The organism is Kribbella sp. NPDC000426 (assembly GCF_040300265.1).
Classification (GTDB): Bacteria; Actinomycetota; Actinomycetes; order Propionibacteriales; family Kribbellaceae; genus Kribbella.
Genome location: NZ_JBEPDK010000001.1, coordinates 1,070,900 through 1,128,034, shown reverse-complemented (window position 1 = coordinate 1,128,034; position 57,135 = coordinate 1,070,900). Strand labels below are relative to the sequence as shown.

53 protein-coding genes and 1 pseudogene (2 of these 54 only partly in view) are annotated in these 57,135 nt (G+C 68.4%); 26 read left to right on the top strand and 28 right to left on the bottom strand.

Features of this window, described 5'->3' with window-relative positions; translation table 11 throughout:
* Positions 1-682: the 5' portion of a deoxyribose-phosphate aldolase gene (deoC, locus tag ABT313_RS05455; protein WP_350848955.1), read on the bottom strand. Its footprint begins 275 nt before the window's first position; the window shows 682 of its 957 coding nt (coding positions 1-682); the start codon lies at positions 680-682; its stop codon lies off the left edge, out of view.
* A 46-nt stretch (positions 683-728) separates the two neighbouring features.
* Here deoC and ABT313_RS05450 point away from each other — a divergent pair, with 46 nt between their 5' ends.
* The 4 genes from ABT313_RS05450 (at position 729) to ABT313_RS05435 (ending at position 3,869) form a co-directional block, all read left to right on the top strand.
* Positions 729-1,289 carry a PH domain-containing protein gene (locus ABT313_RS05450; protein ID WP_350848953.1) on the top strand — a complete coding sequence of 187 codons (561 nt, stop codon included), beginning with the start codon at positions 729-731 and terminating at the stop codon, positions 1,287-1,289.
* A 2-nt stretch (positions 1,290-1,291) separates the two neighbouring features.
* Entirely contained in the window at positions 1,292-2,188 is an 897-nt protein-coding gene (locus ABT313_RS05445; protein ID WP_350848951.1) for an alpha/beta hydrolase, read from the top strand.
* A gap of 112 nt (positions 2,189-2,300) precedes the next feature.
* The gene (locus ABT313_RS05440) at positions 2,301-3,251 is read left to right on the top strand and encodes a neutral zinc metallopeptidase (RefSeq protein ID WP_350848949.1); all 951 of its coding nucleotides are present in this window, start codon (positions 2,301-2,303) and stop codon (positions 3,249-3,251) included.
* Between the two features lie 168 nt (positions 3,252-3,419).
* On the top strand, positions 3,420-3,869 hold the full coding sequence (locus ABT313_RS05435; RefSeq protein WP_350848947.1) for a hypothetical protein: 450 nt from the start codon (positions 3,420-3,422) through the stop codon (positions 3,867-3,869).
* A gap of 48 nt (positions 3,870-3,917) precedes the next feature.
* Here ABT313_RS05435 and ABT313_RS05430 read toward each other — a convergent pair whose 3' ends face one another.
* Together ABT313_RS05430 and ABT313_RS05425 are read right to left on the bottom strand one after the other, a co-directional pair.
* Positions 3,918-5,552, bottom strand: a complete 1,635-nt coding sequence (locus ABT313_RS05430) for a phospho-sugar mutase (protein ID WP_350848945.1) — start codon at positions 5,550-5,552, stop codon at positions 3,918-3,920.
* Between the two features lie 9 nt (positions 5,553-5,561).
* Positions 5,562-6,023, bottom strand: a complete 462-nt coding sequence (locus ABT313_RS05425; RefSeq protein WP_350848943.1) for a gamma-glutamylcyclotransferase — start codon at positions 6,021-6,023, stop codon at positions 5,562-5,564.
* Positions 6,024-6,054: 31 nt separating this feature from the next.
* Here ABT313_RS05425 and ABT313_RS05420 point away from each other — a divergent pair, with 31 nt between their 5' ends.
* The 3 genes from ABT313_RS05420 to ABT313_RS05410 all read left to right on the top strand — a co-directional run bounded on the left by ABT313_RS05420 (position 6,055) and on the right by ABT313_RS05410 (position 8,504).
* On the top strand, positions 6,055-7,434 hold the full coding sequence (locus ABT313_RS05420) for an NAD(P)H-quinone dehydrogenase (RefSeq protein WP_350848941.1): 1,380 nt from the start codon (positions 6,055-6,057) through the stop codon (positions 7,432-7,434).
* 344 nt (positions 7,435-7,778) lie between these two features.
* The gene (locus ABT313_RS05415; RefSeq protein WP_350848939.1) at positions 7,779-8,057 is read left to right on the top strand and encodes a muconolactone Delta-isomerase family protein; all 279 of its coding nucleotides are present in this window, start codon (positions 7,779-7,781) and stop codon (positions 8,055-8,057) included.
* Between the two features lie 45 nt (positions 8,058-8,102).
* Complete coding sequence (locus ABT313_RS05410) at positions 8,103-8,504, top strand: helix-turn-helix domain-containing protein (protein WP_350848937.1); 402 nt, start codon at positions 8,103-8,105, stop codon at positions 8,502-8,504.
* Here the strand turns inward: ABT313_RS05410 and ABT313_RS05405 are convergent.
* The 9 genes from ABT313_RS05405 to ABT313_RS05365 form a co-directional block, all read right to left on the bottom strand.
* Positions 8,456-9,145: a DUF6390 family protein gene (locus ABT313_RS05405; protein WP_350848935.1), complete on the bottom strand. Its 690-nt coding sequence runs from the start codon at positions 9,143-9,145 to the stop codon at positions 8,456-8,458. The genes ABT313_RS05410 and ABT313_RS05405 overlap by 49 nt on opposite strands.
* Positions 9,142-9,360, bottom strand: a complete 219-nt coding sequence (locus tag ABT313_RS05400; RefSeq protein ID WP_350848933.1) for a HypC/HybG/HupF family hydrogenase formation chaperone — start codon at positions 9,358-9,360, stop codon at positions 9,142-9,144. The genes ABT313_RS05405 and ABT313_RS05400 overlap by 4 nt, the downstream gene beginning before the upstream one ends.
* A 105-nt stretch (positions 9,361-9,465) precedes the next feature.
* The gene (locus ABT313_RS05395) at positions 9,466-9,969 is read right to left on the bottom strand and encodes a hydrogenase maturation protease (protein ID WP_350848931.1); all 504 of its coding nucleotides are present in this window, start codon (positions 9,967-9,969) and stop codon (positions 9,466-9,468) included.
* Positions 9,966-11,243 (bottom strand): hypothetical protein, encoded by a 1,278-nt coding sequence (locus ABT313_RS05390; protein ID WP_350848929.1) that lies wholly within the window; start codon positions 11,241-11,243, stop codon positions 9,966-9,968. Before ABT313_RS05390 ends, ABT313_RS05395 begins: the two co-directional genes overlap by 4 nt.
* Complete coding sequence (locus ABT313_RS05385) at positions 11,240-11,872, bottom strand: DUF6084 family protein (protein WP_350848927.1); 633 nt, start codon at positions 11,870-11,872, stop codon at positions 11,240-11,242. The genes ABT313_RS05390 and ABT313_RS05385 overlap by 4 nt, the downstream gene beginning before the upstream one ends.
* Positions 11,865-12,533 (bottom strand): DUF5947 family protein, encoded by a 669-nt coding sequence (locus tag ABT313_RS05380; RefSeq protein ID WP_350848925.1) that lies wholly within the window; start codon positions 12,531-12,533, stop codon positions 11,865-11,867. Before ABT313_RS05380 ends, ABT313_RS05385 begins: the two co-directional genes overlap by 8 nt.
* A complete protein-coding gene (locus tag ABT313_RS05375; RefSeq protein ID WP_350848923.1) occupies positions 12,530-13,360 on the bottom strand; it encodes a NifU family protein in 831 nt (276 codons plus the stop codon). The genes ABT313_RS05380 and ABT313_RS05375 overlap by 4 nt, the downstream gene beginning before the upstream one ends.
* Before the next feature lie 2 nt (positions 13,361-13,362).
* Positions 13,363-15,168, bottom strand: a complete 1,806-nt coding sequence (locus ABT313_RS05370; RefSeq protein WP_350848921.1) for a nickel-dependent hydrogenase large subunit — start codon at positions 15,166-15,168, stop codon at positions 13,363-13,365.
* A gap of 3 nt (positions 15,169-15,171) precedes the next feature.
* The gene (locus tag ABT313_RS05365) at positions 15,172-16,242 is read right to left on the bottom strand and encodes an NADH-quinone oxidoreductase subunit B family protein (RefSeq protein ID WP_350848919.1); all 1,071 of its coding nucleotides are present in this window, start codon (positions 16,240-16,242) and stop codon (positions 15,172-15,174) included.
* A 178-nt stretch (positions 16,243-16,420) separates the two neighbouring features.
* Between ABT313_RS05365 and ABT313_RS05360 the strand changes: the two genes are divergently transcribed.
* The 5 genes from ABT313_RS05360 to hypE all read left to right on the top strand — a co-directional run bounded on the left by ABT313_RS05360 (position 16,421) and on the right by hypE (position 21,736).
* Positions 16,421-16,888: a helix-turn-helix domain-containing protein gene (locus tag ABT313_RS05360; RefSeq protein WP_350848917.1), complete on the top strand. Its 468-nt coding sequence runs from the start codon at positions 16,421-16,423 to the stop codon at positions 16,886-16,888.
* A gap of 110 nt (positions 16,889-16,998) precedes the next feature.
* On the top strand, positions 16,999-19,236 hold the full coding sequence (gene hypF, locus ABT313_RS05355) for a carbamoyltransferase HypF (RefSeq protein ID WP_350848915.1): 2,238 nt from the start codon (positions 16,999-17,001) through the stop codon (positions 19,234-19,236).
* A gap of 13 nt (positions 19,237-19,249) precedes the next feature.
* The gene (locus ABT313_RS05350) at positions 19,250-19,567 is read left to right on the top strand and encodes a HypC/HybG/HupF family hydrogenase formation chaperone (protein ID WP_350848913.1); all 318 of its coding nucleotides are present in this window, start codon (positions 19,250-19,252) and stop codon (positions 19,565-19,567) included.
* Positions 19,564-20,682 (top strand): hydrogenase formation protein HypD, encoded by a 1,119-nt coding sequence (gene hypD, locus ABT313_RS05345; RefSeq protein ID WP_350848911.1) that lies wholly within the window; start codon positions 19,564-19,566, stop codon positions 20,680-20,682. Before ABT313_RS05350 ends, hypD begins: the two co-directional genes overlap by 4 nt.
* Positions 20,675-21,736 carry a hydrogenase expression/formation protein HypE gene (hypE, locus tag ABT313_RS05340; protein ID WP_350848909.1) on the top strand — a complete coding sequence of 354 codons (1,062 nt, stop codon included), beginning with the start codon at positions 20,675-20,677 and terminating at the stop codon, positions 21,734-21,736. The genes hypD and hypE overlap by 8 nt, the downstream gene beginning before the upstream one ends.
* On the opposite strand, the gene hypB is transcribed toward hypE, so the two are convergent.
* The 3 genes and pseudogenes from hypB to ABT313_RS05330 form a co-directional block, all read right to left on the bottom strand.
* Positions 21,684-22,355, bottom strand: a complete 672-nt coding sequence (gene hypB, locus ABT313_RS05335) for a hydrogenase nickel incorporation protein HypB (protein WP_350848907.1) — start codon at positions 22,353-22,355, stop codon at positions 21,684-21,686. The genes hypE and hypB overlap by 53 nt on opposite strands.
* Positions 22,356-22,370: 15 nt before the next feature.
* Positions 22,371-22,487 (bottom strand): annotated as a pseudogene (locus tag ABT313_RS44700) (hypothetical protein); the annotation flags it as partial.
* A gap of 1 nt (position 22,488) precedes the next feature.
* Positions 22,489-22,818 (bottom strand): hydrogenase maturation nickel metallochaperone HypA/HybF, encoded by a 330-nt coding sequence (locus ABT313_RS05330; RefSeq protein ID WP_350848905.1) that lies wholly within the window; start codon positions 22,816-22,818, stop codon positions 22,489-22,491.
* A gap of 265 nt (positions 22,819-23,083) precedes the next feature.
* On the opposite strand from ABT313_RS05330, the gene ABT313_RS05325 reads away from it, so the two are divergent.
* From ABT313_RS05325 to ABT313_RS05315, 3 genes are read left to right on the top strand one after another with little or no spacing between them, the layout of a single operon-like run.
* Entirely contained in the window at positions 23,084-27,190 is a 4,107-nt protein-coding gene (locus ABT313_RS05325; RefSeq protein ID WP_350848903.1) for a S8 family serine peptidase, read from the top strand.
* A gap of 36 nt (positions 27,191-27,226) precedes the next feature.
* On the top strand, positions 27,227-28,111 hold the full coding sequence (locus ABT313_RS05320; protein WP_350848901.1) for a hypothetical protein: 885 nt from the start codon (positions 27,227-27,229) through the stop codon (positions 28,109-28,111).
* A gap of 4 nt (positions 28,112-28,115) precedes the next feature.
* Complete coding sequence (locus ABT313_RS05315) at positions 28,116-29,024, top strand: hypothetical protein (RefSeq protein ID WP_350848899.1); 909 nt, start codon at positions 28,116-28,118, stop codon at positions 29,022-29,024.
* Positions 29,025-29,071: 47 nt separating this feature from the next.
* Here ABT313_RS05315 and ABT313_RS05310 read toward each other — a convergent pair whose 3' ends face one another.
* On the bottom strand, positions 29,072-29,935 hold the full coding sequence (locus ABT313_RS05310; protein ID WP_350848898.1) for a hypothetical protein: 864 nt from the start codon (positions 29,933-29,935) through the stop codon (positions 29,072-29,074).
* Between the two features lie 155 nt (positions 29,936-30,090).
* On the opposite strand from ABT313_RS05310, the gene ABT313_RS05305 reads away from it, so the two are divergent.
* From ABT313_RS05305 to ABT313_RS05295, 3 genes are all read left to right on the top strand, one after another.
* Complete coding sequence (locus tag ABT313_RS05305) at positions 30,091-31,473, top strand: N-acetylmuramoyl-L-alanine amidase (RefSeq protein WP_350848896.1); 1,383 nt, start codon at positions 30,091-30,093, stop codon at positions 31,471-31,473.
* The gene (locus tag ABT313_RS05300) at positions 31,470-32,693 is read left to right on the top strand and encodes a SpoIID/LytB domain-containing protein (RefSeq protein WP_350848894.1); all 1,224 of its coding nucleotides are present in this window, start codon (positions 31,470-31,472) and stop codon (positions 32,691-32,693) included. Before ABT313_RS05305 ends, ABT313_RS05300 begins: the two co-directional genes overlap by 4 nt.
* A 77-nt stretch (positions 32,694-32,770) precedes the next feature.
* Positions 32,771-33,928, top strand: coding sequence for a glycoside hydrolase family 76 protein (locus tag ABT313_RS05295; protein ID WP_350848892.1), 1,158 nt, complete (start codon positions 32,771-32,773; stop codon positions 33,926-33,928).
* A 60-nt stretch (positions 33,929-33,988) separates the two neighbouring features.
* On the opposite strand, the gene ABT313_RS05290 is transcribed toward ABT313_RS05295, so the two are convergent.
* Positions 33,989-34,843: a peptidylprolyl isomerase gene (locus tag ABT313_RS05290; RefSeq protein ID WP_350848891.1), complete on the bottom strand. Its 855-nt coding sequence runs from the start codon at positions 34,841-34,843 to the stop codon at positions 33,989-33,991.
* 238 nt (positions 34,844-35,081) lie between these two features.
* On the opposite strand from ABT313_RS05290, the gene ABT313_RS05285 reads away from it, so the two are divergent.
* Entirely contained in the window at positions 35,082-35,534 is a 453-nt protein-coding gene (locus tag ABT313_RS05285) for a GNAT family N-acetyltransferase (RefSeq protein WP_350848889.1), read from the top strand.
* Here the strand turns inward: ABT313_RS05285 and ABT313_RS05280 are convergent.
* The 4 genes from ABT313_RS05280 to ABT313_RS05265 all read right to left on the bottom strand — a co-directional run bounded on the left by ABT313_RS05280 (position 35,483) and on the right by ABT313_RS05265 (position 38,472).
* Complete coding sequence (locus tag ABT313_RS05280) at positions 35,483-35,836, bottom strand: VOC family protein (RefSeq protein ID WP_350848887.1); 354 nt, start codon at positions 35,834-35,836, stop codon at positions 35,483-35,485. The two genes, ABT313_RS05285 and ABT313_RS05280, sit on opposite strands and share 52 nt — an antisense overlap.
* A gap of 109 nt (positions 35,837-35,945) precedes the next feature.
* On the bottom strand, positions 35,946-36,107 hold the full coding sequence (locus tag ABT313_RS05275; RefSeq protein WP_350848885.1) for a hypothetical protein: 162 nt from the start codon (positions 36,105-36,107) through the stop codon (positions 35,946-35,948).
* 75 nt (positions 36,108-36,182) lie between these two features.
* Positions 36,183-37,964 carry an acetyl/propionyl/methylcrotonyl-CoA carboxylase subunit alpha gene (locus ABT313_RS05270; RefSeq protein ID WP_350848883.1) on the bottom strand — a complete coding sequence of 594 codons (1,782 nt, stop codon included), beginning with the start codon at positions 37,962-37,964 and terminating at the stop codon, positions 36,183-36,185.
* A gap of 64 nt (positions 37,965-38,028) precedes the next feature.
* Positions 38,029-38,472 carry an Lrp/AsnC family transcriptional regulator gene (locus tag ABT313_RS05265; protein ID WP_350848881.1) on the bottom strand — a complete coding sequence of 148 codons (444 nt, stop codon included), beginning with the start codon at positions 38,470-38,472 and terminating at the stop codon, positions 38,029-38,031.
* Positions 38,473-38,532: 60 nt separating this feature from the next.
* Here ABT313_RS05265 and ABT313_RS05260 point away from each other — a divergent pair, with 60 nt between their 5' ends.
* Positions 38,533-39,435: an SMP-30/gluconolactonase/LRE family protein gene (locus ABT313_RS05260; RefSeq protein ID WP_350848879.1), complete on the top strand. Its 903-nt coding sequence runs from the start codon at positions 38,533-38,535 to the stop codon at positions 39,433-39,435.
* On the opposite strand, the gene ABT313_RS05255 is transcribed toward ABT313_RS05260, so the two are convergent.
* Positions 39,426-40,796, bottom strand: coding sequence for a three-helix bundle dimerization domain-containing protein (locus tag ABT313_RS05255; RefSeq protein ID WP_350848877.1), 1,371 nt, complete (start codon positions 40,794-40,796; stop codon positions 39,426-39,428). The two genes, ABT313_RS05260 and ABT313_RS05255, sit on opposite strands and share 10 nt — an antisense overlap.
* A gap of 109 nt (positions 40,797-40,905) precedes the next feature.
* On the opposite strand from ABT313_RS05255, the gene ABT313_RS05250 reads away from it, so the two are divergent.
* The 3 genes from ABT313_RS05250 to ABT313_RS05240 all read left to right on the top strand — a co-directional run bounded on the left by ABT313_RS05250 (position 40,906) and on the right by ABT313_RS05240 (position 44,558).
* A complete protein-coding gene (locus tag ABT313_RS05250) occupies positions 40,906-41,835 on the top strand; it encodes an SMP-30/gluconolactonase/LRE family protein (RefSeq protein ID WP_350848875.1) in 930 nt (309 codons plus the stop codon).
* Positions 41,828-44,140 (top strand): helix-turn-helix domain-containing protein, encoded by a 2,313-nt coding sequence (locus ABT313_RS05245; RefSeq protein WP_350848873.1) that lies wholly within the window; start codon positions 41,828-41,830, stop codon positions 44,138-44,140. Before ABT313_RS05250 ends, ABT313_RS05245 begins: the two co-directional genes overlap by 8 nt.
* 133 nt (positions 44,141-44,273) lie before the next feature.
* Complete coding sequence (locus ABT313_RS05240) at positions 44,274-44,558, top strand: hypothetical protein (RefSeq protein WP_350848871.1); 285 nt, start codon at positions 44,274-44,276, stop codon at positions 44,556-44,558.
* A gap of 10 nt (positions 44,559-44,568) precedes the next feature.
* Here the strand turns inward: ABT313_RS05240 and ABT313_RS05235 are convergent, their stop codons facing one another.
* A complete protein-coding gene (locus ABT313_RS05235; RefSeq protein ID WP_350848869.1) occupies positions 44,569-46,005 on the bottom strand; it encodes an Nramp family divalent metal transporter in 1,437 nt (478 codons plus the stop codon).
* Between the two features lie 94 nt (positions 46,006-46,099).
* Between ABT313_RS05235 and ABT313_RS05230 the strand changes: the two genes are divergently transcribed.
* A complete protein-coding gene (locus tag ABT313_RS05230) occupies positions 46,100-49,147 on the top strand; it encodes a helix-turn-helix transcriptional regulator (RefSeq protein WP_350848867.1) in 3,048 nt (1,015 codons plus the stop codon).
* Here ABT313_RS05230 and ABT313_RS05225 read toward each other — a convergent pair.
* Entirely contained in the window at positions 49,134-49,574 is a 441-nt protein-coding gene (locus ABT313_RS05225) for a YdeI/OmpD-associated family protein (protein ID WP_350848865.1), read from the bottom strand. The two genes, ABT313_RS05230 and ABT313_RS05225, sit on opposite strands and share 14 nt — an antisense overlap.
* A 128-nt stretch (positions 49,575-49,702) precedes the next feature.
* On the opposite strand from ABT313_RS05225, the gene ABT313_RS05220 reads away from it, so the two are divergent.
* Both ABT313_RS05220 and ABT313_RS05215 read left to right on the top strand, forming a co-directional pair.
* Entirely contained in the window at positions 49,703-51,592 is a 1,890-nt protein-coding gene (locus tag ABT313_RS05220; protein WP_350848863.1) for an ABC transporter ATP-binding protein, read from the top strand.
* On the top strand, positions 51,589-53,370 hold the full coding sequence (locus ABT313_RS05215; RefSeq protein WP_350848861.1) for an ABC transporter ATP-binding protein: 1,782 nt from the start codon (positions 51,589-51,591) through the stop codon (positions 53,368-53,370). Before ABT313_RS05220 ends, ABT313_RS05215 begins: the two co-directional genes overlap by 4 nt.
* A gap of 445 nt (positions 53,371-53,815) precedes the next feature.
* On the opposite strand, the gene ABT313_RS05210 is transcribed toward ABT313_RS05215, so the two are convergent.
* The 4 genes from ABT313_RS05210 to ABT313_RS05195 all read right to left on the bottom strand — a co-directional run.
* Entirely contained in the window at positions 53,816-54,463 is a 648-nt protein-coding gene (locus tag ABT313_RS05210) for a hypothetical protein (RefSeq protein WP_350848859.1), read from the bottom strand.
* Between the two features lie 206 nt (positions 54,464-54,669).
* Positions 54,670-56,181: a hypothetical protein gene (locus ABT313_RS05205; protein WP_350848857.1), complete on the bottom strand. Its 1,512-nt coding sequence runs from the start codon at positions 56,179-56,181 to the stop codon at positions 54,670-54,672.
* Positions 56,182-56,501: 320 nt separating this feature from the next.
* Positions 56,502-56,633 carry a hypothetical protein gene (locus ABT313_RS05200; RefSeq protein ID WP_350848855.1) on the bottom strand — a complete coding sequence of 44 codons (132 nt, stop codon included), beginning with the start codon at positions 56,631-56,633 and terminating at the stop codon, positions 56,502-56,504.
* 179 nt (positions 56,634-56,812) lie between these two features.
* Positions 56,813-57,135, bottom strand: partial view of an MMPL family transporter gene (locus ABT313_RS05195; RefSeq protein ID WP_350848853.1) — the 3' end only. Its footprint extends 1,840 nt past the window's final position; only the last 323 of its 2,163 coding nucleotides appear in the window; its start codon lies off the right edge, out of view; its stop codon occupies positions 56,813-56,815.

The window sequence follows — 57,135 nt, the reverse complement described above, 5'->3', positions numbered from 1 at the left end:
CGGCCGGGGAGACTTTGCCGGTGGAGGTCTTGATGAAGTCGGCGCCGGCCAGCATCGCCAGCCAGGACGCCCGGCGGACGTTGTCGTACGTCACCAGTTCGCCGGTCTCCAGGATCACCTTGAGATGTGCGTCACCCGCGGCCTCGCGGATCGCGGCGATCTCGTCGAAGACCAGGCCGTACCGCCCGGACAGGAACGCGCCGCGGTCGATCACCATGTCGACGTCGTCGGCGCCGGCCGCGACCGCGTCCTTGGTGTCCTGGATCTTGATCGCGAGGCTGGAACGTCCACTGGGGAAGGCGGTCGCGACACTCGCGACACCCACGCCGGAGCCCTTCAGTTCGTGCTTCGCGGTCGCGACCAGGTCCGGGTAGACGCAGACGGCGGCGACCTGCGGAGTCGTCGGGTCGGCCGGGTCGGGCCGTTTCGCCTTCGCACACAGGGCCCGCACCTTGCCCGGGGTGTCCTGGCCCTCCAGCGTGGTCAGGTCGATCATCGAGATCGCCAGGTCGAGTGCGTAGGCCTTGGCGGTGGTCTTGATCGACCGGGTGCTCAGAGTCGCGGCCCGGGCCTCGGCGCCGACCTGGTCGACGCCCGGCAGCCCGAGCAGGAACCGGCGCAGCCGATCCTCGGACGAGGTCACGTCGGCCAAGCTGTCGACGCCGCTGTCGAGTGTGGTCACCTGTGGCAGTCTAGTGCTGTTCCGGACAGCCAGTTACTTTGTCCGGGTGAAGTCGAAGTCGCCCGAGAGCGAGCAGTACCTGTCTGCGTCGAACCGGATCACCGGGGCCATCGTCCTGGTGATCGGGGTCCTCGGCCTGGTCGACGTGGTCCTGGAGTGGCGGACCGCCACCGGGCTGCTGGTCGGCAGCATCATCGCGATCGTCATGATCCTGGCCTACGCCGGCCTGATGCGCCCGTCGGTGACGCTCAGCCCCGAGAATCTACTGCTGCGTAACCACCTGCGCGACCACCTGATCCCGTGGTCGAAGGTGACCGGCGTCGACGTGACCGACATCCTCCGGGTGCACACCGAGGCGAACCGGTTCCGCGCGCCCGGCGTCCAACTGGTCATGCGCGACCTTCGCAAGCAGCGTGTCGGCGGCCGGAAGCTGGCGGCGGACAACTCCCTGTCCAAGGCCGACTTCGTGGTCAGCCGGATCGAGACCCTCCAGGGCCAGTACTCCGAGCAGTCTCAGGGTGACGTGATCACCGGTTGGGCCAAGCCCGAGCTGATCGCGATCGGAGTCCTCGCGGTGGTCGCGATCGTGGCCGCAGTAGTCCGCTGACCGTGCTCGGTCGCCGCGCCCTCCTCCGTACCGGGGTGGCGGCCGGCATCGTCGGAGTCGCCGGGGTAGCCGCCCTGGAGACCGGCGCAATCCCCGGTCGGGCGCGCGTGCACGACGCGCTCGGCCTCACCGGCCCGGACGGCGTCGTACCCGACGTACCAGCTGGTCCGGTGATATCGGGCAGCTTCAACTCCTTCGGCCGACGTACCGACGTCGGCTACAGCGTCATCTATCCCGACGGGTACGACGCCTCTGCCGAGCTGCCGGTCGTACTCGTCCTGCACGGTCGTGGGGGCGACCACACTTCCGCGATCAACGACCTCGGCGTCGACCGGTACCTGACCGCGACCGTCCAGGCGGGTACCCCGGCCTTCGCGCTCGCCACCGTCGACGGCGGACAGAACAGCTACTGGCACCGACGAGCCGACGGCAATGATCCCGGCTTCATGCTCGACCAGGAATTCCTTCCCCTGTTGGCCGATCGCGGTCTGCGCACCGGCCGGTACGGCGTCCTCGGCTGGTCGATGGGCGGGTACGGCGCACTCCTGTGGGTGGCACTGCAGTACTGGCAGCGACAGGTCCGGCCGTCGTCGCGGGCGGTCGCGGTCGGCGCCCTCAGCCCGGCGCTGTACCGCGAGTACGCCGAAGTACAGGCCGGAGCGTTCGACGGGCCCGAGGACTTCAACCAGAGCCAGGTGTTCGGCCGGCGCGTCGGGTTCCGGGATGTTGCCGTCCGCATCGACTGCGGCCGGGACGATCCGTTCGCGCCGGCCGCGCACGCGCTGCGCGAGCAACTGCACGCGGCCGGCGGACAGCAGGCCGGGGCGCACACCCCCGGTTACTGGCGGCGTATGCTCCCTGACCAGTTGCGATTCCTGGGCGGAAAAGTGGGGCAGTGAGGGGAACTGTGGCGTGAATCGCCGCGTCAGAACCCGTGTTCAAGCTCGGGTGAACCCCTGTGCACTCCAGGATTGGTCCGACAGGTCCCTAGACACATCGAGAGTGGAGCTCATGGTCAACCTCTCCCGCATCACCCTGCGTGGCATGGCCACGGTCGGTGCCCTGGCCGGCTTCGCCGCGCTGGCGCTGCCGAACGCCCAGGCCGCGCAGACCTCCAGCACGACGACGACTGCCGCGACGCAGGCCGCCGACACGAAGCCGATCGAGATCGGCACGGGTCTGGTCGCCGGTCCGCCGCCGGCTGGAGACGGACTCACCACGAAGTCGTCGCTGACGAACGTCGTGCGCTACAACAAGCTGTACAAGACGGGCGCTATCCCGTCGTCGAAGTGCAAGGAGCTCAACGTCTCGCTGCGCACGTTCAACGGCGTGGTGGCGTACGAGAACAACCTGTTCAAGTGCCTCTACGCTTCCTGGGCCTCGCCGCTGAAGCAGGCCGGCGCGGCGTACAAGGTGGCGCCGAAGCTGATCGTCCACAACTCGAGCGCGGTCAACTCGAAGTGCGGCATCGTCCGCGGCGGTACCGCGTTCTTCTGCGGTGTCGACCACGGCTACATCTACGTCCCGGCGTACGTGATCATGAACTACTGGGCCCAGAGCCCCACGATGGCGCGGGCGTACGCGACCTTCACGCTGTCGCACGAGTACGGACACCACGTCCAGTGGCTCACCGGCATCCTGAACGCGTCCTGGGCGCGTCAGAACGCCTTCAGCACCTACGCCGCGCAGCTCGAGGAGAGCCGTCGTCGTGAGCTGCAGGCCTCCTGCCTGGGCGGTGCCGTGGACGGCGCGAACAAGCGCAACTACCCGTTCAGCGGCGGCTTCATGACCCAGTACAACTGGGTGATCAGCAACAGCGGTGACCAGCCGGGCGGTGTGCGGGACCACGGTTCGATCAAGAACCACGCGTTCTGGGTGACCGCGGGCTTCAACGCGCGGCACAGCTACACCGTTGCGGGCAACTGCAACACCTTCAACGCGTCGTCGGCGTACGTCGCCTGATCTCGCTGCGAATCTGACGTAACTCAGCCGCCCGGTACGCGTTGGCGTACCGGGCGGCTGTTGCGTTTTGGCGACACCTGCACGATCTGCGATCGTGCGGTTACTTGTTTCGGGTGCGGACGCCCTACAGTTTCTGAGTCGAGCCTCGAACGGCAGGAGTCAAGGACAGTGAACTACGACGAGTTCAACACCGAGTACGCCAAGGTGCTGGACAAGATCAAGAGCGGTCGTTCCACCTGGTCGGAGCTGTCCGGGCACGTCACCCGGCTCCGGCAGGCGACGACCGGCATCACCTCGCCGGTGGAGCGCACCCAGGTCGACCACGACCTCGCGGCGCTGAGCCAGATGGTGGACATGTCGCGGCGGACCAACGACAAGGAAGACGTCTGGACCGTCACGTCGGACGCGATCCGCAAGGCCAGCAGCCAGGAGGGTTCGGTCGCCGACCGGATCGCCCGGATCGAGGGCGCCATCAACGACATCACCGCGCTGGCCAACCGGAACCCGGACGAGCGGGACGCGCTGATGCAGTCCACCAGCACGCTCCGCATCCTGCACTCGTCGCTGCAGAGCTCCCTGCACGCCGAGCAAGCCGAAGCCGCCGCAGCCGCACGCTGACGCCGGGGAGCAACCGCCAGGTGCTCCCCAGCTGTCAGATCCGGGGTGTCAGATCCCCAGCGCGGTCGACAGGGTCTGCTTGATGCCGGACAGGTTCTCGCCTGCCCGGCGCCGGGCAGCAGCGACATCGGTGCTGACCGGCACGACCACTTCCAGGTAGCACTTGAGCTTCGGCTCGGTGCCGGACGGCCGGACGACCACCCGGGCGCCGTCGGACAGCGTGTACCGCAGGCCGTCCGTCGGGGGAAGTGATTCGGACCCCTGGCTGAGGTCGTCGATCCGCTCGACGGTGTAGTCACCCAGGGTCGTGGGCGGCGTGGACCGCAGCCGCTCCATTGCCTGAGCGATCAGCGACAGGTCGTCGACCCGTACAGACAGCTGGTCGGTCGCGTGCAGACCGTGCTTGACTGCCAGGTCGTCCAGCAGATCCTGCAACGTGCGCCCCGCGGCCTTCGCCTGCGCGGCCAGCTGCAGCACCCGGACCAGCGTCGACACGCCGTCCTTGTCCTTCACGGCCGCCGGGTCGACGCAGTACCCGAGCGCCTCTTCGTACCCGAAGACCAGCTCCGGGACCCGCCCGATCCACTTGAACCCGGTCAGCGTCTCGACGTACCGGACGCCGTACGACGCGGCGATCTTGCCGAGCAGCGACGACGACACGATCGAGCACGCGGCGACGCCGTTCGGCCGCGGCGCCAGCAGGAACTCGCCGAGCAGCGCGCCGAGCTCGTCACCGCGCAGCATCCGCCAGCCGCCGTCGGCCGATGCGTCCGGGATCGCTACCGCGCACCGGTCCGCGTCGGGGTCGTTCGCGACCGCGATGTCCGCGCCCATCGACCGGGCCAGCTCCAGGGCCGCGTCGATCGCGCCCGGCTCCTCCGGGTTCGGGAACGAGACGGTGGGGAAGTCGGGGTCCGGGTCGGCCTGCGACGCCACCACCTGCGGTACAGCGAACCCCGCGCGGGCCACCGCGGCCTCGACCAGGGTCCGTCCGACGCCGTGCAGCGGCGTATAGGCGACGTTCAGCTCGCGCGGCGCATCCGCCGGCACCAGGTCGGCGATGCGGTCCAGGTACGCGTTCAGCAGGTCGTCGCCGGTGGTCTGCCAGTCGTCGCCACGCGGTACGTCGGCCAGTCGGCCGACCGCGGCGATGGCGGCCGCGATCTCCGCGTCCGCGGGCGGCACGATCTGCGAGCCGTCGCCCAGGTAGACCTTGTAGCCGTTGTCCTGCGGCGGGTTGTGCGACGCGGTCACGACCACTCCGGCGACCGCACGCAGGTGTCCGATCCCGAAGGCGACCACCGGCGTCGGCGTCGGCCGGTCCAGCAGTACGGCGTCCAGCCCGGCGCCGCGCATCACGGCCGCGGTGTCCTGGGCGAAGACGTCGGACTTGTGGCGCGCGTCGTACCCGATCAGGACCGGGCCGTCGGTCAGCCCCTTGGCCTTCAGGTACGCCGCGAGCCCGGCCGCGGCGCGGATCACGACGACCCGGTTCATCCGGTTCGGTCCGGCGCCGACGGCTCCGCGCAGACCCGCCGTACCGAACTCGAGCGTGCCGGCGAAGCGGTCGGCCAGCTCGGTGGTGTCTCCTGAGTCCAGCAGCGCCTGCAGCTCGGCGCGGGTGTCAGAGTCAGGGTCTTCGCTCAGCCAGGCCTCGGCGGCGGCCTTCAGATCAGTGGTCACATGCGAACTCTAATGACCGGACGACTGACACGGGCGGGAACGCAGGTCCGCCACGTAGTCGTCCGGGGCGCCGGCGGCCTCCGCGGCCTCGGCGAGGATGCCCAGGTAGCGGGCGGAGGGCAGGCCGCCCTCGTAGGCGTTCAGCACGTACATCCAGGCCAGCTGCTCGCCGTCCAGGGTCTGCACCCGGACCTGGATCTTGCTGTAGACGTCCTGGTCGATCCATTCCCACTCGTCCAGGCGCTCGACGTCCTTCGGGTGGACGTCGTACAGCGCGACGAAGACCTGGTTGGCCGGGTCGGACGGGTCCTCGACCACGGTGGCCATCGAGCCCTCCCAGCCCAGCTCCTCGCCGCCGAAGGTGAGGCGCCAGCCGTGGAGCCACCCGGTCCCGCGCAGCGGGGAGTACGGGCACCGGTCGGCCATCAGGTTCGGGTCCAGATTCGACGCAAACGCGGCGTACAGGGTCACGGAAAAAGAGGATACGGAAGAATGGCCTCTCGTGGCGCGAGTTGTGATCATCGGTGGCGGTCCTGGCGGGTACGAAGCGGCGAGTGCGGCCGCCCAACTCGGCGGGGAGGTGACGGTTGTCGATTCCGACGGAATCGGCGGTTCCGGCGTGCGCACAGACGCCGTACCGAGCAAGACCTTGATCGCCACCGCCGAGGTGATGACCGAGGTCGAGGAAGCCGGCGAGCTGGGGGTCCGGCTCGACGACGGGGACGACAATCCGGCCAACTCCGTGCGTGTCGATCTCTCCGTCGTCAACAAACGGGTCAAGGCGCTGGCGGCGGCCCAGTCCGAGGGCATCGAGCGCCGGCTGGACTCCGACAAGGTCCGGATCATCAAGGGCCGCGGCCGGCTCGACGGGCCGGAAACGGTGGTCGTCGGCGACGAGCGGCTGGACGCCGATGTGATCCTGATCGCTACCGGTGCAAGGCCTCGCATCCTCAAGGGCTCCGAGCCGGACGGCGAGCGGATCCTCACCTGGGAGCAGGTCTACGAGCTCGAGGAACTGCCCGAGCGGCTGATCGTGGTCGGGTCCGGGGTGACCGGTGCGGAGTTCGCCAGCGCGTACGACGCGCTCGGCAGCGACGTCGTACTGGTGTCGTCGCGGGACCGTGTGCTGCCGGGCGAGGATGCCGACGCGGCAGCGGTCCTGGAGGACGTGTTCAAGCGGCGCGGTCTGACGGTGCTGAGCAAGTCCCGGGCCGAGTCGGTGAGGCGGCAGGGCGACGGGGTCGTGGTGACGCTGACCGACGGCCGGAAGGTCGAGGGTTCGCACGCGCTGCTCGCGGTCGGATCGCTGCCGAACACCGATGACATGAATCTGGTCGAGTCGGGCGTGTCGCTCACCGACGGCGGGTTCGTGCAGGTCGACCGGGTCTCGCGGACGACGGCCCGCGGCGTCTACGCGGCCGGCGACTGCACCGGCGTACTCATGCTCGCCTCGGTGGCCGCGATGCAGGGCCGGATCGCGATGGCGCACGCGCTCGGCGACGCGGTCAAGCCGTTGGACCAGTCAACGGTCTCCGCCAACGTCTTCACCGCCCCCGAGATCGCCACCGTGGGCCTGTCCCAGGCGGTCGTGGACGCCGGCGGCAGTACTGCGATGGTCGTCAAGGTCGCGCTGGCCGACAACGCCCGCGCCAAGATGCAGGGCGTCCGCGACGGCTTCGTCAAACTCTTCTGCCTCCCCAACACCGGGATCGTCGTCGGCGGCGTCGTCGTAGCCCCCCGCGCCAGCGAACTCATCCACCCGATCTCCCTGGCCGTCGGCGCCCGCCTCACCGTCGACCAGGTTGCCCAGTCCTTCACCGTCTACCCCTCCATCTCCGGCTCGGTCGCCGAAGCCGCCCGCAGACTCCACCTCAGGAACTGAGCAACAAAGAGGGCTGTTCAGGCCTAGCAGGCCTTCAAAGACAGACAAAGAACAGAGAAAAGAAGAGATTCGGAGTGGTGGCTGCCCGCGGCGGTCAGCCGCGGGTTGGCTGTGCGCCGAGTCGTGGCGAATGGCTCCGACCCCGAACACCGAGTCGTGGATCACGGCAGATTTTCTCAACCACTTTCCACGACTCGACGGACGGGCCGGCGCGCCAGAAGCGCTAGGCCCAGCCAGGCAGCCAACTTCCTCTGTATCTCTTCTCTTGTTCCTTGTTCTTTCCTTGGTTCTTGGCTTCTTTTCTTGTTCTTTCTCTCGGGGGGTGTGCCGCTTACTGTCCGGGTATGAAGTTTCTGGTGTTGTGGCGGATGGAGTTGAGTTTGCTGTCGCCGGAGATGGCTCGGGCGGTGGGGGCGATGCCGGAGTACGGGCAGCGGCTGGAGCGGGAGGGGAAGGTGCTGGCGCGGTACCACGTGGTCGGATCGCATGGTGGGGCGTGGATCTACGAGGTGGACTCGCACGAGGAGTTCGAACGATTGCTGGGTCGCGCCCCGGTCTTCAACTTCGCCCGGTACACGGTGCACGCCCTGGCAGAGATGGAATCCAAGCCGCCGGGCGATTGACGCGCCAAGGGCCGCACGAGAGGCTGGGCTGCAGGGGGTACGTGCATGTTCGAGGATCGCAGCGAGGTCGCTGTTGACCGTCATCTGGTCGTCAGCCATCGGTTGCGTGCCCGGCGGTTACAGCTCGGGCTGACGCAGAAGCAGTTGGTGAGCCGGCTGGCGCGCCGGGGGATCCGGACCACCAACAAGACGTTGTCCAGCTTCGAGCACGGCGCCGGGGTCGACGTGGTGCGGCTGCCGGAGCTGGCCGGTGCGCTCGACTGCACCGTGACCTATCTGCTCGGCATGACCGAGGACCCGGCTAGCTGGGAGCCGGACCGCGGTGGTCGGCCGGACCACCGCTCGGTGTCGCGGCCCGCAGTGCTGAACTCACCCGGCGTGGTCAACCAGCCCGACGGTCACGGGATCCTCGGCCCGGACATCCCGGTCCGGCCGCCCAGGCGCTGATTCACCAGGTCCAGGTGGTACGCCGAATAGTGGCGTAAGGCAACCAACTGCGGCGGCGACAACCGGTCGCAGACCCAGCCCCAGTGCAGCGAGACCCAGTCGCCCGGCCGCAGCGGCTCGATCAGCTCCACGTTGCCGAGACCGAGCGTCGCGGTGTCCCGACTGGGCAGCCCGAGCGCCAGCCGTACGCCGTCCCAGACCAGCGGTCGCGACTCGACGACGACCTTTCCGCCGGCGGCCGAGATCACCTTGCCCCAGCGGATCCGGCACTGGTCCAGCACCTGCAGTGCATGCTCGGTACGGCGTTCGTCGTGCAGCAGGCTCGCCCACGGGTAGTGGCAGAACACCTGGAAACTGTGGTGCGGCAGCCCACTACCAGTTCCGTCGGAGCTGCCGGCCCGGTCCAGCAAGCGGTTGCCCACCCAGTAGGCCTCGACCACCTCGCGGTCGAGCGGATCCGCCGTACCGGTGGCCGCGGCGATGACCCGCAGCTGCGGCCAGGCGCCCTCGAACTGCTTCGCCAGAGCACGGAACCGGACGCCGGTCCGGCCCTCGAGCAGGGCGCCGGCGTCCGCGGGGCCGCAGTACCCGAGCTGGTTCGGCGCGAACGCGTACCGCGCGAACATCGCCGGGCCGTTCACAGCTCGGCCCCGAAGAACGCGAACGCGTCGGCGGCGCGTTCGGGCGACATCCGCTCCAGCGCGAACCCGCTGTGGATCAGCACGTACTCACCGGGCACGAACGGCCCGTCCAGCAGCGTCACGTTGATATCGCGGACGACTCCGGCCACCTCGACCCGGCCGAGGGCGGCGCCGTCCGGGCAGTCGACCACCCGGCCCGGGATGCCCAGGCACATCGGGCTACATGTCCCTCAGCTTGAGGTAGCGGCGGGCGTCTTCCAGGCCGTAGTAGCCCACCCCGATCAGCAGCAGCAGTACGGCGGCCATCAGCATCCAGCGCATCACATCGTCCCCTCCGCCACACCGGTCCGGGGTGCCGGTCCGGCGACCTGTCCGGTGACCAGGTCGACCACCAGTTGCGCCGCCGTCCCGACCGCGTCCTGGACTGCCGCCGACAGTCCGATCCCGGCGTCGACGGCGGCCGGTTCGCAGCCGACCACGACAACAGGACCTACAGTGCCACCGAGTCGCGGTACAAGCGAGAGCACAGCGTCCGGTCCGAGGTCGTGAGCGTCCATACTCACCTCCGGACCGGGCTCCGCGCCGGGCTCGGCCTCGATCAGGTAGACCGTCCCCGGCGGCCCGCCGCGCTCGACGGTGTCGACCAGCACGACCAGGTCGTACGGTTCAAGCAGTTGATAGGCCAGGTGGATCCCGCGGATCCCGAAGTCCCTGACCTCGACGCTGTCCGGCAGGCTGTGTTCTGACAGCTCGGCGACGACGGCCACCCCGAAGGCGTCGTCACTGCAGAACATGTTGCCGAGGCCGGCTACGAGAACACTCATTTCAACGGCTCCAGTTCGTCCGGGCTGAAATAGAGGTACCGGCCGTGCGAGCGCTGTACTTCGCCCTCTTCGCCGTCCAGCGCGACCGCGACATGCGTCTCCCCGTCGACATCGGACAGTACGGCGACCACCGTGCCGAGCCGTCCGGTCAGGAACATGTCCTGCGCGTCGGTCCGCCGTACGCCGGGCCGCAGCCGGACCTTCGTACCGTTGCCGACGGCAACATTGCCGACCTGGACCGTGTCGGTCGACGGCGACACCGCGGCGTCGTTGCCCGGATCCCACCAGGGTTTGCTGACCGGTTCCGGCTCGGTCACCCGGCGCAGGTAGCGGATGGTGCCGTGCAACCGGTCCTGGAACTCCGGCGGCATCGAGTCGACCCGTTCGAGCAGCTCGGCCGTGCGCGGGTCGGTGCCGCGGACCTCGCGTTTCTCCTCGTCGGTCAGCGTCATCGTGCGCAGGTTGAGGATCTCGTCGATCTCGGTGGCGTCGTACAGATCTCCGGCGCTCTCCGGCGCGATCCTCGGGTGGTCGTACAGGATGATCGGCGACGACAGCAGCAGGTCGCCGGCCAGCACCGGGTAGAGACCGACGTTCTCGCAGCCGGCCGCGTAGGCGCTGGCCCACTCAGGCGGCTCCAGCAACGAGATGAAGCGGCAGCCGTCGGCGGCCACCATGACGTGGTGCGCGATCAACGCCTGCCGGAGCGCTCCGACCCGCTCCGAGCTGCCGTTCGGGGTGGTGTTCTCGACCCGGATCCGCAGCCGCGTGGCGCCGTACGGGCCGGTCAGCTTCTTGAGGCTGAGGGAAACCGTCCCGCTGATCGGCTGCCGGGTCCGGCGGAGGAAACCGGCCGTGCCGATCGCCTCGGTCTCGGTGCCGCCGGGCAGCTGGAACGGCACCTCGCGGGGTAACCGCTGCAGGCGGGTGGTGATGTCGACGGTGCGCACCACCGCCTCGTCCCACGGCCGGTACGTCGCGTCGTCGGTCGCCAGGACGGTGACCTCCGTCTTGTCGGCGTCCAGCACGTGCCGCCATTGCGCCTGCAGGAAGCGCAACCGCACGGTGAGCAGCGCGTCGTCGCCGTCGAGCAGACACTCGGTCTGCGACCACGACCGCTCGGACGGGTCCATCAGCGAGTAGTCCGGCGGCATCAGCACGCCGAACTGCCAGCGGACCCGGTTCTTCCCGTCCGAAGCGCGGTACGGGTACAGCACGTAGCCCTCGAACAGCAGCGCGTCCGCGAGCTCCTGGACGGCATCGAACTCGTTCATTCCGGCTGTTCCTTCAGGAGTCGCTCGATCGCATCGTCCCAGCCGGGCAGGGCTTCCCGCGTGCGGTACCGGTAGAGCCGGTCGAAGGTGTCCTGCCGCAGCCGTAGCCACGCGGCACCCGGGAAGTGCTGGTCCATCGCCTCCCGCCACACCGCGACCGGCAGCTCGTACGTCGTTTCCTTCTGCCAGGCGACCGGTGTCACCGAGAGAGTGCCGGGACGACCGGTGAAGATCGTCCCGTTGAACAACAGCAGCAGCGGTACGGCGTCCTCGCGCACCGCGTACAGGTACTTGTGGGCGGCGACGTCGAAGTCGTAGCTGCACGGCAGCTGCAGGTCGGTCTCGGTCGCGCCGGTGAAGCCGGGCACCATCTGGGTGACGAACGCCAGTTGCAGCGGCTTCAACGTCTCGCCCCAGCGGGCCCGCTCGCCGAACAGGTCGGCCAGCCCTTCGGCCTCCTCGTCGCTGTAGCGGCGCCGGATCGGCTCGATCCTGATCTGGCACCGCATCGCCAGCGCGTGGACGGGCGTGCCGGTGGTCTCCTCGATCCGCAGCCGGAGCCGGATCGACGGCGCCGCGGCGTACCGATCGGCGTCGGCGCCGGTACAGCTGAACTCCAGATCAACCACGGCCGCGCTCCCGGATCCCCGCGAAGAACTCGTCGATCCGCTGCCAGACGTCCTCGCCGCCGGCGAAGCCCTCCCAGTACTGCCGGACGATCCCGACCAGCTGGTAGCACGCGTCGATCGGCACCAGGTGACACTCGAACCCGTCGTCGACCCGCCGCAGCAGCACGGCCTCCAGGTCCGGGACGAGCTCCTGGAGAACCGAATCGCCGGCCACCACCTCGTTCCAGGCGGTGAGGTCGAGCAGCGACTCAGTGGCCCCGCCCGGGCTCGGGTAGAACGCGACGTACCGGCCCTGGTCCGACTGGTAGAAGAGGAACGCCAGGTTGACCGGGATCCCCATCGCGTCCCACTCCGCCGCGGACAGAGCGAAGTCGGTGTCGGCCCGATAGCGCTCAGGCACTGCTCGGTAGTGCCCGTGCGACGCGGCTTGATCGGTGAACAGCAGATAGCAGGACCGGCACGTGCAGAGCAGCCGGTGGCCTTGGACATCGGCCAGGTGCGAGTGCTGGATCCCGATCGGTACGGCGCACATCTCGCACTGCTCGCCCGGCGCCGACTGCTCGCGGACGCCGCCCGTGAACTCACGCAGCACCGCGACCGGGTCGACGGCCGGACGGGTCTGGGTCCGTGCGAGCGAGCGCAGGGTGCGCGGGGGTCTCACGCCGGTTGCACCCCCGGGATCGCGACTTTCCAGCCCGGGCCTTCCGGCAGCAGCGGCAACGCTTCGAGCGGTGCACCTTCGACAGCCCGCCCGGCCAGGCGTACGTCGTACTCCGCTGTGCAGCGGGGACACGTGAGCCGATCGCCGTCCAGCCGGGCGTGGTGCAGGGCGGACGAGCACGCCGGGCAGCTGTTCCGGTACGCGAACAACGTGCCGGAAAGGTTGGCCAGCAGTACGTCGAGGCCGCCGACGGACCGGTGCTGGACCTGGCCGGGGGGTGGGGCCAGGTCCAGCTGGTGCCAGCCGTCCCGGTGGGGGCGGAACGGCTCGATGGTCAACAGGGTCTGCCGGTCCTTGACCATCCCCTCGACGTCGACCGCGATCGCCTCCGGCGCCGCGTCGAGGACCGCGTTCTCGACGGTCATCCGAACCGTCGCCGTGGAGCCAGGGCAGCCGTCACAACTGCCCTGCAGCCGCAGGTGGACGACGCCGTCGTCGTCGATGCCGAGGTAATCGATCCCGCCTGCATGCGAGCCCAGGTACGGGCGGACCGAGTCCAGCGCGTGCTGGATCCGGGTCGCGACGTCGTCGGGATGCAGGTCGTGCAGTAGGAGCAGGCCGGCGACGAGGTCGTCCCCGGCCAACTGCCGGACCTGCGGCTCGTCGAGCAGGCTCAGCAGTTGTCCGAGGCCGGCGCCGTGCAGAGTCAGCACCGCGCGGACCAGTTCCTCCACCTGGCCGGCGAGCTTGGGATCGGCGCGCCGCTGGACCTCGTCCAGCAGTACGTCGATCCGCTCGCTCAGCTCCTGGACGTCGTGTCGATCCATGGTCAGTAAGGCTTGACGGCGATGGACGGGGAGTGCAGATGAGTCTTCTCGTGCCCGTTCCCGACGAACATGTGCACGCCGCACGGCAGGCACGGGTCGAAGCTGCGCACCGCCCGCATGATGTCGATGCCCTTGAACCGCTCCGGCGGGTTCTCCTCGAAGATCGGCGTGTTCTGTACGGCGTCCTCGTACGGGCCGGGAGTGCCGTAGCTGTCGCGCACGCTGCCGTTCCACGGGGTCGGCGGGTACGGGTGGTAGTTCGCGATCTTGCCGTCCCGGATCACCAGGTGGTGCGACAGCACGCCGCGGACCGCCTCGGTGAAGCCGCAGGAGATCGCCTCGTCCGGCACCTTGAACGGCGTCCAGGTCTCGGTCCGGCCGGCCCGGACCTCGGCCATCGCCTGCTCGCAGAAGTGCAGCGCGAGGGCGGCGGCGTACGCCTGGAAGTAGGTCCGGGCCCGGTTCCGCTCGATCGCGTTGCTCCACTGCGGGATCTTCCACTCGTACTCCGTGGCCGGCTTGAGCGCGGTCCGCGGGAGCTGGATCTTCACGCTGTGGCCGGTGGCCTGCACGTAGTCGGTGCTGACCAGGCCGGACAGCGCCGTCGACCAGAGCCGGGCGATCGGTCCGCCGCCGGTGTCGAGGGCGAGGTGGTCCTTGCCGTCGAACCAGCGCGGCGACATGGTCCAGCTGTAGGCGTTGGAGAAGTCGCGCTTCTGCGGCTTGGGCAGCGTGTGCTGGTTCCACGGGTGCCGGACGTCGATCGGGTTGCCGAGCGGGTCGATGTCGACGAACTTCTCGTGCGAGCCGTCGGCCCAGTCCTCGTAGTACGAGCTGCCGAGCAGGATCCGCAGGCCGAGGTTGATGTCGACCAGGCTGTTGGTGACCAGTTGGCCGTCGACGATCACGCCGGGGGTGACGAACATCCGCCGGCCCCAGGCTTCCATCTTCTCGTAGCTGAAGTCGCAGACCGCCGGGTCCTGCAGGCTGCCCCAGCAGCCGAGCAGGATGCGCCGCTCGCCGACGTGCTCGTAACCGGGCAGCGCCTCGTAGAAGAAGTCGAACAGGTCGTCGTGCAGCGGCACGACCTTCTTCATGAACTCGATGTAGCGCATCAGGCGGGTCAGGTAGTCGGTGAACAGCTGGATGGTCGCGACCGTGCCGACGCCGCCCGGGTAGAGCGTGGACGGGTGGACGTGCCGGCCTTCCATCAGGCAGAACATCTCGCGGGTGTAGCGGCTGACGTGCAGCGCCTCGCGGTAGAACTCACCCTCCAGCGGGTTGAGCGAGCGCATGATGTCGCCGATGGTCCGGTAGCCGTGGTCGGCGGCGTGCGGCGCCTCGGTCCGGTTCGCCAGCTCGAGGACGCCGGGGTTGGTCTCCTTGACCATCCGCTCGCAGTAGTCCACCCCGACCAGGTTCTCCTGGAAGATGTTGTGGTCGAACATGTACTCGGCCGCCTCGCCGAGGTTGACGATCCACTCGCCGAGGTGCGGCGGCGCGACGCCGTACGCCATGTTCTGCGCGTAGACCGAGCAGGTGGCGTGGTTGTCACCGCAGATCCCGCAGATCCGGCTGGTGATGAAGTGCGCGTCGCGCGGGTCCTTGCCCTTCATGAAGATGCTGTAGCCGCGGAAGATCGACGAAGTGCTGTGGCACTCCTCGACCGTCTTCGACTTGAAGTTCACGTTCGCGTAGATGCCCAGGCTGCCGACGATGCGGGTGATCGGGTCCCACGCCATCTCGACGACGTCGGAGCTCTTCGAGCCGGTCGTGTCCGGCCTGACCTTGGGATCGGTCGTGGTCATGGCCTACCACACCTTCTCGTAACCGGTGGCGAGTTCGGAGCCCTTGTGCCGCCACTTGGGTTCCTTGTTGCCGGCGTTCTGGGTGTACTTGCGCAGCCGCCGGATCACCGTGCCGTACACCATGCTCGCGGTGGTGGAGATCCGGCTGCCGGGCGGTTCGTCCATGAACGGCATGAACTTGTCCGGGAAGCCGGGCATCGTGCAGGCGATGCAGATACCGCCGACGTTCGGGCAGCCGCCGACGCCGTTGATCCAGCCGCGCTTGGGCACGTTGCAGTTGACGACAGGACCCCAGCAGCCCAGTTTCACCAGGCACTTCGGCGAGCCGTACTCCTTCGCGAAGTCGCCCTGCTCGTAGTACCCGGCCCGGTCGCAGCCTTCGTGTACGGTCCGGCCGAACAGCCACTGCGGCCGCAGTTCGGCGTCGAGCGGGATCATCGGGGCCTGGCCGGCGACCTGGTACAGCAGATAGACGAGCGTCTCGGACAGGTTGTCGGGGTGGATCGGGCAGCCTGGCACGCAGACGATCGGCAGCCCGGCCTTGGACTTCCAGCTCCAGCCGAGATAGTCGGGCACGCCCATGGCGCCGGTCGGATTGCCCGCCATCGCGTGGATCCCGCCGTACGTCGCACATGTGCCGACGGCAACGACCGCGGTGGCCTTCGGGGCCAGCCGGTCCAGCCACTCCGATGTCTTCATCGGCTGCCCGGTGGCGGGGTTGTTGCCGAACCCGGCCCAGTAGCCGTCGCTGTGGATCGCCTCGTTCGGGATCGAGCCCTCGACCACCAGCACGAACGGCTCGAGCTCACCGCGGTCGGCCTTGTGCCACCAGGCGATGAAGTTGTCGGCGCCGGTCTCCGGCCCGCACTCGAAGTCGATCAGCGGCCAGTGCACTGCGATCCGTGGCAACCCGGGCAAGGCGCCGAGGACGATCTCCTCGATGCTGGGCTGCGTGGCCGCGGTCAGGGCGACCGAGTCGCCGTCGCAGCTCAGCCCGCCGTTCATCCAGAGGATGTGGACGACACCCTCGTCGGTCTCCTGCTCCGCCTGCCCCGGTTCCAGCGTCGTGGACACGACCCCACCCTCCATCCCTCCCGGGAATGCCGATCGTCTCGACCGTACGACGGTCGCGGGCGGACGGACAGACACTTGTGTCTGCTATTAATGGCGGTGTCCGGAAATCCGGGATTCGGGGATTCCAGGACATTCCGGAGGACCTTCTTTCCCCGCCTTGCACCGATATTCTCGGGCAATGGACGACGATCCCGGTCGCGAGGTGTTCGTCTCGCCCGTGGTCGTGGCCTCCCAGGTCTTCCCGGCCCGGCCGGGATCGCTGCCGGACGCCGAGCAGTTCGTCCGCGAGGCGCTCGAGCCGATCCGGCTGGAGACCGAGGAGCGGCAGGCGCTGTACCAGGCGATCACGGCCGCGTTGCTGGCCGCTGCCGGCGCGAAGGACAACGTCTTCGACGTCACCGTACGGATCTTCCCCGACGGTGTCGAGGTCGAAGTACTGCACGGCGCCGGCGTCCACCGGGTGCAGCCCGCGGCCGAGCCGTTCGCCGACTGGCTGACCGGCGTACTGCGTGGTCAGGGGCTGTCCCAGGAGGCGGCCGCGCAGCGGATCGGGGTGTCGGTGCGGACCATCAGCCGGTGGTTGCGCGGTGACACCGAGCCGCGCCTGCGGGATCTCCGCAAGGTGCACGAGATCTTCGGTCCGTGATCTCTGGTATGGGACCGGGCGCGGGTTTAGTGTGCGATTTGTCCGTTGATCGCGGAATTCGCCATTTCTTTTCGCCCGGCGGGGTGAACATCACGAACGAACCGGAACGGGTGCGCAGCCGGATACTGGTCACCGGCGTCGTCCAGGGCGTCGGCTTCCGTCCGTTCGTCTACTCCCTGGCCCGGGAGCTCGGGCTGTCCGGCTTGGTCGGCAACACGGCAGCCGGGGTCGTCGCCGAGGTCGAAGGACCCGACGCGGCGGTGACCGGCTTCGCGGACCGGATCCGCAGCGACGCTCCGCCGCTGGCCGTGGTCTCGACCGTGGCGATCGAGTCGCTGCCGGTGCAGGGCGGGACCGAGTTCACCATCCTCGACTCCACGGCCGGACCGGGCCGCACGCTGGTCTCACCGGATGTCGCGACCTGCGCGGACTGCTGGTCGGAGTTCGCCGATCCGTCCGACCGGCGTTACCGGCACCCGTTCATCAGCTGCACGAACTGCGGTCCGCGGTTCACGATCATCACTGGTCTGCCCTACGACCGGCCGGCCACGACCATGGCCGGCTTCCAGCTCTGCCCCGACTGCGCCCGCGAGTACGCCGATCCCGCCGACCGCAGGTTCCACGCGCAGCCGATCGCCTGCCCGGCCTGCGGACCGCGGCTGCAACTCGTCCAGCCCGGCCTCGAGACGGCGTACGACGAAGATGCGCTGGCGTCGGCGCACGCCCTGCTGGTCGACGGGGCGATCCTCGCAGTCAAGGGGATCGGCGGCTTCCATCTCGTTTGCGACGCTGCGGATGACGCCGTCGTGACGACACTGCGCAAACGCAAGGACCGCGGCGACAAGCCGTTCGCCGTGATGGCCGCCGATCTCGACGCGGCCCGGCGGATCGCGGAGGTCGACGCCGACGAGGAGGAACTGCTCACCGGCAGCCGTCACCCGATCGTGCTGCTCCGCCGCCGGCCGGGTGCGGCCGTTGCCGAAGCCGTTGCCCCCGGCAACCCTGATCTCGGTGTCATGCTGCCGTACACGCCGCTGCACCGGCTGCTGTTCGACCAGCCCGGTCCCGGCGTACTGGTGATGACCAGCGGCAACCTGTCCGGTGAGCCGATCGTGACCGGCGACGACGAGGCGATCAGCCGGCTGGCCGGTCTGGCCGATGCGTGGCTCGGTCATGACCGCCCGATCCACGTGCCCTGCGACGACTCCGTCGTACGGATCGTCGACACGACCGAGCTGCCGGTACGGCGGTCCCGCGGGTATGCGCCGTTCCCCGTCGACCTGCCGATCCCGGTCCGGCCGGCGCTGGCGGTCGGCGGTGACCTGAAGAACACGTTCTGCCTCGGCGACGCCCGCTACGCCTGGCTTTCGGCGCATGTCGGGGACATGGACGACCTCGCGACGCAACAGGCGTTCGAGCGGGCCGAGCGGCATCTCGAGGAGCTGACCGGCGTCCGGCCCGAGTTGCTCGTGACGGACAAGCACCCGTCGTACCGTTCGCGGCAGTGGGCCGAGCGGCATGCCGGCGGTCGCCCGGTGATCGGCGTACAGCATCATCACGCGCATCTCGCGTCGTTGATGGCCGAGCACCGGTACTGCGGCGAGATCATCGGGTTCGCCTTCGACGGGACCGGGTACGGCGACGACGGTGCCGTGTGGGGTGGCGAGGTGCTGCTGACCGGGTACGACGGCTTCGAGCGGTACGCGCATCTGAAGTACGTGCCGCTGCCGGGCGGCGACGCCGGGGTGCGCAATCCGTGCCGGATGGCCTTGTCGCATCTGCGCGCCGCCGGGATTCGCTGGGATCCACGGCTGCCGTCCGTCCAGGCCTGCCACGAGTCGGACCTGCTCGAGGCCCAGCTGGATCACGGCATCGCGTGTGCGCCGACGTCCAGCATGGGCAGGTTGTTCGACGCGGTCTCGTCGCTGGCCGGGGTGTGTCACCGGGTCGGGTACGAGGCGCAGGCGGCGATCGAGCTGGAGGGTCTGGCCTCGGCCGGCGAAGGCGCGTACGAGTTCGAGATCGACGGGGATCAGATCGACCCGGCGCCGATGCTGGCTGCGGTCGTGCAGGACGTGCTGGCCGGGGTGCCGCCGAGCGTCGTGAGCGCCCGGTTCCACCAGGGGCTGGCCGAGCTGATGGTGACGCTGGCCGAACGGGTCCGCGCCGCCGAAGGGCTGACCACCGTCGGGCTGTCCGGCGGCGTGTTCGTCAACAAAGTGTTGCTATCGGCAACTACCAGGGCGTTGACCGGTGCCGGGTTCGACGTACTGCGGCATCGCCGGGTGCCGCCGACGGACGCCGGGATCGCCCTGGGGCAGTTGGCCGTGGCGGCTCGGGTCCGGTAGGGGAGGGAACATCATGTGTCTGGCCGTACCGGGAAAGGTCGTGGAGATCCGGGAGGAAGACGGCACCCGGATGGGACAGGTCGACTTCGGCGGCGTGCTGAAGGACGTCTGTCTGGAGTACCTGCCTGATCTGCAGGTGGGTGAGTACACCATCGTGCACGTGGGCTTCGCGTTGCAGCGACTCGACGAGGAGTCCGCGATGCAGTCGCTCGCGCTGTACCGCAAGCTCGGCGCGCTGGAGGAGGAGTTCGGCGACCAGTGGGGTCTGGCCGCGCGGCAGGCCGGAGAGCGGCGCCCGCCCGGGACCGAGTGGAAGGCAGAGCCGCGATGAAGTACCTCGACGAGTTCAGCGATCCGGTGCTGGCCCGCAAGCTGGTCGACCAGATCCACGCCACCGCGACGAAGCACTGGGCGATCATGGAGGTCTGCGGCGGGCAGACGCACACGATCGTCCGGCACGGCATCGACCAGTTGCTGCCGGACGGTGTCGAGATGATCCACGGCCCCGGCTGCCCGGTCTGCGTGACGCCGCTGGAGACGATCGACAAGGCGCTCGAGATCGCCTCCCAGCCGGGCGTGATCTTCTGCTCGTTCGGCGACATGCTGCGCGTGCCCGGCAGCGGCCGCGACCTGTTCCGGATCAAGAGCCAGGGCGGTGACGTCCGGGTCGTGTACTCGCCGCTGGACGCGCTCCGGCTGGCGCAGCAGAACCCGGACAAGCAGGTCGTGTTCTTCGGCATCGGGTTCGAGACCACGGCTCCGCCGAACGCGATGACCGTCTACCAGGCGAAGAAGCTCGGCATCCCGAACTTCAGTCTGCTCGTCTCGCACGTCCGGGTGCCGCCCGCGATCGAGGCGATCATGCAGTCGCCGACCTGCCGGGTACAGGGCTTCCTCGCCGCCGGTCACGTCTGCAGCGTGATGGGCACGGCGGAGTACCCGGAGCTCGCCGACAAGTACGGCGTACCGATCGTCGTGACCGGCTTCGAACCGCTGGACATCCTGGCCGGGATCCTGCGCACGGTCAGCCAGCTGGAGAAGGGCGAGCACGTGGTCGAGAACGCGTACCGGCGCGCGGTCCGCGACGAGGGCAACCCGGCCGCGAAGGCGATGCTGGCCGATGTGTTCGAGACCACCGACCGGTCCTGGCGCGGCATCGGGATGATCCCGCAGAGCGGCTGGCGGCTGTCCGAGCGCTACCGCGAGTACGACGCGGAGTACCGCTTCCAGGTCCGCGACATCGCGACCGAGGAGTCGACGGTGTGCCGCAGCGGCGAGGTCCTGCAGGGTCTGATCAAGCCGCACGAGTGCTCCGCGTTCGGGACACTGTGTACGCCGCGCAACCCGCTCGGGGCCACGATGGTCTCGAGCGAGGGCGCGTGTGCGGCCTACTACCTGTACCGCCGGCTGGAGACCTCCCCGGAGGTGGTGACGACCGGTGGCTGAACCGGTGCTCGACTTCGAGGGCTGGACCTGTCCGCTGCCGTTGCGCGACCACCCGAACGTCGTGATGGGGCATGGCGGCGGCGGACAGATGTCGGCCGAGCTGATCGAGCATCTCTTCGTGCCCGCGTTCGCGAACCCGCTGCTCGGCGGCCTGACGGACTCGGCGGTGTTCACCCTCGGGGACGCGCGGCTCGCGTTCTCGACGGACTCGTTCGTCGTCCAGCCGTTGTTCTTCCCCGGCGGCAGCATCGGGCACCTGGCCGTGAACGGGACCGTCAACGATCTCGCGATGAGCGGCGCGCATGCGGCGTACCTGTCCTGCGGGTTCATCCTGGAGGAGGGCGTCGAGCTGTCCGTGGTCGGCCGGATCGCGGCGGACCTCGGCGACGCGGCGCGGCGGGCCGGGGTGACGGTGGCGACCGGCGACACCAAGGTCGTGGACGCGGGGCACGGCGACGGCGTCTACATCAACACCGCCGGCATCGGCCTGGTCCCGGCCGGCGTCGACATCCGTCCGCAGCGCGCCGTACCCGGTGATGTCGTCATCGTCAGCGGCCAGATCGGGGTACACGGGATCGCGATCATGAGCGTCCGCGAAGGCATCTCGTTCGGCACCGAGGTGGTCAGCGACTGCGCGCCGCTGAACGACCTGGTCGCGGCCATGCTCGCGGTCTGCGCCGACCTGCATGTACTACGCGACCCGACCCGCGGCGGCGTCGCGACCTCGCTCAACGAGATCGCGAAGTCGGCCGGCGTCGGCATCGAGCTGACCGAGAGCGCCCTGCCGGTGCCGGAGACGGTCGCGAACGCGTGCTCGTTCCTCGGCCTCGACCCGCTGTACGTCGCCAACGAGGGCAAGCTGCTCGCGATCGTGCCGCGCGACGACGCGGACGCCGTACTCGCGGCGATGCGGGCCGATCGGCTAGGTGCGGACGCGGCCGTGATCGGCGAATGTGTGGCGGCGCATCCGGGGATGGTCGTGACGCGGACGGCCTTCGGCGCTACCCGGGTAGTGGATACCCCGATCGGGGAGCAGCTGCCCAGGATCTGTTAGCCAGCCACTCGTGCCAGCTGTCGAGCCCGTCGCCGCGCGTCGCGGAGACGGGCAGCAGTTCGACGTCCGGCTGCACCCGGTGGATCAGCTCGAGGCACAGGTCGACGTCGAAGTCGACGTACGGGAGCAGGTCGATCTTGTTCAGCAGGACCAGGTCGGCGGTGCGGAACATGTACGGGTACTTCGCGGGTTTGTCCGCGCCCTCGGTGACCGAGATGATCACCACCCGGGCCGCCTCGCCGAGGTCGAACAAGGCCGGGCAGACCAGGTTGCCGACGTTCTCGACGAACACCAGCGAGCCGTCGGGCGGCGCGAGCTCGGCCAGGCCGCGGTCGAGCATCTCCGCGTCCAGGTGACAGCCGGCGCCGGTGTTGATCTGGACGACCTTGCTGCCGGTGGAGCGGATCCGCTGGGCGTCCAGCCAGGTCTCCTGGTCGCCTTCGATCACCAGCGTCTCGCGGCGGCCGTCGAGGTCGGTGATGGTGCGCTCGAGCAGGGTGGTCTTGCCGGAGCCGGGGGAGCTCATCAGGTTGATCGCGGTGATCGCGTGCTCGGCCAGATAGCTCCGGGTGCGGGCGGCGAGCTGGTCGTTCTTCGCCAGGATGTCCTGCTCGAGCATGACCGTGTGAGTGTGGGGGTGCGCGTGGTCGTGATCATGGTCGTGATCATGGTCGTGATCGTGGGTGTGGCCATCGACCAGTGTCACGCGGGTGCTGCCGTCCTCGCCCCCGCACCCGCAGGTGCTGCACATGTCAACGCACCTCCACCGAGATGATCCGCAGTTCGCGGCCGGCCAGTACGTCGAGATCGGCGCTGCCGCAGTCGCACAGCATGATCGGATCGTCGAGCGTGAACTCCAGCCGGCAGTTCCGACAGTACGCGCGCCCCGGTGGCTCGTCGATGTCCAGCCGCGCCCCTTCGAGCCCGGTCCCGCCGGCGACGATCTCGAAGCAGAACCGGATCGAATCGGTCACCACCCCGGACAGCCGGCCGATCTCGAGCCGGACGGCGGCGACCGGTCCGTCGCCGATCTTCTCGACGATCGCATCGACGATGCTCTCCGTGATGGCGAGCTCATGCACCTTCCCGACGGTACTCCTGCCTGAGCGGAAAAGTTGCGGGAAAACCTGCACCCGCGATGAGCACTCAGCGTAGTCAGCGACCACGCGTGATTCCGGGAAGAATCCGGGTCCGGAAATGCATCGGGCACGAATAGTTACCGTTGTGTGCGGCAACCATTCAAGACGTCTCGGCCGATCGCTACCGCGGCGGCGACGGGCGGCTTACTCTCCGGTTGTCGATCCCGCGGCCGGCTCGGGGGAGCCGCTCCACTGCGGAGGGGAAAGTATGAGACGTCGCCTGAGGTACTCTGCTGCGCTCGTCGGCCTGACCGGCCTGATCATCGCGTCGATGTCGGCGCCGGTGCAGGCCGCGAGTCAGGACCATTCGCCGCCGGGGCAGGGGCCGGGCGCCATGCAGGTCCAGTCGGCCAGCGACGCCGCCGCGTCGAAGCTCGACCCGAAACTCCAGGCAAAGGTCAAGAAGGGTGACACCGCACCCGTGGCCGTCTTCGCCACAGTGCAGGGTGACACCGCCAAGGCCCAGCGAGTGCTCGCCAACGCCCATGTGGCGAAGTCCGGTGACGCTGCGCTGGTGATGGGCTCGATCCCGGTGCAGGCGCTGCCGAAACTGGCCGCCGTACCGGGGGTTGTCTCGGTGCAGCCGGTCGAGCTGGCCCGGACCGGGCAGCCGTTGTCGGACCCCGATCCCAGCCTGCACCAGACGCCGACCGCGGCCGAGCTGAAGGCCGCGCTCGCCAAGGTGAAGTCCGACGACGTGCCCTACGACCAGGCTCCGCCGCTGCGCGGCTCGAACTTCGACAAGCTCCGTAAGCAGAACCTCCTCGACGCCAAGTCGCACAACTTCACCGGCGCCTGGAACGCAGGCTTCACCGGCCAGGGTGTGACCGTCGGCGTCCTCGACGGCGGTACCGACTGGGGTCACCCGGACCTGGTCAACACCTGGCAGACGTGGAGCGGCCAGACCGGCGACAAGGCGGGCTGGAACGGCTGGCCGAAGGCCTTCGACCCCTACGGCACCCTGCAGTGGCTCTCGGCGCCCGACCAGGTCGACCAGGGCCTGTCCTGGTTCACCAAGACCACTGCGGCCACCTGCACCGTCACCGCCAAGACGTGCTCCGTCGACTTCGCCACGAAGACCGGACCGTCCCGCAACTTCAGCGCCCCGGCCGGCACGAAGGAGCACACCTACAGCTTCCCGGCGAAGTGGAGCAAGTCCGGAAAGGTCATGCTCAGCAGCCACCCGGATGACCACCTGCTCCAGCTGTACGGCGAGCGCCCCGGAGTCCTGGTTACCGACCCGCACAAGGCCGGCGTCTACGACACCGTGTACGTCGACCTCGACGACGACTACTCGTTCGCCGACGAGAAGCCGGTGAGCAAGTCCTCGCCCGCGTCGTACCGCGACATGAACGGTGACGGCTACACCGACCTGTCCGGCGGCCTGCTGTACTACATCTCCGACGGCAAGACCCCGATCCCGGGCGGCCTGGACATGTTCGGCGTCGACGACACGTCGTACGGCTCCGGCGAGCTGCTCGCGTGGACCGGTGACTTCGACCCCGCGATCGAGGGCCACGGCACGCTGACCGCATCGAACATCGTCGGCCAGGCGGTCATCAACGGGAAGGCACCGACATTCAAGGACCTCCCCGGCGGCACGTACGCCGGTGCGGTGCTGGGCGGTGCGCCGAAGGCCAAGCTGGCGCCGTTCGGCGACATCTACATGGGCTTCGACTTCTCCACCCAGTTCGGGTACCTGCTGTCCACCCGCAAGGGCGTCGACGTCACGTCGAACTCGTACGGCGAATCGACCACCGACAACGACGGCTGGGACGCCGCGAGCCAGGAAGCCGACGTGATCCACGACGGCTTCAAGACGACAGCTCTGTTCTCCACCGGCAACGGCGCACCGGGCTTCGGTACGGCGACCGCCGCCGCGCCGTCGACCGCGATCGAGGTCGGCGCGTCCACCCAGTTCGGCGGGACCGGCTGGGACTCGATCGTGCGTACCAGCCAGATCACCGACAACGACGTGATGGTGTGGTCGAACCGCGGGTTCGGCGCGAACGCGACCAACGGCGTCGATGTCGTTGCCGACGGCGCCTATGCGCCGGGCGACGCGACCCTGAACACGATCCTCGACGGCCGCAACGCCTGGGTCACCTGGGGTGGCACGAGCCGCTCGACCCCGGTTGCCGCGGGTGCCACGGCGCTGGTCTACCAGGCGTACGAGAAGGCACACCACGGCGTCGTACCGGCCGGGTTCTACTCGACCGCGCAGGACATCCTCAAGTCGTCGGCCAAGGACCTCGGGTATGACTCGAACGTCCAGGGCTCCGGCTCGATCGACGCGGGCAAGGCGGTCGCGACAGCTTTGGGTCAGCGGGCAAGTGTATCGCCGACCGAATGGCGGGTGGGTGACTACCGCGGTACGGAGTACCCGGTGTTCGCGAACATCATCTCGCCGGGCGGCACCGACACCCAGAAGTTCAACCTGACCGGGCCTGGCGCCTGGCAAGTCAGCGACCGGCAGCTCGTTCGGACCGACTCCAGCACGTTGTCCTTCAGCAGTAAGGATCTGAGTCAGGAGAGTACGGGCAACTTCAATGCGCCGGACTACCTGATAGACCTCACCAAACAGGTCAAGCAGCATCGCAACGCCGACCTGATGGTGGTCAAACTCGAGTACCCGCGGAACGAGTTCGACGGCAACAACGACCTCACCGAGGACCAGGCGTGGCGGCTGCTCACGTACAACTGGACCGACGTGAACCACGACGGCAAGCTGTGGACGGACAAGAACCACAACGGCGTCGTCAACCACACCGACAAGACCACCAGCTCGAACATCGACGGCTTCCTCGACCTGGACTTCGCCAAGTCGGAGATGGAGCAGGGCGAGTACAGCCGGTTCATGTACCACCGGGCCGGCTCCAACGCGCTGCAGTCGTACGTCGCCGATCCCGCCAAGCGGATGGCCGACGGCCTGTTCCTCGGTCTGCAGCACTCGGCCAAGAACGCGGCCATCCCGGTCACCGACTTCAAGGTGTCGATCGACTGGTACCAGAACAGCGACTGGAAGTGGGTCAGCACGCCCCGCACCGCGGTCGGTTCGTTCAACGCGTCGATCAAGGTGCCGAGCTACGCGCCGTACGGCATGTACTCCGGAGCCGTCGTGCTGACCCGTGGCTCGGACTCGATGGTCGTGCCGGTGTCCGTGGCGGTCGCGGCGACGGCGACGCAGGATGCGAGCGGCAAGATCACCGGGGCGATCAACTTCGGTGGTGACGACGTCGCGCAGGCGCAACAGAACCTGACGTACAACAACGGCACGGTGTTCGGCGCGAACGACTGGACCTGGAGGGCCGAGTCCGGTGACTGGCGGTTCTTCTATCTCGACGTACCGAAGACACCGGCGGAGGGCACGAAGTTCCTGGCCAACACCAGTTGGGAGGACTCGGGTCCGTACACCGACCTGGACACGTTGATCATGGGCAGATCGGTGAACCACTTCCAGCTCGAGCCGGATTCGGTGTACGGCGCGCCGTACACGATCGACACGGTCGGGAAGAGTCCGAACACCAACGTCCGGACGGGTGCCTGGCTGTTCAACACCGCGACCGGCGGGCCGGCCGATGTCGTCACGGCGCCGGCGCAGGAAGGCCTGCAGGCGCTCGCGCTGCACCAGGTCAGCTGGCAGGGCGACAAGTTCAACACGCCGTTCAAGGTCCAGCTGGGCAGCGCATCGGTTTCTCCGTCCTCGGTCGACACGACGGCGACGGGTGACACCGGCGGGTTCGACGTGACGTTCGACTCGAGCGTGCCGCTGGACGGGCTGAAGGCGGAGGCCTTCGGTCTCAGCCAGCCGAGTACGACGACGGAGACGGCGCACCAGGACAACCCGGACGACCCGTCGACGGCCGGCGTGAAGAAGAACATCACGCTGTCGCACGCCTCGCGGCTCAGTGTCAGTACGGCGCTCGACAGCAACGACCTGGACCTGTACGTGGTCCGGGACGCCAACAACGACGGCGTGTTCTCGCCGTCCGAGATCGTTGCCTCGTCGGCCGGCGGTACGGCGAACGAGGCGGTCGATCTGGTCAACCCGCCCGACGGCAACTACCAGATCTGGGTGCACGGGTTCTCGGTCACCGGTACGCCGGCGTTCACCCTGAACGTCAACGCGATCCAGGGCAACGACCTGACCGTCACCGGCCTGCCCACCGGCCCGGTCGCGGCCGGTACGCCGGTCACCCTGCACGTCGACTACAACAAGGCGATGACCCCCGGCCAGAGCTACAACGGCGAGCTGCTGCTCGGCCCGGCCTCGGCTCCGACCGCATTGTCCGTCCCGATAAAGATCACCAGATAACGCAACTTCGGCGGCGGAGGCCGCATCGAGGGGGATGTGAACAACCTCCTGAAACGAGCCTCCGCCGCCACGGCTTCCGCCGTACTGCTGGGCGGTCTGGCGGTTACCTCGACAAGCACAGCCAACGCCGCGGCCACCGCGGCCTGCTCCATGTCGGTCGGTTCGATCACGGCCGGCGGGGATATCGCCAACACCGGCGTCACCGCGTCGTCGCCGATCAAGTCGACGCGGGGCGCCGGTCCGCACCTGTTCGGGCCGGGGCTCTCGAAGATCGCGTCGACCTGGACCACCACGGTCGGTGTCGCGGGCGAGGACACGACGTACGGCGAGGTCGTCGTGAACGGCACGCTGTACTCCGGCGAGTACGGCCACGACTCGACCGGCAAGCCGACGAGCAGCTTGAAGTCCGAGGGCGTCGGGTACCAGGGATACAAGGTGGTCGAGTCGTCGTTCTACTTCGGCAAGACCGTGCGCGGCGCCAGCTACCGGTTGCGTGGCGACGGGGTGCTGTACCGGTTCGGGGACAAGCGGCAGGTCACCCGGTACACCGGCTACTCGGCCGTGAAGACGATGGCGCTGATCAGCGAGACGCAGACCTACGACACCTTCCTGGCGCTCACCAACGGCGGCGCGCTGTACACGATCCACATCCCGACGAGCACCGCGGCGCCGACCGTCAAGAAGGTCCGCACGTCGACGTGGCAGAGCTTCGACTTCCTGGTCGCGGAGAAGTGCGGCGCCCAGAGCACGTTGCTGACGGCAATCGACAAGGACAGCGGCTCGGCCTACCTGTACGCCGTTGGCCACGCCAACGGCTTGTCGACGGTGATCCAGGGCCTGGGCAAGGTCCCAGGCACCTTCACGGATCCCGTTTACTATCTGCAGACCGCCGAGGGCAACCCGTCCCTGTTCGGAGAGTGACGTGATGAGTCTGAAGCGAGCATCCGCGGTCGCGGCTTCCGCCGTACTGCTGGGGTCCTTGGCAACTGTTCCGGCCACGACGGCGGGCGCGTCCGCGACCGCCGCCTGCACGATGGGCGTCGGCTCGATCACCTCGGCAGGCAACTTCGGCAACGCCGCCGTCACAGCGTCGGCGCCGCCGGCCGCCAAGCAGAGCACCGGACCGCACGTCTTCACGGCGGGGATCACGAAGGCGAGCTCGACCTGGACCAGCACCGGTTCCGGTCCGGAAGGCTACGCGGCATCGAACGGACTCGTGATCCTGAACGACTCGATGTACCAGGCCACCTACACGACCGGCTCGCCCAACCCGCCGCTGCGGCTCGACAAGGTCGGGTCCGGCTGGGGCAACTTCACCATGGTCGAGCAGTCCTTCTGGGAGAAGGCGCCCGGTTCCGGCGACAACTTCCTCGCCATGTACGGCCTGCTCGGCGGAACCGGCGTACTGCACCGCTGGGCCGGTGGCCCCGACGGCGTCTATCGCCACGAGACCGCGAGCGGTTTCGCGGCCGTCAAGGCGATGACGCTGATCAGCGAGACGCAGACCTACGACACCTTCCTCGCGAACACGCGCGGCGGTGCCCTCTACACGATCCGGATCCCGCGGACCGCGCCGCTGAAGCCGATCGTCAGGCCGATCCGGACCTCCACCTGGCAGGGCTTCGAGGCGCTGGTCGCGGAGAAGTGCGGGAGCCAGAGCACGCTGCTCACCGCGATCGACAAGGACACGGGATCGGCGTACCTGTACGCGGTCGGTCACACCAACGGCACGGCCACCGTGATCAAGGGCCTCGGCAAGCTGCCGGGCACCTACAAGGATCCCGTCTACTTCCTCGACACCGCCGAGGGCAACCCGCCTCTCAACGGCGACTGAGATCGACAGAGCCCCGGTGACCTGGTCACCGGGGCTCTGTTCACGTCCTAGAAGTCGCCGCCGAAGTCTCCGCCGCCGAAGTCGAAGCCACCGCCGTCGCCGCCGCCGTCGAAGGGGTTGAAGTCGCCCCCGCCGTCGCCGCCTCCGCCGTCGCCCCCACCGTCTCCACCGCCGTCGCCGTAGTCGCCGCCGTCGGACTGGCCGTCCTGGTAGCCGGCCGCGTAGTCGCCGTACCCGCCGCCGGCGAACATGCCGCCGAGTGCGGTGCCGATGAACATGCCGGTCAGCACACCGCCGACGCCGCCGAACAGACCCTGCGCGTACGGCGAGTAGGCCGGGCCGGCCTCCCAGTACGGCACGCGCTGCGGGCCGACCATGACCTTGCGGACGTCCGGCTCGGCGCCGGCGCGGACCCGCTCGGCGTCGGCCGCACAGGCCGGCACCTCACGCGGAGCGCCGCCGGGCGGCGACCACATCACGTCGACCACGGACGGGCCGTGCTGCGGGTTGAAGAAACACGCCGGCCGCTTCTGCGGCAGCGGCTCGCCGTTCACGCGGGCCTTCACGCAGGCCGCGGCGTACCGGCCGTCCTCGAGGATCTCGACCACGTGCTTGATCTGGTCGGCCTGGGTGACCTGGCCGACCGCCTGCTTGGCGGCTTCGTAGGAGTCCAGCGCGCGCTGGTAGTCCTGCCGGGCACCGTCGCCGAGGTCCTTGCCGACCATCTCCAGGTCGAGGTCCTGCAGCTCCTCGCCGAAGCGAGTGATGTCTTCGTCGGCGGTGCGCTTCACCGACTCCAGCTCGGCGGCCGTGATCTCGTGCTGCTTCTGGTTCTGCAGCTGGGTCCGACGGTACGAGCGGTACGCCAGAACCGCGATCACCACGACAGCGATGATCAGGATGAATTCCATGTCGGGCCTCTCTCGGGGGCTTTGCACAGAGCGTATCGAATCCCTCAAGGCACCGACGCCACGCAGGGTGACGCAATCCCAGGGAAACCGTCACCGACCGCGCATAATCGATGACACCGCCCAGCGCCCGTCGTACACCGCCGGAAGGCTGGCTCATGCGCAGGACTGCCCGACTACTCCCACTCGTGCTGACCGCGGCCACCCTGATACCCCTGCAGCACAACGACTCTGACCCCGCCTACACCGAGATTCCGCTCGACGGCCCGACGGTGCAGGCCCGTACCGAACCGTTCGGTATGGTCGCCGTCACCTGGCCCGAAGGCGCCGCACAGAACGTCACCGCGAAGGTCCGCATCGAGCACGACGGACAATGGACCGACTGGCAATCGTTACCTGTCGAGGACGATCACGGCCCAGATCCATTGGTACCTGAAGGAATTGAGCGCGCCGGCACCGAACCTCTATTCGTCGGTAATGCAACTGGCGTCCAGGCGAGTGCCGTGAACGGCTCCGGTGCGACGATCGCCGGCGCGAAGGTGGTGCTGATCCAGCCCGGCGTGCTGGCCGGCGATGCCGACGAGCCCGCCGCACAGTCGGTCGAGCCGGCCTCGTCGCGGGCGCCGTACCCGATGCCGTTGATGGTGAGCCGCAAGCGCTGGGGTGCCGACGAGCGACTGCGTAGCCACAACGGCGCCGCGTGCGCGCGTCCGAAGTACACGACGACTGTGCTGGCGGCCTTTGTGCACCACACTGCCGATCGCAACGACTACACGCGGACGCAGGTCCCGGCGATGGTGCGGGCGATGTACGCGTACCACGTGAAGAGCCGCGGCTGGTGCGATCTCGGATACAACTTCCTCGTCGACCGCTTCGGCCGGATCTTCGAGGGCAGGTACGGCGGTGCGCAGCTGCCGGTCCTCGGTGCGCACACCGCGGCGTACAACTCGAACTCGTTCGGGGTCGCGGTGATCGGCAACTTCGAGCAGGCCGCGCCGCCGGCGGCGATGCTCGAGTCCACCGCGCGGGTGATCGCATGGAAGCTGGACGCCAACTATCGGTCGCCTCAGGCAACGATCCGGTTGGACGGCAGCAGTCTGCACACGGTCTCCGGCCACCGCGACACCAAGGCGACCGCGTGCCCCGGAACGCAGCTGTACAACAAACTCGGCTGGCTGCGGCAACGCGTGAACACGTTGATGGGCGGGAGTTTCTCGACCCCGATCTACCGGTACGCGCGCACGCTCGGGTTCCGGACGATCGGCCAGCCGTTCTGGGGTGAGCACCGGACCCGCACCGGCTGGGCGACGTACTTCGCCACCCGTGACGTCTTCTACTCCGTTGCCAGCGGCACGCATTCGACGGCAGGCGCGTTCCGGACGCGCTTCCGCCGGCTCGGCGCCGGCAGCGCACGGCTCGGGTTGCCGGTCACCGAGGCGTACCGCGTGCCGGGCGGCTCCCGGCAGAAGTTCCAGCGCGGCTGGCTCGTGTGGGACCGCCGCACCCGCCAGGTCAATCTTGTGTACGGGAGAGCTTCATGAGAAAACGTTGGGTCGCGGCAGTCGTGCTGTCGTCGACGGCGGTCAGCGCGACCGCGCAGGCCCGCGAGATCGTGCCCACGGCAACGGCTCCGGACACGACGATCAACGGCCGCGGGTTCGGTCACGGCCGTGGGCTGTCGCAGTACGGCGCGCAGGGTGCGGCGCTGGCCGGGAAGTCGGTGAAGCAGATCCTCGACTTCTACTACCCGGGTACGACGGCAGGTAAGGCGACCGGCACCATCCGCGTCCGGGTCAGCGCCGACACGACCGACGGCGTACGGGTCGGCGCGGTGAACAAGCTCAGCGTCCGGTCGTTTGCCACCGGCAAGGTCTATGTGTTGCCCAAGGCATCGACCCGCAGCCAGTGGTCGATCGATCCGAACGGCGAGCACGGGACCAAGCTCAGCTCGTACGACGCGAAGACCAAGAAATGGACGCTCTACAAGACGTTCACGGGTATGGCGCAGTTCGAAGGCCCGGCGGTGATCGGGCTGATCCTGCCGAGCGGCGACGTACGGCGGTATCGCGGTGCGCTGCGGGCGATCGACGTGTCGGGCACGCATCTGGACACGGTGAACGTCGTACCGCTGGAGTATTACCTGCGCGGCGTCGTACCGCGAGAGGCCGTGTCCAGTTGGCGGCCGGCCGCGCTGCAGGCCCAGGCCGTTGCCGCGCGCACCTATTCGGTCTTCCACCGCGATCGCGCGTCGAGCAAGGCGTACGACCTGTGCGACACGACGTCCTGCCAGGTGTACGGCGGGTACGACTCGGAGGAGACGTCGACGAACAACGCGATCGCGGCGACCGCGGGACAGATCCGGCTGTACAAGGGCAAGCCGATCATCGCCGAGTTCTCGTCGTCGAACGGTGGGGCGACCGCGGCCGGGGACGTGCCGTACCAGCTGATGAAGGCGGACAGCTGGGACGCGTACCCGAAGAACGGGAACCCGAACGTGACGTGGACCGTGACGCGGTCGGCGGCCGACATGCAGTCCGTCTTCGCCGTCGGGTCGATCCGGTACGTGCGGGTGCTGAAGCGCAGCGGCGTCGGGCCGGGCGGCGGCCGGGCGCTGACCGTCGAGGCGGTCGGGTCCAAGGGCAAGCGGGTGCTGACCGGGGACCAGGTCCGGATCCGGCTGCATCTGAAGTCCGGCTGGATCAGCTTCCCGGCACGCAAGCTTGATATGCCAACCAATGTCGTGGAAGAGCCTGGTCGCTGAGCCATTGACGCCGTGTCCGTGCGCCGGTTAGAACGTGACATCGATGTCAATCGCCACCGCCCAGGAGGATCAGCTCGATGCGCAGGAAATTTGGTATATCAACTCGTCTGGCCGCCGGAGTGCTCGCGGTCACCGTCCTCGGGTCGTTGAGCATGACCACGGCCGACGCGGGGACCGACCCGAACGCAGCTCGGGCGCGCGCGTCGTACGACGCGATCAACAAGTACTTCGACGCCGGCAAGGGTGGACTGCTGCTGGAGGAGTACCCGAACACGCAGTCCAATCCGTACTCGTACGTCTGGCCGTACTCGCAGGCGGCGATCGCGGCCGAGGACCTGGCCGGCGTGCCCGGTGCCGGCCGCAAGGGCGCGGCGGAGGCCGACCGGCGGCTCGCGGCGTACGAGTTCTACTGGAACTCCGGTACGACGCCGACCGGGTACGACTCGTACGTGCGGCCGCCGAACGGCCAAGGCGGCGACAAGTTCTACGACGACAACGAGTGGATCGGGCTGAACCTGATCCAGCGGTACAAGCGGACCGGTGACCGCGCTGCACTCGCCCGCGCGAAGGACATCTTCGCGCTCGTCGTCCACGGCTGGGACACCGATCCGTCGCACCCGTGCGCCGGCGGCGTCTTCTGGACCCAGGCCCCGTGGAGCCAGGACCGCAACACCGTCTCGAACGGACCGGGCGCGGAGCTCGGCGCGCATCTGTACCTGCTGACGCGGGACAAGTCGTACCTGACGTGGGCGCAGCGGATGTACACCTGGGCGCAGACCTGCATGCTCGCCCCGAACGGCCTGTACTGGGACCACATCGACCTGGCCGGCAACGTCGAGAAGACCCAGTGGAGCTACAACCAGGGCGTGATGCTCGGCGCCGGCGTTCTGTTGTTCAAGGCAACCGGTAACCCGCAGTACCTGCGCGACGCGAAGTCGGTCGCCGCGGCGTCGCTGGCGTTCTACAACACCCCCGAGATCCTCGCGAAACAAGGCGCCGCCTTCAACTCCATCTGGTTCAAGAACCTCTTGATCCTGGACTCGGTAGCCCCCAACCCCAGCTACCGCAAGGCAATGCAGTCCTACGCCAACTACAACTGGACCACCACCCGAGACCCCGCCACCAACCTCTACAACTTCGGCGAAGGCTCCGTAGAACTCCTCCAACAATCCGGCATAACCCAAATCCACGCCCTACTAGCCTGGCCCCACTCCAAGTACGCCCTACTCGCCTGACAACACCGCGCCGCCCGTCCCTGCAGGGGACGGGCGGCGCGGCTTCTTTTGTGCTTTTGGTCAGGCGGCGGCGGTTGCTGTTTTGATTTCTACCGGGGTGATGGGTGTGCCGTCCTGCGGCCCGTTCTGCGGTGTCACGCCGGCTTCGGCGACCTTGTCGATCAGCTTCGTGCTCGCCTCGTCGATCGTGCCGAACGCCGTGTACTGCGGCGTCAGCCCCGACGCGTCGCCGTACACGATGAAGAACTGGCTCCCGTTCGTATTCGCCCCGGAGTTCGCCATCGCGAGCACACCCCGCCCGTACTTCAGCGTCGGGTACACCTCATCCGCGAAGCTGTACCCCGGCCCACCGGAGCCGGTCCCGGTCGGGTCGCCGCACTGGAGCACCTGCAGACCTTCGCCGACCGTCAACCGATGGCACTTGGTGTTGTCGAAGTACTTCTGCCCGACCAGGCTCAGGAAGTTCTTCACCGTGCACGGCGCCAGCGCACTGTCCAGCGTCAGCTGCAGATCCCCGATCGACGTGTCCAGGCTGACCTTCGACGTACCCGACGCCTTGGTCTTCCCGTCGGCCGGCGGGTTCACCTTCTTGGCGGCCGGCTCGGCGCTCTTCTTGTACGTGCAGTTGACCTCGGCCGCGAGCGGCGTGGCCCGCTTCGGCGCCGGCGCCATCGCGGTCGGAATGCTCGCCGGCTTGTTGTCCGGCCCCGCCGACGCCTGGCCCGACGCGGCCGGCTTGTCGTCACCGCCCACCCCGAACACCACGAAGACCCCGACGATCACCACGACGACCGTCGCGACCGAGGCGATCGTGATCGCCAGGTTCCGCCGCTGCCGGCGCCGCTCGATCTCCCGCTCGGCCAGCCGCTTCGCCTTCCGCGCCGCCAGCTGCTGCTGATGGGTCTTCTTGGACATGCAGTAACCCTCCTCACCGGAATGCCTGCACGGAACCTACAGCGAAAACCTGAGAACTGTCTGTCAATCCGTTCAGGACGCCACCGAATCGACATCACCGGAAGGACGCCACCGGACGCCGGCCGCCAGGCGGCCCGGGCCAGATCAGCGGAAACAAATCGGCGCCAGGTGGCCATTTCTTTCCGCAGACTGGTGACATGACGACTGTTCGAGATGTTGGGGAGGGGGATGTTGAGGCGTGCCTGCGGATCGTGCGGGGGCTGCCGGAGTTCTTCTCGCAGGATGTGGCGGACAAGGTGCGCGGGGATCTGGGCCGGCACCTAGGGCTTGTGGCTGCTCAGGGGCAGCGAGCGGTCGGGTCTGTGGTGGTGAGCGAAAAGGCCCGCAGGCGGGCGAGATCCTCTGGGCGGCTGTGGACGCGTCCGTCCGTGGACAGGGGATCGGTCGGCGGCTGGTGGACGACGTACTGCGGCGGCTCCGGGCGGACGGCGTACGTCCGATCGAGGTGAAGACGCTGGACGCCACCGCGAAGTACGAGCCGTACGACGCAACCCGGGCGTTCTGGGAGCGGATGGGGTTCGTGCAGATCGACACGATCGATCCGTTGCCGGGCTGGAGCTCGGGTAACCCGGCGGCGATTTACGTGGCTGCGCTCGAGTCGACGACGGCGCGCCGGCCGAGTGGCGACTGAAAGCGGATCAGGTACCCGTCGGGGTCGGCGACGAGGAACTGTTCGACTCCGGTCTCTTCCTGAGGGCTGATCCGGTACCACTTGGATTCCGGCTCCATGAAGAGCGGATAGCCGACCGCGGCGAGCGCGGAAAGGATCAGCGCGAGGTCAGGCACGCTGATCTGGAAGTTGATCCCCCGCCCCAACGGTCGCTCCAGCACCCCGGTGACCCAGTTCCGCCCGACGCCCTGCTGCTCGAGCATCACGTGCGCCGACCCGCGTACGACGTACGCGAAGCCCTCCTCCGCGCGCTGGTATTCCACCGCAAACCCGCAAAGCCCACACCAGAACTCGAGGCTCCTCGCCACATCGCCCACCAGCAACTCAGGAACAAGCGAGGGCTCAACGCAGGAACTCACGCCCAACATGCTGTCAGAGCTCAACGAGACTCCACCGAAGACGTCCTTCCTCGATGTACGGTGCCCATCCGTAGGGCGGGTGGGTCGGGAACGGGGCCGCGGCGCGGGTACGGCGGCCGTGGTCCTGGAGCGCGGGCTGGTTCAGGGTGAGCGCGTCGGCCACATCGGCCAGCATCTCGGTGATGCTGACGGTGGTTGTTCGCGTGTGGCGTGTGTCCTTTGGGCGGTGCTCCCTTCATGCGGTGTGGGGTCAGTCTTTGATTTCGCAGATGGGGGCGCCGGCGGAGACGGTGGCGCCGACCTCGGCGGAGAGGCCGGTGATGGTGCCGGATTTGTGGGCGTTGAGGGGTTGTTCCATCTTCATCGCTTCGAGGACGACGACGAGGTCGCCTTCGGTGACGGTGGCGCCTTCCTCGACGGCGATCTTGACGATGGTGCCCTGCATCGGTGAGGTGAGGGAGTCGCCGGACGCGGCCGAGCCCTTGGTCCCGCCGGCCCGCCGCGACGGCTTCTTCTTCGCCCCGGCAGACGCGCCCGCAGCAGCGGACCCGACAGCGCCAAGACCAGCGGGCAGGACGACCTCGAGTCGCTTGCCGCCGACCTCGACGGTCACCTTCTCGCGTTCGCCGTCCTCGGCCGGCTCGCCGAGCGGCCCCTCGTACGGCGTGAGCTGGTTGTCGTACTCCGTCTCGATCCACCGCGTGTGGACCTTGAACCCGTCCGTCCCCACGAACGCCGGATCGGAGACGACCGCGGCGTGGAACGGGATCACGGTCGGCATCCCCTCGACGACGAACTCACGCAACGCCCGCCGCGACCGCTCCAGCGCCTGCTGACGGTCCCGGCCGGTCACGATCAGCTTCGCCACCAGCGAGTCGAATGCGCCCGGCACCGTCTCGCCCTGGTCGTACCCGCCGTCGAGCCGTACGCCGGGACCCGACGGCGCATGCCACCGCGTCAGCGTCCCGGGCGCCGGCAGGAACCCGCGCCCGCCGTCCTCCGCGTTGATCCGGAACTCGATCGAGTGCCCCGAAACCTCCGGGTCGTCGTACCCCAACGGCTCGCCCTGGGCGATCCGGAACATCTCCCGCACCAGATCCAGCCCCGTGACCTCCTCGGACACCGGGTGCTCGACCTGCAGCCGCGTGTTCACCTCGAGGAACGAGATCAGCCCGTCCTGCCCGACCAGGAACTCGCACGTCCCCGCGCCGACGTACCCCGCCTCGCGCAGGATCTTCTTCGACGAGTCGTACAGCAGCGACATCTGCTCGGCGGACAGGAACGGTGCCGGCGCCTCCTCGACCAGCTTCTGGTACCGGCGCTGCAGCGAGCAGTCCCGCGTCGAGACCACGACAACGTTGCCGTGGGCATCGGCCAGGCACTGCGTCTCGACGTGCCGCGGCTTGTCCAGGTACCGCTCGACGAAGCACTCGCCGCGCCCGAAGGCGCTGACCGCCTCGCGGGTCGCGGACTCGAACAGCTCCGGGATCTCCTCCATCGTCCGCGCGACCTTCATCCCGCGACCGCCGCCGCCGTACGCCGCCTTGATCGCGATCGGCAGCCCGAACTCCTCGGCGAACGCGATCACTTCGGAAGCATCCGCGACCGGGTCCGGCGTACCGGGCACCTGCGGCGCGCCGACCTTCTCCGCGATGTGCCGCGCCTTGACCTTGTCGCCGAGCGAGTCGATCGCCGACGGCGGCGGCCCGATCCAGATCAGCCCCGCATCGATGACGGCCTGCGCAAAGGAGGCGTTCTCGGCCAGGAAGCCGTACCCCGGGTGGACGGCGTCCGCGCCGGAGCGCGCCGCCACGTCCAGGATCTTGGCGATGTTCAGGTAGGAGTCGGCCGGTGTCGACCCGTCCAGCGCGTACGCCTCGTCGGCGAGCCGCACGAACAGCGCGTCGCGGTCCTGGTCGGCGTACAGTGCGACGCTGCCCAGCCCTGCATCGGCGGCGGCCCGGACGACCCGGACGGCGATCTCGCCCCGGTTCGCGACCAGCACCTTGGTGATCTGCTTGCTGTCGGACACAGCTGACTCCCTTCGGCTGGCCCGAGTCTAGGGTGAACGGCGCTCTCCGGGAGTACGGCGTTGCTCACACCACGGCAGGTTTGCGCTCGAAGAACGACTCCAGGACGACGACTGTCTGCGTGCCGGTGACGCCGTCGACCTCGTGGAGGGCGCGGAGGGTGGCCTGGAGGGCCTCGGTGGTGGTGGTTCGGACCTTCACCAGGACCGACGCCGGTCCCGCGATGATGTGCGCCTCCTCGACCGCCGGGATGTCCAGTAGCGCCTCGCGGGAGTCGCCCATCCACGCGTTCGCCTCGAGCAGGACGAAGGCAAGTACGCCGTGGCCGAGCGCGGCCGGGTCGACGTCGATCGTCGTACGCCTGATCACGCCGGCCGCCTTCAGCTTGCGCACCCGCTCATGGGCCGATCCGGCCGACAGCCCGGCGATCTCCCCGAGCGCGGCGTACGACTGCCCGGCATCCTCCTGGAGCGCAGCCAGCAGCTTGCGATCCACATCATCTATGGTCATATGCACCACAATCCATATCTGGTTCTGTTCGGAGCGACGATAGCAGGATATGGTTCGGATATGACGATCACCCTCACCAACACCCTGCCGCGGATCCGGGCCGAGTTGGTGGTGCTCGACGAGCGTTTCGCCCGCATCGCCGGCGACGAGTACGTCGAGTGCCTGTACGACGGCGGCCGCTGGCTCGAAGGACCGGCGTACTCGCCCGCCTGGCGCTGCCTGATCTTCAGCGACATCCCGAACGACCGGATGCTGCGCTGGGACGAGGTCTCCGGACACGTCAGCGTGTTCCGCGAGCCGTCCGGCTACGTCAACGGCAACACCATCGACCGCGCCGGCCGGCTGATCAGCTGCTCGCAGGGCGATCGCCAGGTCGTCCGGACGGAGTACGACGGCAGCCGCACGGTGCTCGCCTCGTACCTCGGCGGCAACCGGCTCAACAGCCCGAACGACGTGGTCGAGCACAGCGACGGCTCGATCTGGTTCACCGACCCGCCGTACGGGATCACCTCGAACTACGAGGGTCATGCGGCCGAGCAGGAGCTCGACGGCTGCCACGTCTACCGGATCGCGCCGGACGGCGCGCTGACCGTGGTCGCGGACGACTTCGTCCGCCCGAATGGCCTCGCCTTCACCCAGAACGAACGAGAGCTGTACGTCGTCGACACCCCGGGCAAGCACATCCGGCGCTTCGACGTCGAGGGCGAGAAGCTGCGCGGCGGCGAGGTGTTCGCGCCGTGCGAGGCCGGGATGTTCGACGGGATCCGGGTGGACAGCGCCGGCCGGGTCTGGGCGGCGACGCACGAGGGCGTGCACTGCTTCGACCCGGACGGCACTCTGATCGGCAAGCTGCTGCTACCGAATGTCGTGTCCAACCTGACCTTCGGCGGTCCCAAGGGCAATCGCCTGTTCATCACCGCCACCACGTCCGTCTGGTCGTGGCTGACGACGGCTCAGCGGTAGGACTTCGACACACCCTCCAGCAGCCGCTCGAGGGTGTCGTACGTCGGAGTGTCCGCGACGTCGATGACATCGGTCGAGACCGGGAACCGGCCCTGGCTGACGACGTTCGCGAACTGCGACTCGTCGGCGGTCCGGAACCCGTGCCTGGCCGCGAGCTCCTGCAGGTCGGTGTCGGTCGACAACAGCTCGCCGAGCTTCTCGCCGTTGGCGTTCAGTGAGACGAGCGTGTGCTTGGACTGGACCGTCGGCGACGGGTACATCAGCACCATGCCCGGCTTGAGCTTGTGGTGTACGGCGGCGTCGACGAACTGCGCCTCGTAGATGTTCACCATCGGCGACTTGCCCATCCCGAGCGACAGGTAGTCGTCGAACGGGCCTTCGCTCGAACTGTCGGTGTACCCCTGGTTGACGAACAGCGGCGCGACCAGCGGCAGCACCTTCTTCTCGTCCGCCGCGCTCTGCACCACATTGTTGTGGTTGGCAACATAACTGACGATCGCCAGGAACATCGCCGCGGAGTTCGAGGTGCGCGGGTCGGTGGTGGTGACCAGGATCTTCTTGTTCACCGGGTACGTCGTGTTGCCGCGGATGTTGGTCCAGCGCCAGCCGGCCTTCGCCAGGTCGACGTACTTGCGAACGTCGAAGTACCAGGTGCCGTCGACCTTCCGCGCGATCCCGGTCGCGGACAGCAGGTCCACGATCGGCTGGTACGTCGCGATCGCCATCGGCGACGAGAACACGGCGTACTTCTTGCCGCTCACGGCCGGGCGACCTGGCGTCGGCTGCAGGATCCGCTCCGCGGCGACCGTGCTGGACGGGAACGCGAAGTCGTACTTGCTCAGGTCGACCGACGTGGCGATCTCGCGCGACCCGGCGGTGTCGACCTTCACCTCGAACCCGTGCTTGGCCAGTGCCGCCTTCACGTCAGGGTCCTCGAAGAAGGCGCGCTTCTCCGAGCCGATCACGCCGCTGACGGTGATGAGACCGGTCTGGGCCTGTACGTCGCTGCCGTTGCGGACGACGAGCACGGTCGCGACAGTCGCGAGTACGAGCACGCCGGCGACCGCCGCGGGAAGGGCGATCGGGATGCGCTGCCGCCAGCTGGCCGGCTCCGCGGTGACCGTCGGCGTCGGCGGACCGCCGGCGGCGGCCGGCTCGGGTTGCGGGGTGAGTTCCTGGCGGGCCATCCGCTCGACCAGGATCGGGACATAGTCGCGGACGCGGTCGCCTTCGAACTGGCGGCGAGCCGCCGCGACGGCGGTTTCGATGTCTTCAGGAGTACGGATGTCGGCGAAGGTGTCGTTGAGACGGTGGGTGAGGTTCTCGATCGCCTTGTCTTCGCGAACGGTGTCGAGCGTCAAAGGATGTCTCCACATCACGGTGTCTGACTCCGGCGCCGTGCTCTGCGCCCCCGTTCGGCGCCACGCACATCCTTGCTGCCGGGAGGTCCAACCCGGATAGGCTGACGGGATGACCGGAATTCTGGAACCGCTGGCAGGGACCGCACCGGCCGTCTGGGAGAAGCTGGACGACCGGTTCGCCGGGATCCGCGGCGACAACTTGCTCGAGCGGCTGTGGACCGGCGGTCGCTGGGTCGAAGGCCCGGTGTACTCCGCCGCGGGGCGGTACCTGCTCTGGAGCGACATCCCGAACGACCGGATCCTGCGCTGGGACGAGACGTCGTACCAGGTGTCGATCTTCCGGCACCCGGCCGGCAACACCAACGGCCACACCCGCGACACCGAGGGCCGCCTGGTGAGCTGCGAGCACGGCAACCGGCGGGTGACGCGGACCGAGCACCACGGCGGTATCACCGTGCTCGCCCACGAGTACGACGGGAAGCGGCTGAACAGCCCGAACGACGTCGTGGTGAAGCGTGACGGGTCGGTCTGGTTCACGGATCCGGCGTACGGGATCGACAGCGACTACGAGGGCTACAAGGGCGAGATCGAGACCGGCGGGTGCCATGTGTACCGGGTCGGGACGGACGGGGCACTGACCCGGGTCGCGGACGACTTCAACCGGCCGAACGGGATCGCGTTCTCACCGGACGAGTCGCTGCTGTACATCTCCGACTCGGAGGAGGGCACGCTGCGCGTCTTCACCGTCGACGGCGACAAGCTCTCCGGCGGCGAACTGTTCGCCGAGTGCGGCAGCGGCATCTTCGACGGCTTCCGCCTCGACACCGCCGGCCGCGTCTGGGCGTCGGCCGCGGACGGCGTCCACATCTACCACCCGGACGGCACCCTCCTCGGCAAACTCCTCGTCCCCGAAACCGTCAGCAACCTCACCTGGGGCGGCCCCAAACGCAACCGCCTCTTCATCACCGCGACCACCTCCGTCTACTCCCTCTTCACCACCGCCAACGGCGCCCCGGAGGCCTACGGCCCACGTGTCTGACTTCGGGACCGTACTGCGGAAGTTCCGGCGGACCGCCGGCCTCTCGCAGGAGAAGCTCGCCTCGGCGTCCGGGATCAGCGTCGAGGCGATCAAGGCCCTGGAAGCCGGGAAGCGTCGAAGTCCTCGGCCGCTGACGCTGAAGCTCCTGGCCGACGGTCTGGGGCTGGCCGGGGACGAGCGCGCCGAACTAGTTGCCGCGGGCACCCAATCGCGGACGAGCCGGCAGCTTCCCGGGCAGTTGCCGGACGACCTGGAGGATTTCTCCGGCCGCGACGAGCAGATCGCCGACGTCGAGAAGTTGTTCTCGTCAGGTGAGGAGCGGCAAGGTGTCGTCGTCATCTCCGCCATCGCCGGTATGGGCGGCGTCGGCAAGACCGCGCTCGGCGTCCATGTCGCGCACCGGGTGGCCGCACAGTTTCCGGACGGCCAGCTGTACCTGAACCTGCGCGGTTTCGGTCCCGGCGAGCCGATGGTCGTCGCGGAGGCGCTCGGTCGGCTGATGGGCAGCCTAGGTGTGCAGACCGACGTGTCGGATGTGGACGAGCTGGCGTCCAGGTACCGCTCAGCGCTGGCGGGTCGCCGTGTGTTTGTCCTCCTCGACAACGCGGCGAACGAGGCGCAGGTGCTGCCGTTGTTGCCGGGGACGTCCACCTGCGCGGTACTGATCACGAGTCGCCGGTCACTGACGACCCTGCCAGGTGCGGCGCATCTCGCCTTGGACGCGCTCCCAGAGCCCGACGCACGCTCGCTGCTGGCGCAGGTCGTCGGTGACGGACGCATCGAGTCGGACCCGGTCAACGCGGAGGCGATCGTCCGGCTGTGCGGCGGACTCCCGCTGGCGCTCCGGATCGCGGGCGCCCGGCTCGCCGCGCAGCCGTCGTGGAGCGTGGAGTACTTCGCCGAACGGCTCGGGACGAACCGCCGGCGCCTCGACGAGCTGACGCTCGGCGACCTCGACGTACGGATGAGCATCGAGGTGTCGTTGGCGGCGGCGACCGAGCAGGATGCAGGCGCCGTCGCGGCGTTCGGGCTGCTCGGTCTGCACGACGGCGAAGAGCTGGACGTCCGGGTCGCCGCCCGCCTGCTCGATCTCCCGGTCGCCGCCACCGAGGAGCTGCTGGAACAACTGGTCGATCTGCACCTCCTGGAGTCGTCCGGGCCGCGGCGGTACCAGTTCCACGACCTGCTCCGCGCGTACGCGCAAGAGCTCGCGGCCGCCCGGATCTCCGCGTCAGAGCGCCTCGCGGCCAGAGACCGGGTGGTGGCTCTCTACGTCGCGATGGCCTGGCGGACACGGATGCCGCGCCTCGGAACGTCTTCGCGGGCTTGGTTCGACGAGCAGTGGTTGGCAGGGTCCGAGGGGCTCGAACACGAGGAGGTCATGGCCTGGTTGGACGCCGAGGCGGACCAGGTTCTCGCCGCTGCCGGGCGGTTGACGACAGGCCCTTGGCCCGACCTGACGACCTTGGTCAGACTCGCAGCCGGGATGGTGCTGTTCTGGGCCGACCGTCAACGCAACGCGGACGGCGCGCGCCTGGGGGAGCTGGCGGTGGCGGCGCTGCACCGCGATCCGAGCTGCGCTCCTTCCGGGGTGGAAGCCTCGATCAGGCACAACCTTGCACAGCACTACGGGGTCATGGCGGACTTCGAGAGGGCGGCGGCTCACATGCGGGTCGCGGTCGAGTTGTCCGGGGCGCCGGGATCGGAGTGGATGCTGATCCACAGCCTGTTCGCGCTTGCTCAGTTCCTGGAGCGCCTCGACCGGCTGGACGAGGGGATGACCCACGCTGAGACCGGCTTGGAGCTCGCACTCAAGGCCGGGGACGAGGCTCTTGAGGGGCAGGCGCGGTTCACCCTTGGTGTCCTGGCCGGCCGCCTAGGCCGGCCGGACGAACAGGACCGGGAGTTCGAGCTCGCCGCGACGCTGGTCCGCGTCCACGAACCGACGTCGTTCGCATGGCTGTCCCGCTCCATCGGCGACACCTATCTCCGCTGCGGCCGGCCGGACAGCGCGCGCAACTGGCTACGGACCGAACTGGCCACGGTGAAGGGTTCGTGCAGCCCGTTCGCGGTGGCCGACCACCTCCAGCTCCTCGGTGCGGCCGAGGTGCAGTCGACGGCGTACGCGGCGGCGCGGGGTCATCTCGAGGAAGCGCTGGCGTTGATCGGTGAGAACAGCCGTGAGCTCGAGGTGAGAGTCCGGGCGTCGCTGGGGGACGCCTTGAGCGGGCTCGGCGCAACGGAACTCGCCGAGGATCAGTGGCGACTGGTGCAGGGACTCCGGGACCAGTACGGGCTGCAGTAATCCGTTCGCGCCGTGATCTGGTGGCGTGTGATGATGGCCTGCTGACCTGATCCAGGGAGGACTGGTGAGCATGGTTCCGGAGCACGCCGGAGGGGCAGCCGGAGTGCTTGGCTGAGGCGAAGGAGTTTGCCGGTTGTTCGAGGCGATCGACGCGCTGGGCATGATCCGCGCGGCTGCGATCGCCCCGTTGGCCGGAATCGGGCGGACCACGCGGCCGGCCGGCGTACGGCGGCTCGAAACGATCGCGCCGGAACTCGTGCCGGCGCTGAGCCAAACTGTCGCGACAGCTGGTCGCGAAGACTGCTTGCGCGCTCTGAAGGCGTCGGTCGAGGTCTACCGCACGGTCCGCGAGCGCAGCGGGGTGCAGGTGGTGCGACGTACCGCAGCCGAGGAAGCCGCTGTCGACTTCCTCGGCTGACGGGGGCCGCCTAGAGCTTCTTCACCTGGTCGATGATGGTGAAGACGGCCAGGAAGCCGAAGGCCAGGAACGAGAAGGCCAGTACTGCGGTGCGCCAGGTGGTGATGCGGATCGCGTGCGGGAGGGCGCGTGAGTTCATCCACCAGAGCAGGCCGGAGTACACGAACATCATCGTGCCGGCGGTGCAGGCGGAGATGACCAGCAGGACCAGTGGCTGGGTCAGGCCGGCCAGGAGGACGATGATGCCGAAGGCAACGAGGCCCCAGACCAGCCAGAAATACAGCTTGGACTCGGTGATCTTCGACTCGCACAGGTAGCGGGCCTTGATCATGTCGGACGACAGCCGCGACGTGTAGTCGACGATGCCGGTCGCGGCGGCGAACAGCGAGAACGCGCCGATCGCCCAGAACAGGTACCCGAACCAGCCGCCGACGAGGGTCTGCAGCGTCGTGCCCTCGATCTTCAGGAAGCCGATGTTGTTCTTGACGTCCGGGTTCCCGAACAGGGTGGCGTGGGCGAGCATCGACGTGAACGCGATCGTGATCACGGTGATCGCGACGAACGTCGCGGCCTGCTCGATGTTCGCGAACTTCCACCAGCGCCGCCAGCGGGCCAGGTTCGCGTCGTCCGGCGTGAACGTGTACCCGTTGGCGGTCGGGTCCGCCTCGGTCTCACCTGTTACTGGCGACGTCAGCCGCGGCACATGTGCACCCTGGCCGAAGCCCTTGTCCCGGATCCAGTTGCTCTGCACAAGGTTCTGGCCGCCGCCCGCGCCGGCGTACGCGATCGCTCCCATCACCAGCGCGAACCCGAGCTGATCGGCGGGGAACTGCGGGTGCGTGACGGCGTCACCGAGAGCGCCGTACGTCTTCGCGCGGATCGCGAACACCAGCGCGAGGATGACGAGCAGCGCGACCGCGGCGATCTTCACCGCGATCAGTCGCTCGAGCATCACGTAGACGACCGGCGCGAACGTCAGGATCGCGCCGATCAGCAGCAGCATGCCGATCGCGATCCAGCGCGGATCACCGGCGCCGAACAGGTACGTGAGCATGCTCGCGGAACTCGTCGCCCAGCCGGGCCAGAGGTTCGCGAAGTACGTCATGATCGCGAAGAACAGGCCCCAGTGTTTCCCGTACCGGTTGAAGCCGGTCAACGCTGTCTCACCAGTTGCCAGCGTGTACCGCTCGATCTCCATGTTCAGGAACCACTGGACCACCACGCCGACGACGGCGCCCCAGAGGAACACCAGGCCGACCTGGCTGGAGATGTACGGCCAGAGGATGAACTCACCCGAGGCCAGCCCCACGCCGGCGCCGACCATGCCGGGGCCGATGATCTTCCAGGTCTTCGTGGGCGGCTCGGGCAGGTCGCGAACTTGCGGTGCGGGCAGATTCTTGGTCGGTAGTGCGAATCGTCCGTGGTCAGTCGATGTGGTGTCTGCCATCAGGCTCCTCACTCTCCTCGACCCCCTGCCCCGGAGGGTAACGAATACTGTCGACAACGGCGACCCGACACAGCCGGATGGCAGACTGACCGGCATGGGTGGGGTGACTGTTCTTGCCGCGTCGTACGCCGGTGCCGCCAGCGCGCCCGCCTACGCACGCCTGGCCGGGCTGGCCGCGGACCTGCCGGGGGAACTGCTCGTACGACGGGACGCCGGCTGGCCTGTTCTGGTGTACGACGAACCCGCGGATGCAATCGCCGCGGCCGCTGAGCTTCGTGAGGCGGCGTCGCTGGTGCCGGCGGGGGAGCTGCTCCGGATCGCCCTCCACACCGCGCCGACCACCGGCCCGGCCATCCGGCATGCCGAGCAATTGCTAGCGATCGCCAATCCGGGACAGACGTTGCTCACAGCAACAACTGCCGCGGGTCCGTCGGACACCGACGAACGCGCTGATGCGCCTGCCGTCCGGCGCACCGATGTGACCCTGACCGATCTCGGCGTACACCGGTTGCGCGACCTCAGCTCAGCCGAGCGGATCTTCGAGCTGACCGCGACGACTGAGCCGCTGCGATCGCTCGACCAGGTGCCGAACAACCTGCCGGTGATGTTCACCAGCTTCGTCGGTCGCCAGACGCAAGTCGCCGCGCTTCGAACGCAACTCTCCGGCAGCAGGCTGGTCACTCTCACCGGCCCGGGCGGCAGCGGCAAGACTCGATTGGCCGCGCAAACAGCAGCCCAGTTGGCCGAGCGCTGGCCTGACGGAGTGTGGTGGGTCGATCTTTCTGCGGTCACGGACGCCGGGCAGATCCCGGAGGCCGTCGCTGCGGCGATCGGACTGCTCGTCGAGCCGGGCGATCGTCTGCTGCTCGGTCAGTTGCGGACCAAGCGGGCGATGATCTGCCTGGACAACTGCGAGCAGATCATCGACGGGGTTGCGGAGTTCGTCCTGGCGCTGCACACCGGCTGCCCGGAGATCTCCGTACTGGCGACCAGTCGTGAGCCGCTCGACCTGCCGGGCGAGGCGATCTGGCGAGTGCCTGCGCTCGCTCCGTCCGAGGCACGAGCACTGTTCCTCGAACGTGCCGGCCAGGAGTTTCCGGAATCGGACGAGGCCATCCGTTCGATCTGCCTCCGGTTGGACGGCATCCCGCTGGCGCTCGAACTGGCGGCCGCCCGGGTCCGTACCTTGACGCCCGCGCAGATCGCAGCGGGTCTGGATGATCGGTTCGGCCTGCTGACGAAGAACGTTCGTGGGGTCGCGGCGCGGCAGCAGACGCTCGCCGCGTCGATCGGCTGGAGCTACGACCTGCTCGCTCCGGACGAGCGCCAGGTGTTCCGGAAGCTGGCGGTCTTCGCGGGCGGTTTCACGCTGGAAGCAGCGACCGCCGTGTGCGACGTCGTACTCGAGGATTTTGCGCGGCTTGTCGACAAATCGCTCGTGGTGGCCGAGAGCGGCCGGTACCGGCTGCTCGAGACGATCCGCGAGTACGCCGCAGCGCGCCTGGCCGAGGCCGGCGAGGCCGAGGAGACCCGCGCGCGTCACCTCGAGCACTACCTGACGGTGGCTGAGGCCGCAGAACCCTTGCTGGACGTGGATCGCGAGGCCTGGCGGGCGCAGATCGAGCCTGACCGGGAGAACTACCGGGCCGCTCTCGAGCACGGTCTGTCGACCGACCCCGATCGTGGTCGTCGGTTGGCCGCCACCCTGCGATGGTTGTGGAACCTGCAGGCGACCGGCAACGAGGGCATCGGCTACCTGCGCCGGGCGATCGAGCTCGCGCCGGACGAGCGGTCGTTGCTCCAGGCCCGTTTGCTCTACGGCTATGCGACGGTCGCGGACACGGTCGATCCGTTCGGGTACGACGCGGCGGGGCGCGGGCTCGCGCTCGCTACCGAGCTGGGTGACGACCGGTTGCGGTCGCTGTTCCTGGCGCTGGTCGCGGTCGGCGAGTTCTTCACGGACTTCCAGAAGGCGTGGGATCTGACGGCCGAGGGAGTGCAGCTGGCGGGGGACAACGAGCCGGCGCGGAACGCGAACATCGCCTTGCAGTGCGTCCTGCTTTCCTTGTGGGACAGGCACGACGAACTGCGGCCACTGCTCGACCTGGCAGCCGACGGCCTGATCACCAGCGGCGAACGCGGGATCGCATCGACCGTGCTGACCGTGTGGTCCGAGAGCCTGATGTCGACGGGTGAACCGCTGAAGGCGGTCGAGATCGGTGAGCGCGCGCTCGCCGCGGCCGAACCGCTGGCCGACTTCCACCGGGTCGGGACGGCGCGCGGGCAGTTGGCGACGCTGCTGGTCCGGACCGGTCGGCTCGACGAAGCACGCTCGTTGATGCGGCCGCTGGTCGAATTGGCTGAGACCGCGGGCGCCGTCGTACCGAATCTTGGCCAGGTGATGGGGCTGATCTCCTACTGGAGCGGCGAGTACGACGCTGCCGTGAAGTGGACGGCACGTGAGGTCGCGGTGGACAGCCCCTTGGCGAACACGTTCGTACCCGCGATGCTCCTGCCCTCGGTCGCGGCCGCTGAGCGAGCTCGCGGGCAGGATGCGGGACCGCTGCTGGAACGTGCCGTTGAGCTGGCGCGGCGCTACAACCTTCCGCGTATTCTCGCCGACGCCCTCGATCTGCAAGGGCGCATGGCGATCAGCACACAGCCGGACAAGGCGGCGGACCTGATGCACCAGGCATTGACGATCCGGGTGGATCACGGGCTGCGTACGTACCTCATCGAAAGCCTGGAATCCCTTGCCCTGTTGGCAAACCACGCCAACCGCGCTGCCGATGCCGCCCGCCTGGCCACCGCCGCCGCGGCCTCACGGTTGGCCCTCGGCCTAGCCACACCGCCCGACCATCCCGACTTGCCAACGTCGGACGACCCGGTGCTGTCACTGGACGATGCCGTCGCCTACGCCCGCCGTACGCGCGGTTCTCGCGGCCGCCCGTCGTCCGGCTGGGCGAGCCTCACGCCCACCGAGCAGCAGGTGGTCGACCTCGCCGTCGAAGGCCTCAGCAACCCCGAGATCGGCGAACGGCTGTTCATGAGCCGCGGCACGGTCAAGACCCACCTGGCCCACGTCTACGCCAAACTCGGCGTCTCCAACCGGACCGAACTCGCCTCCCTCAAGAGGACCTGAGCATCTCCAACGCCTTACCGATCCGCCGCCGACGCGTCTCCGGCTTCTTCGCGTCGAGGATCGCCTGCACATGCTCCCGCCGATGGCTGTACGCCAGCTTGTCGAACGCCTCCCGCAGACCTTCAGCAGCCAGCGCCGCCGCGAGGTCCTCGGGCACCTCAACCGTCCGCTCAGCCGTATCCCGCTCCACCGTCACCGTCACGACGTCCCCGGCGCCCTTTCCCAGCTCGCCGCGGATCCCCTTCAGAATCCCCAACGCCATACACCCGCCCATCGACGCGATCGACCCCCGATAGCCAATCCCGTCGAACGTCGCCTGCACCGGAATCCGCCCACCCCCACCCAGCGCCACAACCACCTCAGCAGGCACCTCCACCCAGGCCCCACCCCCGTCGTTGACCACAACCCGCCCCTCGAACGTCTCCATGCCAATCACGTTACGCGGCGGGAAATGCGTTGCTCGGGTCGAGCGGGTGCTGGGACGGTGTAGGTCTGAGGCAGGAGGCCCACTGTGCGTGGTGTGTGCGAGAAACTGCGACTGTTTGTCCTGATGCCGTGCTGACCGGGTTCGCCGAGACGGCCGGGCGATACGGGTTGCATGCGCGGTTGCTCTGGCGCGCTTGTCCGGGCTGGACCTCGGCGGCGGTGCTGACCACCGTGCTGAGTTCGGCCGTCGGCACCGTGCTGATGATCTCGACCGGGCAGTTCGTCGGCTCCCTGCCCGACGCGCTTCACAGCGGCGCCGGTTCGCCGACGGCGGATGAGGCGTGGCGCTGGTTCGTGGTAACGGCGGTACTGCTGGTTAGTGGCCCTCTTCTCGCTGCATTGATGGGCTGGGTGACCGCCAAGACCTCGGCCGGGTACGTCGCGCACGTGTTCGAGCTGGTCGCCCAGACCGGGTTGCATCCGCAGGAGCTTGATCTGCTGGATTCGCCGGGTTTCTCTGGCCGGTTGCAGGCTGTGGTGGAGGCGACGAGGGACTGGACCTTCGCCTTCGGTCTGGACAACACCTGGACCGTTGTGGCCCGTCGGCTGACCGGGATCGGCGCTGTCGCAGTACTGCTGTCCTGGCGCTGGTGGGCGCCCTTCCTGATCGCCGGCTCGTTCATGCTGTTGTCCAAGACATACACGACTTGGCTGAACACGGCATTCGACAAGTTGCTGCAGAGCTCGGCGAGCGAACTGCGGCGGGCACGCTACGTCCGCGGGCTGTTGGTCCAGACCGAGGCGGCCAAGGAGGTCCGGCTGTTCGGGCTGACGGACTGGCTAGTGGACCGGTACCGCGCGACCTGGCTCTCGGCGATGGCGACCCTGTGGCCGTTGCGAAAGCAAGGGCTGCGGCCGGTCTACCTGGCTTGCCTTGTGATGGCGATCGCGGTGGGCGGTGCATTGGCGTTGCTCGTCAACGATGTCGCGACCGGAGTCGTCGGATTGGCGGGCGTGATCACCTTGACCCAGGCCGTGCTGGCGCTCGAAGCGTTCGGCATCCTCGGAGATCCTCAGATGGCGCTCGGCCAGAGTACGGCGGCGGCCGTCGAGCTGGCGCGCCTCCGCCGGGAGATCGGCCTCCCTGAGACCCACCCAGCCGTGTTGAGCTCCGAGGACCACCAGTCTGCACCGAGCCAGGAGGACCGTGCGGTCGGGGTTGTCATCGAGAACGTCGCCTTCACTTATCCGACACGGGACGAGCCGGCACTCAGCGGTCTCAGCCTGCATATCCCGGCCGGCCAGTCGGTGGCCATCGTCGGAGTGAACGGCGCAGGCAAGTCCACCGTGATCAAGCTCCTCTGCGGCTTGTATCGACCCGACCAAGGCACCGTCCGCGTGGATGGAGCAGACCCCGCCGAGAGCCCGGCGGCGAGGCGGCGGGTGGCGGTGATCTTCCAGGACTTCGTCCGTTACCACCTTTCCTTACGGGACAACGTCGGGTTCGGTGCAGTGGCGCGGCGTCATGACCAGCGTGTCCTCGACCGAGCGCTGGTCGACGCCGGTGGCAACGATCTGCTGGATCGTCTCGAGCATGGCTGGGACACCGTCCTGTCCGCCGAGTACGAGGGCGGCACCGACCTGTCCGGCGGGCAATGGCAGCGCGTGGCGCTGGCCCGCGCACTCGCTGCTGTGGCCGGAGGAGCTGGTGTGTTGATCCTCGATGAACCGACTGCTGCTCTGGACGTTCGCGCGGAAGCGGCCTTGTTCGATCGGTTCCTGCAGGTCACGCAGGATGTGACGACGATCCTGGTCAGTCATCGGCTGTCCAGCGTCCGTCACGTCGACAGGATCGTCGTGCTCGACCCCGGCGCCGGGATCGTCGAGGACGGGAGCCACGACGAGCTGATGCGCGCCGGCGGCCGCTATGCCGAGATGTTCACCCTCCAAGCCCGCAGATTCGCCCAGGCCGGTAGCAAGGCACGGGCCGGCGATGAGAGCCAGGAGCCGGTCGGATGAACCAGATGTTGCGCGGTCTCCGGCTAGTGCTGTCCACCTCGGTACGGGCAAGCCCTCGGCTGGCCCTGCTCAGCCTGACCGAGACCGCCAGCAGAGTTCTAACGGCCGCCGCCCCCCTGTTCATCGGAATCTTCGCGGCCGGCGCGATCGACCGCGACACCCGCCAACTGCTGCTCGCGGCTGCTGCACTGGTCGGTTCTACCGCGCTGAGCAACGTGCTGCAGACCATCGGTACCAATGCCCGCGTGGCGCTGATGGAACAAGTCGGTTTCGTCTTCGACGTGAAGATCGTCGAGCTCACCGCCGGCATTCCGACACTCGATCATCTCGAGACCGCCGACTACCTGGACCGGATGCAGATGCTCCGCGACCAAGACGGCATCCTCGGCAGCAGCCTCAATATTCTGATCAACACCGTCAACTCCCTGGTATACGCGGCGAGCATTCTGCTGGTGGCGGTCTCCGCCGACTGGCGACTGCTGATCCTGGCCGCACTGGGTGTCCCGCGGTTGTTGACGACGCGCTGGTCGATGCGATGGGGAACCGTCGCCGAGGAGCGAAGCGCCGCACCGAGCCGCCTGACCCGCCACCTGATCGACCTGACCACATCGGCGGACGCAGGTGCGGAGACACGAGTATTCGGCCTGCAGCGCCACCTGGAGCAACGAGTCCGGGAGGCGGCAAGGGCCTGGCGCGCGCCGGGTGTACGGGCATCGGCTCAGAACGCGGGTCTGGCCGCCGCTGTCTCCGGTTTGTTCTTCGGATCAGCCGTCACGCTGCTGGCGTGGATGACCCACGACGCGATCGCCGGCTCGGTGTCCGTGCAGTCTCTGGTGGTCGCGTTCGGTGTGGTCAGCGGACTGGAGCGAGTCAGCGGGATCGTCTCCTTCGCCGTCCAGGACATCGCGCGCGTGGTGCGCAACACCTCGCGCTTCCTCTGGCTGCAGGACTACGCGGCCGACGTCGACGAGGCCCATCGCGGCGAGCTCGAGCCGCCGACCCAGCTGAAGACGGGGATCCGCCTAGAGGGGCTCGGCTTCCGGTACCCCGGCGCCGACCGCGACTCGATCACCGACGTAGACCTGGAGCTCCCGGCGGGCTCGGTCGTGGCCCTCGTCGGCGAGAACGGCGCCGGGAAATCGACCCTCGTGAAGCTCCTGGCAGGCCTCTACCAGCCGACGCGCGGCCGCATCCTGCTCGACGGCACGGACCTGACCGATTACAACCTGACGGCCTGGCGGGCGCGGATGTCGGGAGCGTTCCAGGATTACCCGACCTTCGAGCTCGCCGCGGGTGAGGTGGTCGGTGTCGGAGACCTGGACGGGGTTGACGACGACGTCCGGATCCACCAGGCGCTGCGCGACGGCGCCGCCGAGGACGTCCTGCGCGCTCTTCCCGACGGCCTGTCGACCCAGCTCGGCACCACCTGGACGGGCGGAGTCGACCTGTCTGGTGGCCAATGGCAACGGCTCGCCCTCAGCCGCGGCATGATGCGGCCGCACCCGCTGCTGCTGGTCCTGGACGAACCGACCTCCGCCCTCGACGCAGCCACCGAGCACAACCTGTTCGAGCGATACGCCGCCGCCGCACGCCAGGCCGGTTGGAGAGGCGCCGTGACGGTACTGGTGACACACCGTTTCTCGACCGTCGCCGCAGCAGACCTGGTGGTCGTGCTGGACCAAGGCAAGATCGTCGAGGTCGGCCATCACGCCGACCTAGTCGCGAACGCGGGTCATTACGCCGAACTCTACGAACTCCAAGCCCGCGGCTACCGGTAACCAGGCTCTTGCACGAGGTCGGCGACGCCCGGAAATCGGCGGCCAACGCGAGGAGCCGCCACAGAACGGATCTGTCAAAGGCCGAAGCGGCGAGCTCGAGCTGCATTGGCTGGCGAGTTCAGAAGATGCCGATGGCCACAGTTCTCTGACTCCCGGCATCGGGGCAAGCACGCCGTCGTGGACATGTCCACGACGCTTAGGACCAAGCAGTACAGAGCCCCAGCTGCCAGCTAAAGATAAACGGGGGGGGATCGCCATGCCATGGCCAACCCAACCGGGTCTCTGGTGTCCTGCGAGCGACCCTGGCGCACCAGGCCCGTTCGCCGATATCGCGACTTATCCATCGCTTGAGTCCGACCACCGCGCTGACCACGAGCAGTTCCGAGGGCGTGGCGGTGGAGTGTCACGGCATCGCGTTGGTCAGTACGGCGGCTGAGCGGCCATCTCAGCCGTCTGATGTGGCGTTGGGCAGTCGATGGGTGCCGGTTGGGCCGACCTCGAACCTGAACCCGTGCGGCGTGGTCCACTCCAAGGTCTTGTGGTCGACGCGCCGGACATCCCACCCGTGGGCATGCGTCTTCACCCGATGCGCGAACCGGCTCAGCGGCGCCAGGTTGCGGGTGCTGGTCTGCCCGGCTGGGCCGTACGGGTCGTAGGGCTCGATGTGATCCAGATCGATGCCACGGTGGCTTTCGCGGGTCCCGTACGGGAACAGCTCTACCGGGTAGGTCAGCCGTATCCGTTCTCTGATCCGGGCCGGGATCTCGTAGGCGTCGACGCTGACGGCGTCGTTGAGGTCGATGACCGGCTTGACCGTGTACGGGCCGTGGCCGACGAGTTCGGTGAGCTGCTCGGCCAGCAACGGCCCGATCCCCTCGGCGCGCAGCACACCGGTTCCGGTGGCCAGGGTGAGGTCGGTGAGGTGGACGAAGACCTCGGTCTGCCCAGGGCGCACCTGTCTGCCGCTCCGCCCCGCCGGCCTCACGGAGTTCGCCGGGTTCGCCGGGTTCGCCGGGTTCGCCGGGTCGGCGTAGGCGTCGCGTTTGATCTGCGCGAGGCACGCGTCCAGCGCCCGGAGGGCGTGACCGTCCATGGGCGTGCCGTCTTCGGGTTCGCTGCGCGGACCGGGAACGTACTCCGGTAGTCGGCTGTGGAACGGGTCACTGGGCGGATCGGGATCGCACGGCCCGGCGCCGTCTTCCAACGGAGGCTCCCGCAGTTCGACCGGGTCATCGCTGAGGTCAGCGGTCCGGTCAGCAACGTCGGTGCCACCACCCGTCGGTCCGTCGTACGGCGGGCTCACCGGGCGGGCGGTCGTGTCACTGAGCGCCGGCCCGGCCGACGTGGACGGCGTGCGCGGCGCGCCGCTCGAACGGTCGCGCAGGCCGGCGTGCAGTGAGCTTGCCGGGCGTGCCGTACTGCGACCGCGGGCTGGGTCTGGCGACGGGGTTGGTGTGTTGTCTGAGCTGTTGCGCGGGTCGGCGTGGGGTGGGGTTGCTGGGCGTGCCGTGCCGTGCTGCGACTGCGGGCTGGGTCTGGCGACGGGGTTGGTGTGTTGTCCGGGCTGTTGCGCGGGTCGGCGTGGGGTGGGGTTGCCGGGCGCGCCGTAGCTTGGCTGTGAGCCGGGTCCGGCGACTGGCATGGTGCGTGGCTCATGCGGTCGGGCGGATCGAATGCGCCGGTGCCTGTGGCCGCGCATCGTCTGTCGACGCCGGTCTGCGAGTCCGCTGTTGCGGATCCCGTGCCGGCATCTGACAGTGAGTCTGTCGCTGCGGATCGGTTGCTGACGCCTGTTTGTGGGTCTGCTGCTGCGGGGCGTCGGCCTGGGCCTGTTTCTGAGTGCGTCTTCGCCGAACGCCGGACAGAGGTTGGGGCCGGAGTTGAGCTGTCTGCGGCCGCGGCGGCGGTGTCTGCCGCCAGGTCTGCCGCGAGGTCTGTGGCGGGCTTTGTGGCGGTGTCGGCGGGCGCGGTGTCGGCGGCGGTGTCTGTGGCGGTGCTTGGGGAGGTGGTCGGGGCTGCGGTGGGGTGGTTGTGGGCTTGGGTGAGGAGTTCTTGGGTGTAGCGGGGGTCGCTGATGATGCCGAGGGCGTCGGCGCGGCGGTGTTGGAGGTGGCGGGTGTCGCCGAAGGTTTTGAGGGCTTCGGCGATGGCGGTGATGGTGGCGTCGTGGCGGATGACGGCGCCGGCGGGGGCTTTGGCGTAGATGGTTTTGTTGCCGTGGGCGTCGCTGCGGCCCACGAACACGCCTCGCTCACCGGCCGCGTCGGCGGCTTCGGCGCGGGCCTGGTCGGGGGCGGCGTGGAGTTTGGCGGCGCGGATGATCTTGTCCAGGCGGTATGGGGTGATGGCGTCGATCAGCGGCGCGACCCGCTGGTCGACGTACCGGGCGGCCTCCTCGGACAGTTTCATGCAGTCGGCGGCGAGGCGGCGGGCCTTCCAGGCGGTGGCGTCGCCGGATTGGACGCGGGCCCAGGTGAACGGGAACCGGTGCCGCAACGCCAAAGCCTCGCCGAGGAGGCCGGCGGCGACCATCGGCGAGATCGCGAGCATCACACCGAATTCGGCGATGGCGAACTCGGCGATCTCTGGGCAGCCGTCACCGCCGAGCACCACGGCCCGCTCGCGGCCGTCGGCTGACCGGCGGCCGGGGCGGATCGGGCGGGTGCTGCAGGTGGAGGGGTGGTGGCGGTCGGCGTAGATCTGGGCGTGCTGCAGCAGTCGGGTGTCGGCGCGGTTGGCCGTCGCGCGCTGTTCGGCGGCGGACTCGAGTAGGTCGGCCGTCGACAGCTGCTCCAGATCCGTGTCGAACATGTGTTCGATTCTACATGGTCTGGACCGGCTCGCCAAATCGGCCGAGTCGCCAGAATCCCTTATTTGCAAGATGAATGTGTGTTCCGCCTCATGACGCTGGTCAGGGTATGCGGCCGCGGTCGGGTGCCTTCGTGGCTACGTAGGAACTGTCGAACCGGCCGCTGATGACCGAACGTCGGCGCATGCATACCGCGGCGCGAGTAGGGCCCGCCGGTGCCCATGCGGTCGTGGTCGAGCCTGGTTGGAGGTCTGCCCTGACTTGGCAACGGCGTGCAGGCGAACCTCCGGTCGACCGCCGAAGCCAGTCACCACTCTGAGGGCTATTCAGAAGCCTTTGAGGAGATGAGGGCCGGTGGTGCTGTGGCCGGGAAGCCGTCGGCGTCGATCCAGTTGCCGAGCTTGTACGAGTCCGCGAACGTGATCCGCATCCGCATCCGCATCCGCATCCGCATCCGGCCGAGGTGTCGCTGTCCGGAAAGATGCTTGCGCTCACTGGCAGGTATGTTCCGGAAAGCTGGTCCGGGGTGGTCAGGCAAACCTCCGGTCGACCGCCGGAGCCAGCCATGACTCTAAACCCTCTTTCGCTGTCCTTCTTCAGGCTCCCCGGGACTTCGGAAGAGCCTTCTTTCTTCTATTTCTGCTCGATCGGGTTCGTCTGAGTGGCGCTCTCCTGGCTTTCCTTGGCGAGTTTGCTGGGCCACCAGACTCGGGGGCCGATGTCGTGGGCCAGGGAGGGGACCAGGAGGGAGCGGACGACGGTGGTGTCGAGGAGGACGCCGAAGGCGACCATGAAGGCTATTTGGGCGAGGAAGAGGATGGGGAGGACGGCCAGGGCGGAGAAGGTGGCGGCCAGGACCACGCCGGCTGAGGTGATGACGCCGCCGGTGACGGCGAGGCCGATCAGGATGCCGGGTCTGGTGCCGTGTTCCTGGGATTCCTCGCGCACGCGGGTCA

Excerpts from the sequence above, each read along its gene's own strand:
- ABT313_RS05440 (WP_350848949.1), top strand. The coding sequence starts at position 2,301 with ATGGTCAACCTCTCCCGCATCACCCTGCGTGGCATGGCCACGGTCGGT.
- ABT313_RS05415 (WP_350848939.1), top strand. The coding sequence starts at position 7,779 with ATGAAGTTTCTGGTGTTGTGGCGGATGGAGTTGAGTTTGCTGTCGCCG.
- ABT313_RS05410 (WP_350848937.1), top strand. The coding sequence starts at position 8,103 with ATGTTCGAGGATCGCAGCGAGGTCGCTGTTGACCGTCATCTGGTCGTC.
- ABT313_RS05400 (WP_350848933.1), bottom strand. The coding sequence starts at position 9,360 with ATGTGCCTGGGCATCCCGGGCCGGGTGGTCGACTGCCCGGACGGCGCC.
- ABT313_RS05395 (WP_350848931.1), bottom strand. The coding sequence starts at position 9,969 with ATGAGTGTTCTCGTAGCCGGCCTCGGCAACATGTTCTGCAGTGACGAC.
- ABT313_RS05390 (WP_350848929.1), bottom strand. The coding sequence starts at position 11,243 with ATGAACGAGTTCGATGCCGTCCAGGAGCTCGCGGACGCGCTGCTGTTC.
- ABT313_RS05375 (WP_350848923.1), bottom strand. The coding sequence starts at position 13,360 with ATGGATCGACACGACGTCCAGGAGCTGAGCGAGCGGATCGACGTACTG.
- ABT313_RS05370 (WP_350848921.1), bottom strand. The coding sequence starts at position 15,168 with ATGACCACGACCGATCCCAAGGTCAGGCCGGACACGACCGGCTCGAAG.
- ABT313_RS05360 (WP_350848917.1), top strand. The coding sequence starts at position 16,421 with ATGGACGACGATCCCGGTCGCGAGGTGTTCGTCTCGCCCGTGGTCGTG.
- ABT313_RS05350 (WP_350848913.1), top strand. The coding sequence starts at position 19,250 with ATGTGTCTGGCCGTACCGGGAAAGGTCGTGGAGATCCGGGAGGAAGAC.
- hypD (WP_350848911.1), top strand. The coding sequence starts at position 19,564 with ATGAAGTACCTCGACGAGTTCAGCGATCCGGTGCTGGCCCGCAAGCTG.
- hypB (WP_350848907.1), bottom strand. The coding sequence starts at position 22,355 with ATGCTCGAGCAGGACATCCTGGCGAAGAACGACCAGCTCGCCGCCCGC.
- ABT313_RS05325 (WP_350848903.1), top strand. The coding sequence starts at position 23,084 with ATGAGACGTCGCCTGAGGTACTCTGCTGCGCTCGTCGGCCTGACCGGC.
- ABT313_RS05315 (WP_350848899.1), top strand. The coding sequence starts at position 28,116 with ATGAGTCTGAAGCGAGCATCCGCGGTCGCGGCTTCCGCCGTACTGCTG.
- ABT313_RS05310 (WP_350848898.1), bottom strand. The coding sequence starts at position 29,935 with ATGGAATTCATCCTGATCATCGCTGTCGTGGTGATCGCGGTTCTGGCG.
- ABT313_RS05305 (WP_350848896.1), top strand. The coding sequence starts at position 30,091 with ATGCGCAGGACTGCCCGACTACTCCCACTCGTGCTGACCGCGGCCACC.
- ABT313_RS05300 (WP_350848894.1), top strand. The coding sequence starts at position 31,470 with ATGAGAAAACGTTGGGTCGCGGCAGTCGTGCTGTCGTCGACGGCGGTC.
- ABT313_RS05295 (WP_350848892.1), top strand. The coding sequence starts at position 32,771 with ATGCGCAGGAAATTTGGTATATCAACTCGTCTGGCCGCCGGAGTGCTC.
- ABT313_RS05290 (WP_350848891.1), bottom strand. The coding sequence starts at position 34,843 with ATGTCCAAGAAGACCCATCAGCAGCAGCTGGCGGCGCGGAAGGCGAAG.
- ABT313_RS05275 (WP_350848885.1), bottom strand. The coding sequence starts at position 36,107 with ATGCTGGCCGATGTGGCCGACGCGCTCACCCTGAACCAGCCCGCGCTC.
- ABT313_RS05265 (WP_350848881.1), bottom strand. The coding sequence starts at position 38,472 with ATGACCATAGATGATGTGGATCGCAAGCTGCTGGCTGCGCTCCAGGAG.
- ABT313_RS05260 (WP_350848879.1), top strand. The coding sequence starts at position 38,533 with ATGACGATCACCCTCACCAACACCCTGCCGCGGATCCGGGCCGAGTTG.
- ABT313_RS05250 (WP_350848875.1), top strand. The coding sequence starts at position 40,906 with ATGACCGGAATTCTGGAACCGCTGGCAGGGACCGCACCGGCCGTCTGG.
- ABT313_RS05235 (WP_350848869.1), bottom strand. The coding sequence starts at position 46,005 with ATGGCAGACACCACATCGACTGACCACGGACGATTCGCACTACCGACC.
- ABT313_RS05230 (WP_350848867.1), top strand. The coding sequence starts at position 46,100 with ATGGGTGGGGTGACTGTTCTTGCCGCGTCGTACGCCGGTGCCGCCAGC.
- ABT313_RS05225 (WP_350848865.1), bottom strand. The coding sequence starts at position 49,574 with ATGGAGACGTTCGAGGGGCGGGTTGTGGTCAACGACGGGGGTGGGGCC.
- ABT313_RS05215 (WP_350848861.1), top strand. The coding sequence starts at position 51,589 with ATGAACCAGATGTTGCGCGGTCTCCGGCTAGTGCTGTCCACCTCGGTA.
- ABT313_RS05210 (WP_350848859.1), bottom strand. The coding sequence starts at position 54,463 with ATGGACGGTCACGCCCTCCGGGCGCTGGACGCGTGCCTCGCGCAGATC.
- ABT313_RS05205 (WP_350848857.1), bottom strand. The coding sequence starts at position 56,181 with ATGTTCGACACGGATCTGGAGCAGCTGTCGACGGCCGACCTACTCGAG.
- ABT313_RS05200 (WP_350848855.1), bottom strand. The coding sequence starts at position 56,633 with ATGCGGATGCGGATGCGGATGCGGATGCGGATCACGTTCGCGGACTCG.